Annotated in this window: 45 protein-coding genes, 1 other RNA gene and 1 pseudogene (1 of these 47 running past the window's edge); 16 read left to right on the forward strand and 31 right to left on the reverse strand. The window is 70.7% G+C overall.

Annotated elements, in window-relative coordinates:
• Nucleotides 1-182 precede the first annotated feature (182 nt).
• Genes PKF00_RS36455 through PKF00_RS36465 form a run of 3 tightly spaced genes read right to left on the reverse strand, consistent with a single transcriptional unit; the run spans nucleotide 183 to nucleotide 3,330 of the window.
• Nucleotides 183-1,136: a GNAT family N-acetyltransferase gene (locus PKF00_RS36455; protein ID WP_309298467.1), complete on the reverse strand. Its 954-nt coding sequence runs from the start codon at nucleotides 1,134-1,136 to the stop codon at nucleotides 183-185.
• A complete protein-coding gene (locus PKF00_RS36460) occupies nucleotides 1,133-2,296 on the reverse strand; it encodes a M20 family metallopeptidase (RefSeq protein ID WP_271222286.1) in 1,164 nt (387 codons plus the stop codon). Before PKF00_RS36460 ends, PKF00_RS36455 begins: the two co-directional genes overlap by 4 nt.
• Nucleotides 2,293-3,330, reverse strand: a complete 1,038-nt coding sequence (locus PKF00_RS36465) for a dipeptidase (protein WP_271222287.1) — start codon at nucleotides 3,328-3,330, stop codon at nucleotides 2,293-2,295. The genes PKF00_RS36460 and PKF00_RS36465 overlap by 4 nt, the downstream gene beginning before the upstream one ends.
• A 292-nt stretch (nucleotides 3,331-3,622) precedes the next feature.
• Here PKF00_RS36465 and PKF00_RS36470 point away from each other — a divergent pair, with 292 nt between their 5' ends.
• From PKF00_RS36470 to rnpB, 4 genes are all read left to right on the forward strand, one after another.
• The gene (locus PKF00_RS36470) at nucleotides 3,623-4,459 is read left to right on the forward strand and encodes a Nif3-like dinuclear metal center hexameric protein (RefSeq protein ID WP_271222288.1); all 837 of its coding nucleotides are present in this window, start codon (nucleotides 3,623-3,625) and stop codon (nucleotides 4,457-4,459) included.
• A complete protein-coding gene (locus PKF00_RS36475) occupies nucleotides 4,456-5,196 on the forward strand; it encodes a zinc ribbon domain-containing protein (protein WP_271222289.1) in 741 nt (246 codons plus the stop codon). Before PKF00_RS36470 ends, PKF00_RS36475 begins: the two co-directional genes overlap by 4 nt.
• Nucleotides 5,193-6,578: a bifunctional RNase H/acid phosphatase gene (locus PKF00_RS36480; protein WP_271222290.1), complete on the forward strand. Its 1,386-nt coding sequence runs from the start codon at nucleotides 5,193-5,195 to the stop codon at nucleotides 6,576-6,578. The genes PKF00_RS36475 and PKF00_RS36480 overlap by 4 nt, the downstream gene beginning before the upstream one ends.
• 104 nt (nucleotides 6,579-6,682) lie before the next feature.
• Nucleotides 6,683-7,073, forward strand: an RNA gene (gene rnpB / locus PKF00_RS36485) — RNase P RNA component class A.
• 199 nt (nucleotides 7,074-7,272) lie between these two features.
• On the opposite strand, the pseudogene PKF00_RS36490 reads toward rnpB, so the two are convergent.
• Nucleotides 7,273-7,716, reverse strand: a pseudogene (locus tag PKF00_RS36490) (IS5 family transposase); the annotation flags it as partial.
• A gap of 224 nt (nucleotides 7,717-7,940) precedes the next feature.
• On the opposite strand from PKF00_RS36490, the gene murJ reads away from it, so the two are divergent.
• Complete coding sequence (gene murJ / locus PKF00_RS36495; RefSeq protein ID WP_271222291.1) at nucleotides 7,941-9,560, forward strand: murein biosynthesis integral membrane protein MurJ; 1,620 nt, start codon at nucleotides 7,941-7,943, stop codon at nucleotides 9,558-9,560.
• A gap of 1,239 nt (nucleotides 9,561-10,799) precedes the next feature.
• Nucleotides 10,800-11,057, forward strand: coding sequence for a hypothetical protein (locus PKF00_RS36500; RefSeq protein WP_271222292.1), 258 nt, complete (start codon nucleotides 10,800-10,802; stop codon nucleotides 11,055-11,057).
• A gap of 536 nt (nucleotides 11,058-11,593) precedes the next feature.
• Here PKF00_RS36500 and PKF00_RS36505 read toward each other — a convergent pair.
• The gene (locus PKF00_RS36505; protein ID WP_271222293.1) at nucleotides 11,594-11,956 is read right to left on the reverse strand and encodes a nuclear transport factor 2 family protein; all 363 of its coding nucleotides are present in this window, start codon (nucleotides 11,954-11,956) and stop codon (nucleotides 11,594-11,596) included.
• An 818-nt stretch (nucleotides 11,957-12,774) separates the two neighbouring features.
• On the opposite strand from PKF00_RS36505, the gene PKF00_RS36510 reads away from it, so the two are divergent.
• The gene (locus tag PKF00_RS36510; protein ID WP_271222294.1) at nucleotides 12,775-13,389 is read left to right on the forward strand and encodes a hypothetical protein; all 615 of its coding nucleotides are present in this window, start codon (nucleotides 12,775-12,777) and stop codon (nucleotides 13,387-13,389) included.
• Nucleotides 13,390-13,494: 105 nt separating this feature from the next.
• The gene (locus tag PKF00_RS36515; RefSeq protein ID WP_271222295.1) at nucleotides 13,495-14,229 is read left to right on the forward strand and encodes a hypothetical protein; all 735 of its coding nucleotides are present in this window, start codon (nucleotides 13,495-13,497) and stop codon (nucleotides 14,227-14,229) included.
• A gap of 82 nt (nucleotides 14,230-14,311) precedes the next feature.
• Here the strand turns inward: PKF00_RS36515 and PKF00_RS36520 are convergent, their stop codons facing one another.
• The 5 genes from PKF00_RS36520 to PKF00_RS36540 form a co-directional block, all read right to left on the reverse strand.
• Nucleotides 14,312-14,815: a hypothetical protein gene (locus tag PKF00_RS36520; RefSeq protein WP_271222296.1), complete on the reverse strand. Its 504-nt coding sequence runs from the start codon at nucleotides 14,813-14,815 to the stop codon at nucleotides 14,312-14,314.
• Nucleotides 14,816-16,029: 1,214 nt separating this feature from the next.
• Nucleotides 16,030-16,650 (reverse strand): L-threonylcarbamoyladenylate synthase, encoded by a 621-nt coding sequence (locus PKF00_RS36525; RefSeq protein WP_271222297.1) that lies wholly within the window; start codon nucleotides 16,648-16,650, stop codon nucleotides 16,030-16,032.
• 204 nt (nucleotides 16,651-16,854) lie between these two features.
• Nucleotides 16,855-17,892, reverse strand: coding sequence for a TolB family protein (locus tag PKF00_RS36530; protein WP_271222298.1), 1,038 nt, complete (start codon nucleotides 17,890-17,892; stop codon nucleotides 16,855-16,857).
• A complete protein-coding gene (locus PKF00_RS36535; protein WP_271222299.1) occupies nucleotides 17,889-19,196 on the reverse strand; it encodes an MFS transporter in 1,308 nt (435 codons plus the stop codon). The genes PKF00_RS36530 and PKF00_RS36535 overlap by 4 nt, the downstream gene beginning before the upstream one ends.
• Before the next feature lie 113 nt (nucleotides 19,197-19,309).
• Nucleotides 19,310-21,763, reverse strand: a complete 2,454-nt coding sequence (locus tag PKF00_RS36540) for a LamG domain-containing protein (RefSeq protein ID WP_271222300.1) — start codon at nucleotides 21,761-21,763, stop codon at nucleotides 19,310-19,312.
• Between the two features lie 322 nt (nucleotides 21,764-22,085).
• On the opposite strand from PKF00_RS36540, the gene PKF00_RS36545 reads away from it, so the two are divergent.
• On the forward strand, nucleotides 22,086-22,574 hold the full coding sequence (locus PKF00_RS36545; RefSeq protein WP_271222301.1) for a hypothetical protein: 489 nt from the start codon (nucleotides 22,086-22,088) through the stop codon (nucleotides 22,572-22,574).
• Nucleotides 22,575-22,663: 89 nt separating this feature from the next.
• The gene (locus PKF00_RS36550; protein WP_271222302.1) at nucleotides 22,664-23,284 is read left to right on the forward strand and encodes a PepSY domain-containing protein; all 621 of its coding nucleotides are present in this window, start codon (nucleotides 22,664-22,666) and stop codon (nucleotides 23,282-23,284) included.
• An 85-nt stretch (nucleotides 23,285-23,369) separates the two neighbouring features.
• Here PKF00_RS36550 and PKF00_RS36555 read toward each other — a convergent pair whose 3' ends face one another.
• The 16 genes from PKF00_RS36555 to PKF00_RS36630 all read right to left on the reverse strand — a co-directional run bounded on the left by PKF00_RS36555 (nucleotide 23,370) and on the right by PKF00_RS36630 (nucleotide 43,959).
• Complete coding sequence (locus PKF00_RS36555) at nucleotides 23,370-23,846, reverse strand: iron chaperone (protein ID WP_271222303.1); 477 nt, start codon at nucleotides 23,844-23,846, stop codon at nucleotides 23,370-23,372.
• Nucleotides 23,847-23,959: 113 nt separating this feature from the next.
• The gene (locus PKF00_RS36560; RefSeq protein WP_271222304.1) at nucleotides 23,960-24,412 is read right to left on the reverse strand and encodes a pyridoxamine 5'-phosphate oxidase family protein; all 453 of its coding nucleotides are present in this window, start codon (nucleotides 24,410-24,412) and stop codon (nucleotides 23,960-23,962) included.
• Nucleotides 24,390-24,515: a hypothetical protein gene (locus tag PKF00_RS36565; RefSeq protein ID WP_271222305.1), complete on the reverse strand. Its 126-nt coding sequence runs from the start codon at nucleotides 24,513-24,515 to the stop codon at nucleotides 24,390-24,392. Before PKF00_RS36565 ends, PKF00_RS36560 begins: the two co-directional genes overlap by 23 nt.
• Nucleotides 24,516-24,520: 5 nt before the next feature.
• Nucleotides 24,521-24,985, reverse strand: a complete 465-nt coding sequence (locus PKF00_RS36570; protein ID WP_271222306.1) for a helix-turn-helix transcriptional regulator — start codon at nucleotides 24,983-24,985, stop codon at nucleotides 24,521-24,523.
• Nucleotides 24,986-25,133: 148 nt separating this feature from the next.
• Nucleotides 25,134-25,544, reverse strand: coding sequence for a VOC family protein (locus tag PKF00_RS36575; RefSeq protein WP_271222307.1), 411 nt, complete (start codon nucleotides 25,542-25,544; stop codon nucleotides 25,134-25,136).
• A 147-nt stretch (nucleotides 25,545-25,691) separates the two neighbouring features.
• A complete protein-coding gene (locus PKF00_RS36580; RefSeq protein ID WP_271222308.1) occupies nucleotides 25,692-28,349 on the reverse strand; it encodes an RCC1 domain-containing protein in 2,658 nt (885 codons plus the stop codon).
• Nucleotides 28,350-29,121: 772 nt separating this feature from the next.
• Entirely contained in the window at nucleotides 29,122-30,072 is a 951-nt protein-coding gene (locus PKF00_RS36585) for a TolB family protein (RefSeq protein WP_271222309.1), read from the reverse strand.
• On the reverse strand, nucleotides 30,069-31,310 hold the full coding sequence (locus PKF00_RS36590) for an MFS transporter (RefSeq protein WP_271222310.1): 1,242 nt from the start codon (nucleotides 31,308-31,310) through the stop codon (nucleotides 30,069-30,071). Before PKF00_RS36590 ends, PKF00_RS36585 begins: the two co-directional genes overlap by 4 nt.
• A 4-nt stretch (nucleotides 31,311-31,314) precedes the next feature.
• The gene (locus PKF00_RS36595; RefSeq protein ID WP_271222311.1) at nucleotides 31,315-32,748 is read right to left on the reverse strand and encodes a CBM96 family carbohydrate-binding protein; all 1,434 of its coding nucleotides are present in this window, start codon (nucleotides 32,746-32,748) and stop codon (nucleotides 31,315-31,317) included.
• A 175-nt stretch (nucleotides 32,749-32,923) separates the two neighbouring features.
• Nucleotides 32,924-34,096, reverse strand: a complete 1,173-nt coding sequence (gene fxlM, locus PKF00_RS36600) for a methyltransferase, FxLD system (protein WP_271222312.1) — start codon at nucleotides 34,094-34,096, stop codon at nucleotides 32,924-32,926.
• Between the two features lie 80 nt (nucleotides 34,097-34,176).
• The gene (locus PKF00_RS36605) at nucleotides 34,177-35,169 is read right to left on the reverse strand and encodes an NAD-dependent epimerase/dehydratase family protein (RefSeq protein WP_271222313.1); all 993 of its coding nucleotides are present in this window, start codon (nucleotides 35,167-35,169) and stop codon (nucleotides 34,177-34,179) included.
• Between the two features lie 66 nt (nucleotides 35,170-35,235).
• Nucleotides 35,236-37,671 carry a SulP family inorganic anion transporter gene (locus PKF00_RS36610; RefSeq protein WP_271222314.1) on the reverse strand — a complete coding sequence of 812 codons (2,436 nt, stop codon included), beginning with the start codon at nucleotides 37,669-37,671 and terminating at the stop codon, nucleotides 35,236-35,238.
• 72 nt (nucleotides 37,672-37,743) lie between these two features.
• A complete protein-coding gene (locus tag PKF00_RS36615) occupies nucleotides 37,744-39,240 on the reverse strand; it encodes a hypothetical protein (RefSeq protein WP_271222315.1) in 1,497 nt (498 codons plus the stop codon).
• A gap of 183 nt (nucleotides 39,241-39,423) precedes the next feature.
• Entirely contained in the window at nucleotides 39,424-39,990 is a 567-nt protein-coding gene (locus PKF00_RS36620; protein ID WP_271222316.1) for a YbhB/YbcL family Raf kinase inhibitor-like protein, read from the reverse strand.
• Nucleotides 39,991-40,511: 521 nt separating this feature from the next.
• Entirely contained in the window at nucleotides 40,512-40,730 is a 219-nt protein-coding gene (locus PKF00_RS36625; protein WP_271222317.1) for a hypothetical protein, read from the reverse strand.
• A 1-nt stretch (nucleotide 40,731) separates the two neighbouring features.
• The gene (locus PKF00_RS36630) at nucleotides 40,732-43,959 is read right to left on the reverse strand and encodes a DEAD/DEAH box helicase (RefSeq protein ID WP_271222318.1); all 3,228 of its coding nucleotides are present in this window, start codon (nucleotides 43,957-43,959) and stop codon (nucleotides 40,732-40,734) included.
• A 217-nt stretch (nucleotides 43,960-44,176) separates the two neighbouring features.
• On the opposite strand from PKF00_RS36630, the gene PKF00_RS36635 reads away from it, so the two are divergent.
• Together PKF00_RS36635 and PKF00_RS36640 are read left to right on the forward strand one after the other, a co-directional pair.
• Nucleotides 44,177-44,776, forward strand: coding sequence for a PH domain-containing protein (locus tag PKF00_RS36635; RefSeq protein ID WP_271222319.1), 600 nt, complete (start codon nucleotides 44,177-44,179; stop codon nucleotides 44,774-44,776).
• A complete protein-coding gene (locus tag PKF00_RS36640) occupies nucleotides 44,773-46,620 on the forward strand; it encodes a PH domain-containing protein (protein WP_271222320.1) in 1,848 nt (615 codons plus the stop codon). Before PKF00_RS36635 ends, PKF00_RS36640 begins: the two co-directional genes overlap by 4 nt.
• 86 nt (nucleotides 46,621-46,706) lie before the next feature.
• Here the strand turns inward: PKF00_RS36640 and sepH are convergent, their stop codons facing one another.
• The 3 genes from sepH to PKF00_RS36655 all read right to left on the reverse strand — a co-directional run bounded on the left by sepH (nucleotide 46,707) and on the right by PKF00_RS36655 (nucleotide 51,611).
• A complete protein-coding gene (gene sepH / locus PKF00_RS36645) occupies nucleotides 46,707-48,296 on the reverse strand; it encodes a septation protein SepH (RefSeq protein ID WP_271222321.1) in 1,590 nt (529 codons plus the stop codon).
• Between the two features lie 675 nt (nucleotides 48,297-48,971).
• Nucleotides 48,972-50,297 carry a D-arabinono-1,4-lactone oxidase gene (locus PKF00_RS36650; protein WP_271222322.1) on the reverse strand — a complete coding sequence of 442 codons (1,326 nt, stop codon included), beginning with the start codon at nucleotides 50,295-50,297 and terminating at the stop codon, nucleotides 48,972-48,974.
• Nucleotides 50,298-50,390: 93 nt separating this feature from the next.
• Nucleotides 50,391-51,611, reverse strand: a complete 1,221-nt coding sequence (locus PKF00_RS36655; RefSeq protein WP_271222323.1) for an MFS transporter — start codon at nucleotides 51,609-51,611, stop codon at nucleotides 50,391-50,393.
• 99 nt (nucleotides 51,612-51,710) lie between these two features.
• Between PKF00_RS36655 and PKF00_RS36660 the strand changes: the two genes are divergently transcribed.
• A complete protein-coding gene (locus PKF00_RS36660) occupies nucleotides 51,711-52,961 on the forward strand; it encodes a lytic transglycosylase domain-containing protein (protein WP_271222324.1) in 1,251 nt (416 codons plus the stop codon).
• A gap of 45 nt (nucleotides 52,962-53,006) precedes the next feature.
• On the opposite strand, the gene PKF00_RS36665 is transcribed toward PKF00_RS36660, so the two are convergent.
• On the reverse strand, nucleotides 53,007-53,969 hold the full coding sequence (locus PKF00_RS36665; RefSeq protein WP_271222325.1) for a ferrochelatase: 963 nt from the start codon (nucleotides 53,967-53,969) through the stop codon (nucleotides 53,007-53,009).
• Between the two features lie 145 nt (nucleotides 53,970-54,114).
• On the opposite strand from PKF00_RS36665, the gene PKF00_RS36670 reads away from it, so the two are divergent.
• Nucleotides 54,115-56,091 (forward strand): S9 family peptidase, encoded by a 1,977-nt coding sequence (locus PKF00_RS36670; RefSeq protein ID WP_271222326.1) that lies wholly within the window; start codon nucleotides 54,115-54,117, stop codon nucleotides 56,089-56,091.
• 94 nt (nucleotides 56,092-56,185) lie between these two features.
• Complete coding sequence (locus PKF00_RS36675) at nucleotides 56,186-56,980, forward strand: inositol monophosphatase family protein (protein WP_271222327.1); 795 nt, start codon at nucleotides 56,186-56,188, stop codon at nucleotides 56,978-56,980.
• 119 nt (nucleotides 56,981-57,099) lie between these two features.
• Here the strand turns inward: PKF00_RS36675 and PKF00_RS36680 are convergent, their stop codons facing one another.
• Nucleotides 57,100-57,264: a hypothetical protein gene (locus PKF00_RS36680; protein WP_271222328.1), complete on the reverse strand. Its 165-nt coding sequence runs from the start codon at nucleotides 57,262-57,264 to the stop codon at nucleotides 57,100-57,102.
• A gap of 232 nt (nucleotides 57,265-57,496) precedes the next feature.
• Here PKF00_RS36680 and PKF00_RS36685 point away from each other — a divergent pair, with 232 nt between their 5' ends.
• On the forward strand, nucleotides 57,497-57,671 hold the start of the coding sequence (locus PKF00_RS36685) for a response regulator transcription factor (protein WP_271222329.1). The gene runs 479 nt beyond the window's last position; 175 of the gene's 654 nt are visible here — the first part of the coding sequence; the start codon lies at nucleotides 57,497-57,499; its stop codon lies off the right edge, out of view.

A 57,671-nucleotide genomic window follows, 5' to 3' on the forward strand; every position in this document is an offset into this window, starting at 1 on the left:
GAAGGAGGTGCGGAAGGGGGCGACGAGGGGCATCGCGATGCGGCGGAGTTCGATTCCGGTGATCTTCATGGTGTGGTGCGGCCTGGGCCGTGTCTCCTTTGCGGTGAACCCGCCGTGGAGGGCGGTGGCGGTGTCGGTGTGGTTGCGCGGACCCCGGCTCTGGCCCCTGCCGGGGCCGCGGGTCAGGCGGGGCGGTGCACGACGTAGCCGTCCCCTTGGTGGAAGCCGACGACCTGGGCGTCCTGCGCCATCAGGCCGCCGAGCACCTCGCGGACGGCCTGCCGCCAGGCGCGGGCGGCGCCGGGGTCGGTGTGTCGCATGGTCTCGATGTCGGCGGGCACGGCCACCAGCACCACCGGCGCGTCGGTACGGCCGGGCACCGGACAACCCCGGTCGTCGCCGAGCCCGACCACGGCGTCGGCCGGCGCCGGCGTCGAAGCCGGGGCGCCGGCCGCGGCGGCCAGCACGTGCGGCGCGGTCAACGGCCAGCTGACCAGCAGCCGGTCGGACTCGTCCCCGGCGTTGATCACGTCGTCCATCGCTCCGTAGAACGACGGCAGGTACTCGACGGGGCGGGCGCCGAGCTTGGTCAGGTTGAAGTGGGCGTTGCGCCGCACCAGCGGATCGTAGGTCCAGGTGACGCGCTCCAGGCCACGCTGCAGCGCCCAGGCCCGCTGGTGCTGCTTGAGCGCGAACCCCACCCCCCGGCCGGTCGCAGCACCGGTGACAGTGTCGGCGACGGTGTGGGTGACGGTGTGGGTGACGGCGCCGGTGACATGGGAGTGCAGGACCCGGCCCGCCGGAGCGGCCAGGAACGCCACCGAGGCGCCGACCAGACGCTCCTGCCGGTAGGCCCCGGCCACGTAGTTGCCCGTGTGCGACAGCGCCCGCATCATCTCCACACTGATCGGCGCGTTCCCCGGCTCCGACCGCCAGATCTCGTCGAACAGGCGGTACACCCGCACGAAGTCGTCGATCTCGAAAAGCTCCGTCACGCGCACTCCCGCGGCCCTGGCCGTACGTTCCGCGACCTCCGCGGCCGTCTCGGAAACGGCCCCGGCCCGGACCCGGGCCTCAGCCGTGGCACGGGGCTCGGCCCCGGCCGTCGGCGGGTCACCGCAGGAGGCGCTCGTCACCTGCCGTCCTCTCCCGTCAGCACCGGGCTCTCCTGCGGCGCGGACGCCTCTTCCAGCGGCACGCGCACCCCTCCCGTCGGCTCCCTCAGCACGGAGGAGATCAGCCCGGCCAGCAGTCTCGTCCGGTCCGGTATCTCCGCGACGACCACGTGCTCGTGCGGCGCGTGCGCGCCGCCGCCGACCGCGCCCAGCCCGTCGAGCGTCGGGCAGCCGACGCCCGCGGTGAAGTTACCGTCCGAGGCGCCGCCCACGGCCACCCCCCGTAGCGGTTCCATACCCAGATCCTTGGCGATCCCGCAGGCCAGTTCGAACAGGCGCGCCGAGGAGACCTCCTCGAGCGGGGGACGGTTCGGCCCCCCGGTGACCTCCAGACGGGTCCCGGAAAGCCGGGGGGCGAGCGCCCGGATCAGCTGGTCGATCCGGTCCTGCTCGGCGATGCTCGGCACCCTGACGTCGACGGAGACCTGCGCCAGCGCGGGCACCGTGTTGACCGTGGTCCCGCCGGACAGCACGGTCGGCGTCACCGTCGTCTCCCCCTCGCCCATCGCGCTGAGCGTGAGGATCTGGTGGGCGAGCTCGATCCCGGCGTTCGCCCCGTTCCACGGCTCCAGACCCGCGTGGGCCGCCCTGCCGTGCACGATGACCCGGTAGTCGGAGGTGCCCTTGCGGGCCGTCTTGAGCGTCCCGCCGTCGGCGCTCGCCTCCAGCACGAACGTCGCCGCGCAGCCGCGTGCCGACTCCTCGATCAGCGCGCGCGAGGTCGTCGAGCCGACCTCCTCGTCCCCGGTGATCAGCACGCACACCCCCTCCGGCGACGGGAGGGAGGCCAGCGCGTGGAACATCTGCACCAGTCCCGTCTTCATGTCGAACACGCCGGGGCCGCGGGCGACCCCGTCCACGAGCGACCAGGGGTGCTCGCGCAGCGTGCCCATCGGCCAGACGGTGTCGTGATGACCGACCAGCAGCACCCGCGGCGTGCCGAAGGTCCACCGCACGTGGGGGACCCCGTCGATCACGATCGTCTCGGGCCGCGCGCCCAGCCTCCTGAAACCCTGATCCGCGACCAGGGCGGCGCTGCGGGCCAGCGCCTCGTGGTCGGCGGAGAAGGATTCGCAGACGACGAGTTCCTGCAGGTCGTCGAGCATCAGGTCGAGGTTCATGCGGGCCTTCCCAGTTCGGCTCTGAACAAGCGCAGAACATTGTCTCCGAGGATCTTGACGATCTCTTCGTCGGCGAAGCCATGTTTGAGCAGGGCGTCTGTGACGGAGGACAACCCGGCGGGGCCGGACAGGCCGGGAATGGTCGCCATGACGTCCAGGCCGCTGAAGTCGAACGCCTCGCAGCACGGCGGGGTGACGTCGTGCATGACCTCGCGGATGAAGTCGGGGCCGAGCCCCACGTGGTCGATCCCGCCGACGCTCACGACGTGCTCGATGTGGTCGACCAGCCGGTCCACGGTGTACTCGGCCGGGTCCTCGGAGAGGAAGGCGGGCAGGAAGTTCACGCAGACCACCCCGCCGGTCGCGGCGACGGCGCGGATCTGGTCGTCGGTGAGGTTGCGGTGGTGGTCGCGCAGGGCCCTGGCCGAGGAGTGGGTCGCCATGACGGGCCTGGTCGCCAGCTCCAGCACGTGTCCGACGCCGGAGGCGCTCAGGTGGGAGACGTCGAAGATCATGCCGAGACGCTCCATCTCCCGGACCGCCGCCACACCCGCCTCGGTGAGCCTGCTGCCGGTGGCGTCCTCGCCGCTGCCGTCGGCGAGAGCCGTACGGCCCCAGTGGGCGATGGAGGCGATCCGCACGCCCAGCCGGTGCAGGGTCGGCAGCAACTCGACGTTCGCGTCCAGCCCGGGAGCGCTCTCCAGGGCCAGCACCAGGGCGATCCTCCCCTCGCCGAGCGCCTGGTCGATCTGGGAGCCGTCCAGGCAGAGCCGTACCGCGTCCGCATTGCCCTCGGCCAGCGTGTGCGCGCACTCGATCATGCGCAGGGTCTGCCTGAGCGCCCCTTCCGGGCGGTACTGGTCGTCGATGAAGACCGGCAGCACCTGGATGTCCACCCCGCCCTCGAGGAGCTGGGGCAGCCAGCGTTCCCGGAAGAACGACGCCCACCGCCCCGGTGGCCTGGCCGTGACCGCCATCAGCAGGTCGTTGTGGGTGTCGGCGACCACGGCGTCGCGATGGAGATCGGTGGACACGGGCGGGCCCTTCCTCGCAGGCGGATCTTGTCTGCCACGACGCTATCGACAGCGCCCGCCTCCTGTCCCGGACGGACGGACAGCAGGGCCCGTGAGGTCACCGTGCGAAGGTTCCGGAGATCGCCGCGGGAGCCCGGGACGCCACGAGCGGGGCTCGGGGGCGCCAGGGGAAACCCGGGGCACCACGGGAAAGGAGACGCCGGGCGGAGGCTCCCGGTGATCCGCCGGTGTCGGAATCCCCTTGTGACGGGTGATTCTCCGCCAAGGCGGAACAGGCCGGTAGTCTGCGCAGGTGCCTACCCTTGCCGACATCGTCGGAGAGCTCGAATCGATCTATGATCCCGCGTGGGCGGAGTCGTGGGACGCGGTCGGACTCGTCTGCGGAGATCCCGCCGCCGAGGTGCGCAGGATCCTGTTCGCGGTCGACCCGACGGCGGTCGTCGTCAACGAGGCCGTCGAGTGGGGCGCCGACCTGATCGTCACCCACCACCCCCTCTACCTGCGGGGCACCACGAGCGTCGCGGCCACCACCTTCAAGGGCCGTCTGATCCACACGCTGATCAAGAACGACGTCGCGCTCTTCACCGCCCACACCAACGCCGACGTCGCCGACCCCGGCGTCTCGGACGCCCTCGCCCGCGCCGTGGGGCTGACGGGGCCGCTCACGCCCCTGCTGCCCTCCGCCGACGACCCGCGACGCGGCCTCGGCCGCGTCGGCTCGCTGCCCGCCCCGCTCACCCTGCGGGAGTTCGCCCGGCAGGCCGCCCAGGGCCTTCCCGGTACGGCGGGCGGCCTGCGGGTCGCGGGCGACCTCGACCGGGAGGTCCGGCGCGTAGCGGTGAGCGGAGGGGCGGGCGACTCCCTTCTCGGCAGGGCCAGAGCAGCCGGGGTGGACGCCTTTCTCACCGCGGATCTGCGCCACCATCCGGCGAGCGAGTTCGTCGAGGAACCCGGTGGTCCCGCGCTGATCGACGCCGCCCACTGGGCCACGGAATGGCCCTGGCTGGCCGACGCGGCACACCGTCTGACATCCGCTTCGGCCGCGCGGGGGATTACTGTTGAGACGCGCGTTTCCGAGACGGTCACGGACGCCTGGATGACAACAGCAGAGTGCGAGGAACTGAAGTGAAAGCAGCCCCGGCAGCCCAGAAGCGTCTGCTCGACCTGGCCGAACTCGACTCCGTCGTCGACCGCCTGGCCCATCGCCGCCGTACCCTGCCGGAACTGGCCGAGATCGACGAGCTCTCCGCCCGTGTGGCACGGCTCGCCACCCAGGTGATCGCCGCCGAGACCGAGGCGGGCGACCTGGCCCGCGAGCAGACCAAGGCCGAGGCCGACGTCGACTCGGTCCGCGTCCGCGCCGAGCGCGACCAGAAGCGCCTCGACTCGGGGCAGGTCTCCTCCCCGAAGGACCTGGCCAGCCTCCAGTCCGAGATCGCCTCCCTGCACCGCCGCCAGGGCGACCTCGAGGAGGTCGTGCTGGAGATCATGGAGCGCCGCGAGTCGGCTGACGCGCAGGTCGCCAAGCTCGTCGCCGAGCGTGACGAGCTCGCCGCCGCGCGCGGCGTCGCCGAGGACCGCAGGGACGCCGCCTTCACCGAGATCGACAAGGAGGCCGTCGAGGTCAAGGGCAGGCGCACGGCGGTCGCCGCCGACATCCCGGCGGACCTGCTCGCCCTCTACGACAAGCTCCGCGAGCAGTTCGGCGTCGGAGCCGCGATGCTGCAGGGCGCCCGCTGTCTCGGCTGCCGGACCAGCCTGTCCATCGCCGAGATCAACCGCATCAAGGCGGCCTCCCACGACGAGGTCGTCCGCTGCGAGGAGTGCCGCCGGATCCTCGTCCGCACCCCAGAGTCGGGCCTGTGACCTCCTTCGTCATCGAGGCGGACGGCGGATCCCGGGGCAACCCGGGGCCCGCCGGATACGGCGCCGTCGTCAAGGACGCCGCGGACGGCCAGGTGCTGGTCGAGGTCGCCGAGGCCATCGGCACCCAGACCAACAACGTCGCCGAGTACCGCGGGCTGATCGCGGGCCTGCGGTCGCTGCTCGACCTCGCGGGCGGCGGCGTGCCCGTCGAGGTCCGGATGGACTCCAAGCTGGTCATCGAGCAGATGGCGGGCCGCTGGAAGATCAAGAACGAGGGTCTGCGGCCTCTCGCGACGGAGGCCGCCTCCCTGGCCCGCCGCCTCAGGGTCACCTGGCGGTGGATCCCGAGGGAGCAGAACAAGGACGCCGACCGCCTCGCCAACGAGGCCATGGACGCCGCCGCCAAGGGCAGGCCCTGGCGTTCGACCGCCTCCCCGCCGACCGGTTCCCCCGCCGCGTCCAGGCCCTCCGCCCTCGACGCGGCCTCCACGCCCCGCTCCTCCGCGCCTCAGGCCTCCACGCCCCGCTCCTCCGCGTCCAGGGCGTCCGAGGCCCCGGCGCAGGACTCCCTCTTCGACACCGGAGACCTCTCTTCCTCTCCTCTCGGGGCGGCGGAGACGGGGGCGCGTGCGACCTCCGGCGGAGCGCCCGAGGCGGCACAGGCGTGGAAGACCCCCGACGGGGCGCCGGAGGCGACAGCGGGCGAGACGGCCCGGCGGACGGCGGCGCCCACGACCGGCGGAACCGGCTGGCGCGGGCCCACCACCACGGCGACGTCGCTGCTCCTGCTACGGCACGGCGAGACCCCGCTGTCGATCGAGCGCAGGTTCTCCGGGCTCGGCGACCCCGAGCTCACCCCGAACGGCCTCGCCCAGGCGGAGGCCGCCGCGGCCAGGCTCTCGAGCGAGCCGTACGGCGTCCAGGTGATCGTCAGCTCGCCGCTCAAACGCGCCCGTGCGACCGCCGAGACCGCGGCCGCCAGACTCGGGCTCGAAGTGATCGTCGAGGACGGGCTCAGGGAGACCGACTTCGGCGACTGGGAGGGCCACACGTTCACCGAGATCCAGCGCCGCTGGCCGGACGAACTCGCCGCGTGGCTGGCGGACCCGTCCGCCGCGCCGCCGGGTGGGGAGAGTTTCGAGGTGGCGGCGCGGCGGGTCCAGGTGATCAGGGACCAGCTGGTCGAACGTTACGAGGGCAGGACGGTCCTCGTCGTCTCCCATGTCACGCCCATCAAGATGCTGTTGCAGTCCGCGCTGCTGGCCCCGCTCGCCGCGCTGTACCGCATGCACCTCGACCTGGCCGCTCTGTCCCTGATCGAGTACTACGCCGACGGGCCGGCTGTGGTGAAGGCGTTCAACGACACCTCGCACCTGCGCTGAACCAGCGCCGCCGCCCCGGGGGCGTCCGGCTCCCATTCCACCCGGCGGCACTTGCCGCCCGGTTGGAGACCGCTTGGGAACCATTAGGCTTGGAGTACGGCGGACGAGCCGGCCGGGCGGCCGCGTCGGGTCTGTGAAGGCCCGCCGAGGAAGGTCCGGGCTCCACAGGGCAGGGTGGTCGGTAACGCCGACCCGGGGTGACCCGCGGGACAGTGCCACAGAAAACAGACCGCCCCTCGCGAGAGGGGTAAGGGTGAAACGGTGGTGTAAGAGACCACCAGCGCCCACGGTGACGTGGGCGGCTAGGTAAACCCCACCCGGAGCAAGGTCAAGAAGGGACGCTCCCTGGAGCGTCCCGCGCGCGACGTTTGAGGGCTGCCCGCCCGAGCCGCGCGGGTAGACCGCTCGAGACCGGCGGCAACGCCGGTCCTAGATGGATGGTCGCCCCTTCACACCCGTGAAGGACAAAACCCGGCCTACAGGCCGACTCGTCCGCCTTCTCCGCCCCTGACCTGCGGCGGAGTCTCCGGTTACGGAGGCTGAGGCCCTGAGAGTGCACATCGGGGGCACATTCACCTGGATCCGAGTGCGGCGGTGAAGGCGTTGCCCAGCGCCGTCCGCGCCCGCTCGGACGCCTTCGGGACCAGATGTCCGTACAGGTCCACGGCCGTGGTGATGGGCTCGTGGCCCCGGCCCGGTCCTGCACACCGGCCGGACGTGCCATCACCGTCAGCAGCAGCCCAAGGGTGTCGGTCGCCACGAACCGCTTGCGGCCATTGATCTTCTTGCTCGCGTCGTAGCCACGCGTACCGGCCCCGAGGGTGTCGGCGCCCTTGACACTCTGGCTGTCGATGACCGCCGCCGACGGCTCCGAATCACGACCGGCCTTTTCGCGGATGCGCCGGCGCAGCACGTCCAGAATCCGCTGGGTCACGACCTGGTCCTCCCAGCGCACAAAATGCCCGTACGCCGTCTGCCAGGGCGGGAAGTCCGCCGGCAACTGCCGCCAGGAGCAGCAGGTGCGCACCACGTACACGATGGCGTCCACGATCTCCCGGCGCGGATGTTTCTCCTTGCGGCCGTCCCAGTGCGGAGCGGAAAGCAGCGGTTCGATCAGAGCCCAATGCTCATCGGTCAGATCAGAGGGATGGAAAGGGTTGTCGTGTCATGCCTGCACTCCTACCCCACCGCAGGACGGCCTCACGATCAGCTCTCAAACACACTGTCAGCCATCATTTAGGGCGCGCCATAAGGAGATATTCGGGAGAAACATCCCAGAAGCGACGTGTGGGCGTTTCGCAAACCTAGCAGGATGACCGCTAGCATGTCTGAAATGTTCGACAAATATCTAAGGTTAACTTCATGAGCAAGGTTCTACGCGCAGGCGCGATTATGGCTGCAGGAACACTGGTTTCTCGCATCACTGGGCTTGGTCGCACAATCGTTCTAGCCTCAGCCATCGGTGTTGCAGCCCTCGGCGATGCCTACAACGTGGCTTACACAATCCCGTTTGTTCTTTTTGATCTTCTGATGGGCGGTGTTCTGAGTAGCGTCATAGTGCCGATGATTGTACGCGCCCGTAAGATGGACGACGACGGCGGACTAACTTACGAGCAAAGTCTGTTAACTCTGGTCACACTTATCTTAAGTATCGTCAGTATAGTAGCTGTCCTGCTCGCTGAACCGCTGATCGGACTTTACGCTACGGGCTGGTCCCAGCATACAACCGAGGTGTCGGTCACTCTGGCCCGGTTCATTCTCCCCCAGATCACATTCTTTGGAGTCGGCGCGCTGGCCGGTGCGATGCTTAACACTCGGGACCGGTTTGCCGCCCCGATGTGGGCTCCTGTGCTCAACAACCTTGTCGTCATCGGCGTGGGCGCCACTTACTTAGCGATCAGCAACGCGGGAAAGAACATTGATGAGGTTACCGATTCGGATCTGATGCTGCTCGGGCTGGGTACTACGGCAGGAATCCTGGCCCAGTCGATCGTTTTGGTCATCTCGTTGCGCCGGGCAGGGTTCAGCTTTCGGCCTCGGCTTGACCTGCGCAACTTGAAACTGGGTGAACTTGGCCGCTCGGTGGTGTGGACACTCCTCTACGTAGGTATCACCCAGATCGGGTACGTCCTCACCACGAATCTCGCCATCAAAGCCGGAGAGATGTCCAAAGAGATCGGCGTTCCCTACGGAGCGGGGATCACTCCCTACAGCTATGCCTTCATGCTCTTCCAGCTTCCTTATGGAATTATCGCCGTCTCAATGATCACGGCTGTTCTGCCGAGAATGAGCCGGCACGTGGCCGACGAAAGGCTTGATCTGTTACGGGAAGAATTCTCCTCCGGTGTACAGGTGGTCTCGGCTGCACTGGTGCCGATCGGCCTCTTGCTGGCGGTTCTCGGCCCTACCTTGTCGCTGCCGATCTTCGCCCGAGGCGCCGTTTCCACTGCCGACGCGATCTATATCGGCCAAATTCTGCAGGTTTTTGGTCTGGCGCTGGTGCCGTTTTCACTTTTTCAAATGTTGTTGCGTGTTTTTTACAGTCTCGGCGACACCAGGACCCCAACATTTCTTGTGTTAAGCATTGTTGTGGTTAACGCCACCCTTAGCCTGATCTCTTTCTTCTTCCTTCCTCCCGGATATGCAGTAGTAGGCCTGGCCCTGGCTTTCGCCATCTCCTACACGGTGGGGGCGGCGGCGACCTGGGTGCTTGCCGGCAGCCGTGTCGGCGGCCTGCACGGATCTCAGGTGTTCATGGGGATGTCCCGGATGTACTGCGCCGCGATCCCCGGGGGACTGATTGCACTCGGCGTGTTGTGGCTAACGCGGGGGCTGACCGACCTGACCGTACTCAGCGCGATCACCATACTGGCCGTCGGAGGCGGATGCGGAATAGCACTTTACCTAGTCATCGCACATCGAATGCGCATCACACAGGTCAGCTCGATCATCGAAACCGTCGCCAGGCGTGCAGCTCGCTAGCCGCAAATAAAGTGACGCCGGGTGAGCGTCGCATCGCGGAACGCCAACCTTCTCGCTTCTATCCACAAAGTAGGCATTCCTGCCGTTGTCAAATACCCGGATCTGGGGTATCAGGCGGCCGACATTCTCTCTGGGGCGGTCATAGCGGCTTGGCGGCCAAAAAATAACTGGCCGGAGTGGGTCGGCAGGACGAAGATGGCCGCGCCACCCATGGCCCGGGAGAGCCGGCACCTCAGCCATATCGGGACAGCGAGACCCCATTTCACCTTATATTTGTGACTTTGGGTAGCTCGAATATCACTCCAGTTAATACCCTTGTCGGCCCTTTTTCGGCCAGGGGGCCCTCGTCGACACAGGGCTCTCCGGTGTTGATTCGTGACCGAGGATAAATAAACGACTACGGCGGGTAAGAGTTTCTCCTTTTAGGTCGCACCATTTCTCCTGTCCTGGCGATATATTATCCTCCATGTCTGAGGTGGTCCTAAAAAGTGCACACCAAGTCTGCTTGACGCGTCTTTAAATAATTTGCTAGCGTCCATCTCACTTCATTCGAAATGTGCGGATCCTGGGCTTCTTGAAGCTCTCTTAAGGGCTTTGTCGCGCCAGGTGGCGCTGCATCAAGAAAAAGAGGAGCAAGAGATGAAGCTTTCCTTGGGGAAAAGGTCGGTGGCCTTGCTGGCTGGAACTGTGAGCGCTCTCGGCCTGGTCACGGTGCTCGCTGGACCGGCTTCCGCAGCACCCAACTGCAGCGCCGCAGCAGACGGATGGCTGTACCCGGGAGCAATTTCCTCCTGCAACCCCACCGGCACCGACGTCTACTCCACCCTTCACCGAGTGGTCGTGAAATGTTCAGGCTCCAGCGGAACCGTCTACACCATATACGGCCCCTGGTCCGCAACCACCAGCACTTCGGCCGCCTACTGCAGCCTTAACCAGGGACGCGAGGGCTATTCCGTCCAGGTTCAACGCGGCGGCACCGTCGTGGACGCGGAATAACACGCTGCACGGAAAACCAGCGGTTACGCTCTATTAAGTTACTGGTCGACAACGACTGCCGGAGAAAGCCCAAAGACGCTGAGAGTGTCCGGGACTGCTCGCAACAGCCCCGGACACATCTCCATCATCCCAGCGCGCCGGCCCTCGCACTACGGTGGAAGCCTGAGATTTTGAGGGTACGGCGAAGGGCGATGTAGCTGAGAGTGTGGCCTCAGTCCCGCTCCGTGGAATCACGGATGTGACATGCCGGAGTTCAGGAGATTCTCTCCAGCGGCTCTGGCCATGTCCGTCGAGGGTGTGGTCGCGGAGAAGCCGCGCTGCTCCCGGACGGGTCCCACAGGCGGCGGCGAAGTATCCGGCATCCTGGCCAACATCGGTCCGACGCTGTTCGCCAAATATTCCTGGCACGATCGGACGATCAGGTGTCACCGGGTGCAGACTCGCCAGCGATTCGGCATGCAGCCGACTGGCGAGGCCGGCGGGGAACAGGGCGCCGAATGACTGAGTTTTCAGCGTCAATCTCGCTTCACTCCATGCGTGAATAACGGCAAGTCTGAAGTTCGCCTTTAATTTTCATGTCGGGCGACATCAAAAGAAGAGCATCGGAAAGTGAAGTGCTCTCTGGGTAAGCGCTCAATGGTCCTCTTGGCTGGAACTGTGAGCGCTCTCGGCCTGCTCACGGCGCTCGCCGGACCGGCTTCCGCAGCTCCTAGGGGTGTGTGCCGCGACTCGGGTGCCGCGGCGAAGGCGCTGTCCGGCGCCGCCCGTGCCCGGCCGGCGCGTCGGCGAGGACGGCCGGTATCGGAACGTCACGGATGAACGCCCGCGCCTTGGGCGGGGCCGGCGCCGGACGCCGGTCTGACGGATGACCGCCGGGCGTCGTTTGCTTCACGGTCCAGTGGGGGTTCGGGGTGGGCATGGACGGTCTCCGTGCTGGCCGGAGACGCAGGTGTCGACGATGTCCGTCAGTTTCAGGCCCCTGAGTGTCTACAGGAGAGAAGACAGGTCGCGCCCGTGGACGTCGTCTCGCTGGAGCCCTAGACCACGTAGACGGGGGCGAGGTCGACGAATATGCGGTAGTCCGAGATCAGACCGTCGTCGCGGGTGCGCCAGATCGATACGGCTACGACGCTGACATCCTTGCCGTCGAGCCGCCGATAGGTCACCTCGGTCTCGGCGATGACGTCGGCGTCCACCTGCCAGTTCCTGACGATCCGGTGCCGCAGGCCGCCGATGGTGGAGAAGAACGCCCGCAACCCGGCGACGATGGCCTCCCGTCCCGCCAGCGGCTCGGCGTTGCCGAACGCCAACGTGGCGTCCTCGGCCAACAACCGCACGAACTCGTCGGGGTCGAACGAATCGACTGACTCGAAAACGCGTCGCACCACATCGTCGGTCATGCCGACCCTTCCTCGCACAGCCGGGATCACTGGTGGGGACGATACGGGGCGAAGGACGACGCGCAACTACCGCAAAGGTGGGTGTCTCATCACCGTAGGCTCGCCGAAGACCTCCGAACCTGGGGCGCGGCATCGCGGTCGGGGAGCTTCCCCGCCACGGATGGTGTTCGCGTTCGTCGGGGATCAGCGGGCATGTGGAAGGCGGCCGGCTACGAGACTCATAGGGCGTAGGTCTGGCAAGCCCCACAGGTCTTCAGGACCTGATGGTCGCCGGCCTGCTTGATTCCGTCCGTTGGTCGATCGGGCAGGCTGCCGGTTCGATGTCGGCCGGGATCGCAGCGTGGGTCGTCCTTGTGGCGATGTCGACTGTGGTTCGTCATGCACTTGATCGATTCTCAGGAAACCCGAGCGGGGAGGGGAATGGCTCTGGACAGCTTGATCTGCGCGTCCTCCACTCGGATCGGCGCCAGGCGGAACACGGCGTCGGCCTGCGACCACTCCCGATTTTCACGCGCGGGGGGCGTCAGCGCCAGCGACAACGTGGACTGAAAAGCGGGAGGTCATCCTGACTTAGGGCTGGTTGTTCTGATTGATCAGAGGAGAGTGGATCGCGCTACCGTGCTTCCATGGAGGATGATGCCATCCCACCCCTGACGGCGAACCGATGGACCGACGCCGTCAGCGAAGGCGGACATGTGGCCGGCAAGGAGATCTGCCGGTGTTTCGACCAGTACAGGGTTCGTCCGCCGCGCGTGGTGCGCTTCCATGCTCAGCGTCAGGACACGGCATCCGCTGCATGGCGCCACCTGCTTGAGCTCGTGGAGGAAGCTGCGGCGGACGGCCGGGAGGAGTTCCGGCCCTTGGTCGAGCTCAGCCCGGACGAACGGCGTCAGATCATCACCCTGCCGCCGACCATCGCCAAGCTCACCGAGGTCAGGCACCTGGTGCTCTACGGCAGCAATCTGGTGCGGATCCCACCCGAGATCGGCGCGATGACCAGCCTGCAGCAGTTCACCCCTTACACGTCGAACCGCCTGCACTGGTTTCCCTACGAGCTGACCAGGTGTCGGCGGCTGAAGGCCAGTACGGTCAGCACCCGTTCGCTGTACGGCAACGTCAAGGTGCGACCGCCGTTTCCTCCGCTCCAGCCGGGCAGGGCGTCGGCCCGAGACCTTCCCCTCGCCGACCTCGACCCCAAGGTGTGGGGCACCGACGTGATCCGGGCATGCGGTGTCTGCGACCGGCCGATCGCCGAGGCCGGGCTCTACCAGGTCTGGATCTCCTTGCGGGTCGGCGCCGACACACTGCCTCTCCTGGTCAACGCCTGCTCGCCGACCTGCCTTGACACCCTTCCCGCTCCCGCAGAGGGCTGTGTGCCCACAGCGCACACCGGCGGACCGGGAATCGTTCAGCCACGCGCCGACTACGCGTAGCGGGGACTGGATCGTCCGGTCGTCGCTCTCGCCGCCCCTCTGGTAATCCCATATCCGCCTGAAGGACGCACAGGAGGTGTCACTGACGTCCGGTTAGACGGGCGCATGACTGCTCATGACGTGGCCCGTCTGCTGCCCGGCATCCCGATGCTCCGCGACCTGTGCCGGTCCATGGCGGTGCTGGAGGCGATCCTGAGCCCGGACAGGGAGAGTCGCCACCACCTCTTCGACACAGATTGGAGCCAGGGGGAGGAGGTGGCCTCGATGGGCAACGGCTCGGGAGACGAGTACTCCATCGTCTTCTCGGCGGCGGGTGCCTACATCCGCGGCTTCGATCACGAGGCGGTGATGAGCCCGTACGGCAACGACGGGCCGTGGCCCGGAGTGGTCGACTCGGTCCCCGACGTTTTTCGCCGCTACGTGGAGGAGCCCGCGTTCTGCGACGAGGACGGCATGCCGATCGTGACCGCCTGCCTGTGGCGTGGGGTCGACGACGGCCTCTGGCGAACGGGAGAGATCGAGTATCCGGACGGCGAGGGCGACCCCGACGGCTCCGCGCACCTGTTCGGGTTACTTGTCGATCCGTCTCCGGAGGCGTTCCAGCGGTTTGCCGAGGACTACTACGAAGGCCCCGTGGACCTCGACGCCGTGCGGCATGTCCACGCTCTCCGTCCGCTGACGCAGGCGGTGGTCACCGCACTGAACGCCGACCTCACGTTGAAGGACCTCGCTGAAGACCTCGCGGCATCCCGGTACCCGTCCGTCGCGGACTGGGAAGACGGAAAGGCGGGTCCTTTTCCGAGCGGCGAACCGGGCGACAACAGCGCTGGAGCACGCTGAGCGGAATGCTGTGGTGAAGCGGTGCCGTACAGCGACACCGCCTTACAGGATCACACACCGTCGACCTGCGTCCGCTGCCTGATCAGGACAAGGGGGGCGACGAGGTGCTTGCCCTTCCCGGTGGATCGGAAGGTGTCTGGCTGGTGTTCTGTTTGTCCCGGCTCCAGATTTCGACGCATCGGGGGAGGTCCTCGATGTCTCCGCCCTCGGGGATCATGCCCCAGAGGAAGGGGATCAGGTAGTGGGGCGGTTCGCCCAGGAGCACGGTCAGTTCGTCCTCGGTGACGGTGAGGGGGAACGCCGAGCCCTGTTGCCCGGGGGTCCATCCCGCTTCGAGGGCTCGCCGGACGCATCCGGCGACGAGGGTGGGGCAGACCGCGATCGTCCGTTCTCCGAGCGGGTTGTCCGGCCGGGCGAAGGGAAACGACACCATGAGAACACGCCCCGGCTCCTCGGTCCGCTCGACGGTGACGGTGAGGGGACTCCAGCCGTCGCCCCGGCGGCGGGTGGACCTGTGCCGGATGCGCCAGCGGAAGGCGGTGCCGTCGACGGTGATGGACCGTGAGCCCTTCCTGGGCATCGTCACGGGCGCCTCCAGGCTTCCGCTCTGTTCCGTCGCTGTTCCGTGGGAGTGTCAGAGGCAGCGATGAGTGACACGAGACGCCGTAAGCGTAACCGTTGCCGCTTCCCATGATCGAGCTGTTTTCGCAGGCGGTCTGATCACGGCGAGCGTTGTGAACCGGCCCCAGTCGCCGGCACACCCTTGCTCCGTCTCCATACAGGACCCATCCATGGAGGTGGCTTTCAAATCGGCCCGTCAGCTCCGGGACGGCAGAAGCCGTCTGCGCCTTCCGGATTTGTTGGAGATGTTATCCTTCGCAAGGGCATAGAACGAATCAACGGTAAGCAGGCCAATTTTCGCGACCAATACCCAGGCGGTGGCGTCCGGGTTGGCCGCACGTTCACTGCTCGGTATGCCGGAACGGCTGTGTTGAACCCGAAACTCAAACCTGATTGTCATTGACTTCGATGCGGCTGACGAGTGAACCCAGGAAAGAGAAGCGGCTGTCCCTGGCCGTTCTGAGTGTCGCCATCCTGTTGACGGCGACGCTCGTCGGATCGGAGTCGGCCGAGTGGCCGGTGTTCGAGAGGTGCCGTGGCGTGCGTGCCGCGTCTCTCGAATGCGTGCAGGCAGGCGCAGCGGTGACCGAATGCCGGCAGGGATCCGAATACTGGGGAGACGTCATATGCGCAGGCGCCCTTCGCGTCGTCGACCGGTGTGCGCGCCTGGACGTCAACGGTGCGGGAGCGTCAACCTGTGCGGCTCTCAGCACTGATTATCTGAGTTGTGTCGAGCGACGTCTCTCCCCCGTGACATGTCAGATGCTGGGCACGATCCTCCTTGAATGCATGCGGCAACTCGGGGAGACGGAACGCAGTTGCCGGGCGGAATGGGAGGAGTTGGTGAAATGCAGGATGCGCGGCGTCGATCCTGAATCCTGCCCGCACACCGGAAATCCCAGACCTTGGCGCGTTCGTTCGGCGTCGTCAGCTTGGCGACCTGAGCGCGCTCATGCACCTTCCATCTGACGGTCGGGACGGTGTGGGGCCGAAAACCGTGTCACCTCATGTGAACCGCACGTGCTCGTGATCGAAACACTCGGCGGGAATCGCTCCGGGGCGGTGGGGGCTGCTTGGGCCGACACCTCCACCCCGGCCCGCGCGACGTGCCGGGGACGGCGATCAAGCCTGGCCGTCGACGTGAGGCGACAGCGGCGACGTCTTGGATGACACCGATCACTACTCGAAGAGGGACGGGTCTCCGGCGCCTCTGCGGAGAATCTCGGGTTCGTCCTGCGAGAAGTCGACGACCGTCGTCGGCACCGCGCCGCACTCGCCGGAGTCGATCACAGCGTCCACCACGTGGTCGAGCCTCTCCTTGATCTCCCATCCCTGGGTCATGGGCTCGGTCTCGTCGGGCAGCAGCAGGGTGCTCGACAGCAGCGGTTCGCCGAGCTCGGTCAGCAACGCCTGCGTGACGACGTGATCGGGGATCCGAACGCCGACCGTCTTCTTCCTGGGATGCAGCAGCCGCCGCGGCACCTCCTTCGTCGCGGGCAGGATGAACGTGTAGCCGCCGGGAGTCGCCGCTTTGATCGAGCGGAACAACGCATTGCTCACATGAACGAACTGGCCGAACTGGGCGAAGTTCCCGCAAACCAGGGTGAAGTGATGGTCGTCACCGAGGTGGCGGATCTCCCTGATCCGGTCGATGCCCTCCTTGTTCCCCAGCCGACACCCCAACGCGAAACACGAGTCCGTCGGGTACGCGATCAACCCGTCCGCCTGGAGGAGACCGATCACCTGACTGATCACCCGAGGTTGCGGGTTGTCCGGATGCACGTCGAAGTACTTTGCCATGCATGTGAGCTTAGAGAGTGTTCGATCCCGCGGGTTCCGTCCGATCCGGATATCCGGGCTCCGTGAACGTTCGACGTGTTCTCGCCGGTGAGGCGGCGGGTCATGGCGTCGATCACGGAGAGGTGATCACGGAGAGGTGGATCACGGCTTCCGAGGCGGCGGGCGGGCCCTCGTGGTCGCGGGCCAGGCGGCCCGGCGGAGGGGTCAGCGCAGCGGGCGGTCCGTGGCGGGGGACCGAACGGTGGGCGAGTCGGCGTCCGGGATGAGCAGGCGCGGCGCGCCGCCGCGCAGGGGCACGACCCAGACGTCGGCGTTGCGGCCGCCCGCGCCGCCCTTGGGCACCGCGTACATCACGTGGCCGTCGTCGAGCCACGCAGCCTGGTCGTCCACGCTGCGGGTCTCCGCGAGCGGGGTTTCGACGCCGGTCGCGAGGTCGAGAACATGGAAGCGCCAGACGTCGGAGGTGAGCCCGGTCCGCTTCTTGTAGACCAGGCGCCGGCCGTCCGGGGACAGGGAGGGGCACTCGACGTTGTCGCGCAGGGCGGTGAGGGTGCGCCGCCTGATGTCGCCCTCGACGAGGTATCTGCGGTCCTGGGTGGCCACGGTGGCGAAGAACCGCTCTCCGCCGGGGACGAACGTCACACCCCACACGTTGCGGTCGGTGTTCTCGTTCGGCTGCCCGTTCAGCAGGAACGTGAACCGCTCGACGTTGCCGACCGGGTCGCCGCCGACCCGGCCGATGGCGGTCTCGGTGGAGAAACCGTCGGAGAGGTACGAGTGCCCCGTCACGAAGGTCGTCGTGGCGTAGTAGCGGCCGTCCTCGGAGATCCGGGCACGGCTCGGGATCCCGTTGAGCGGGGTCTCCCCGCCGGGCCTGAGCCGATCGTCCAGAAGGGTGACGGCGAACGGCAGGATGGGGTTGCGCGTCTGGCGCAGGCAGAGGCCGCCCGCGGGCGAGGCGGCCGTCCGCTCGCAGCGGGTCGGGAGGACGACGCGCTCGCGCCGCACGTCGGCGGCCGGAAGCACGGCGATGTGGCCGAACGCGGGCCCGGGGCGCAGCGATCGGAACACGATCTGCCGCCCCTCGGGCAGCTCCACCGAGCCGCCGTCCCGTTCGCCGCCGATCGCGCCCGCACGCAGCGCCGAGGAGGTGACGCAGCTCGCGGCCACGGCGACGACGAGGACCGCGATCGCCGTCATGATCCTGCCGTCCCTGATCCTGCGCGGGCTGAGCTGGGTCATCGGGCCTCCGTCCGGTGGTCGCGGGATCGTGTGATCATCGGTACGGCCACGAGCAGGGCGGCCGTGAGGGCGGCGGCGAAGGTCCACACGGCGGCGTCGCCCTCGGCGGCCGTCCAGACCGCGCCGAAGGCCACCGCGCCGAGGGCGCGCCCGCCCGCCACCGCCGCCTGAACGACGGAGATCCCGGTCGCCGTCAGTTCGGCGGGGAGCAGCGGCGCGGCCGCCGCGGGCAGCACACCGTCGGTCGCCGCGTAGTAGGCGCCGAGGAACACCAGGCACAGCATGGCCCCGGCGGTCCCGTCGACGAGGATCGCGGTGAGGTAGGCGCACAGCAGCAGGCCGTACCCGGCGGTGAGGACGCGGTTCCTGCCGTACCGGTCAGAGGCTCGGCCGAGCGGCACGGCCAGGGCGAGGTAGACCAGGCTCGTGCAGACGAACAGCAGCGGGAACCAGCGGGTCGTGACCGACTCGTTGCGCAGCAGGACGAGATAGAGGAGGCCGTCGCCGATCGTCGCCGCCGACAGCACGGCCGCGGCGCAGAACAGCCGCCGGAACCCGTCGATCCGCAGCAGCGCCGCGACGTCGCGAAGCGAGACCGGTCGCGCCCGGTGTTCCGGCGCGGGGTGTTCCAGGGCGCGGTGTTTCAGGGCGCGGTGTTCCGGTACGCGGTGCTCCGGCGCGGGGCGTTCCGGGGGGCGGTGTTCCGGTACGCGGTGGACGAACAGCAGCACGCCGAGGACGGCGGCGCAGAACGAGACGACGAAGACCATGTCGAAGTCGCCCGGTGCGAGCGCGAGCAGGCCGAACGCGACGACGGGGCCGAGCAGCGCGCCGGTCGCGTCGAGGGCCCGGTGCACGCCGAAGGACCTGCCGAGCCGGTCCCGCGGACCCGCCGTGGCGATGAGCAGGTCGCGCGGCGCGGTCCGCAGCCCCTTGCCCGCGCGGTCCACCGCCACCGCCGCCGACAGCGCCCCCGCGCCCGCCACGGGGAGCAGCATCAGCTTGGCGGCGGCCCCGAGGGCGTACCCCGCGCCCGCCATGAGCTTGGGACGGCGCAGCCGGTCCGCGAGGAAGCCGCCGAGCAGCCGCATCAGGACGGTCGCGCCCTGGTAGAGGCCGTCCAGCAGCCCGTACCCCAGGGGAGTGAGCCCCAGGGCGAGGGTCGCGAACATCGGCAGGACGGCCGTCACCATCTCGGTGGAGACGTCGGTGATCAGGCTCACCAGGCCGAGGACGACGACGACCCGGGGCACCCGGGTCGTCGATCTCGCACCGTGCGGGATGTCGCGTACCGATACGTACACGTGGCCTCCGAGGGAAACCGGCGGGCGAGGCCGGCTCAGAGCGGACGAGGGGCGGCGGCGGGAGGACGGGCGGGACGGCGGAGGCCGCCCCGCCCGGTCGGCGCGGATCCGGGTCAGCCGGCGCCCGGGAGCGGCCTGTCGGCGGCGAAGGCGTCCAGGACGTTCTCGGTGATGGTGGCGATGTCGTTGTCGTAGTTGTTGTAGAACAGGCTGCCGGCCCAGGAGATGGAGCTGGCCGAGAAGACCGCGCCTCCCCTGGGGTAGCGGGTCAGGGTGACGTCGCCGCGGACGAGCCAGTTGACGGTGCCGCCCTCCATGAGGTTGGCGGTGTTGTTCTCCTCCTTCACGAACAGGTACTCGTCGCCGAAGCCGGTGCCCGAGCCCAGGACGATCGTGTTGTCGGCGGTGCCCAGGGCGTAGTCGGCGCGGTCGAGCTCCTCGCCCATGGGGCCGCCCTGGCTCTGCAGGGAGTCGAAGTCGCCGATGGGGCCGGTGGCCTTGACGCCGTCGAAGACCCAGGCGGCTCTGGGGTCGTGGCTCTGGGGCGAGCGGTCCAGAGGCCGGCTGTAGGTGCCGGTGCCCAGGCGGGAGCCGAAGCCCTGGGCGGTGAAGCCGACGCCGACCAGTTGCTGCGGGGGACGACCGCGGAAGCGCCACAGGCCGCCGTATTCGCCGGTGGTGCTGTGGTAGTGCTCGCCCGGGGCGCCCTGCCAGGCTTCGGTGCCGTCGTGGCGGCGCAGCTCGGTGTAGGCGCCGGTGCGGTCGAGCGGGGTGACCCAGTAGAAGCCGTTGCCGCCCAGGTACATGAGGCGGCCGCCGTCGTTCAGCCAGCTCTGCAGGGCGTCGAGCATGGGCTCCGAGGTGTACTCGGGGTGGCTGCCGGTGATGACGACCTTGTAGTCGTCCAGCAGCTTCGTGCCCTCCCGGTGCAGGTCGTGATCCGTGATGTAGTCGACGGTGTGGCCGGTGGACTCCAGCCAGTCGGTGATGTGGGTGTCGGCCTCGAACTGCCACGGCCTGCTCTCACCCCTGGGACCGCTGGCGTACGGACGCAGGTTGGTGAGCGGGCGCAGGTGCGACGAGTAGACCACGCCGCTGCCGTCGCTGTGCCGGGAGTACTGGCTCATCCCGCTCGTGAGGCCGCCCGTCATCCCGTAGGCCAGGTAGCTGAACGTCGGCACCAGCAGGGCGACCTTCGAGGCGGGCTTGCCGTGCTTGGGCCGCACCACGAAGGTGGCGTGGTAGACGTTCCCGCCCGCCTCCAGCTTGGCCGCGTACACGCCGCTGCGGGCGTCGGCGGGCACCTTCCAGGTGAAGCCGGGTTCCCAGGCGGCGTCGCCCAGGTCGTCGTCGTGGAAGTACATCGCCCCGTACTGCTTGGGCGCCAGTTTGAAGTCCTGCTCGTCGGCCTGCCAGTTGTGGCCGGTGACGGCTCGGACCGGCAGGTTGACCGCGCGGCCGTGCAGACGGTTGCGGGAGGTGTCCACGACCTGGTCGGTGTCCATCTTCTGGGAGAAGTCGAAGGCCGCCACCGCCCGCTCCGCAGGCCCGCCGCGGCGCAGCGCACGGATCTCCTGCTCGTCCAGTGCCCGGTCGTACACCCGCGGGGCGTCGATCTTGCCATTGTAGAATCCGGCAGGCCGGTCCTGACCGCCCTGGTAGGCGGCGATCAACAGGGGGGCGGCGGCGTTCTTCAGCCCGCGGGCCTCGATCGTGCGGGTGACGACGGCTTCGGAGTCGTTGGGGTGGCCGGTCAGCGGATACTGGTACAGCCCCACCTTGCCGGTTCCGGCGTCGTACGAGACGGCGGCGAAGTACCAGCCGGAGGAGTTCACATGCTGCGGCCGGACGACGCCGCCGGGTTCGACCCCTCGCAGCGCCGGGGCCCACGGCTTCAGCTTCACGCCGCTGCTCACCGTGTGGGCGCGTCCGGACCGGTCGGCCAGTCGCAGGCCCAGCCCGCCGTCCTGGTCCACGAACATGCCGTATCCGGCCTGTTCCTTCTCCGACCACTTGGTCACGATCCCCTGTACGGCTCCCGTGCCGGCCGGGGTCCGCCGGTAGGCGACGGGGTTGAGCTTGGAACCGGGGACGGTGGTCGGCGCGATCCACGCCGTGATGGTGAAGCTCCCGTCGGGCCGCAGGGCGCCGTGGTCGGGAACGGTCACGTACGAGCCCACCGGCAGCGTCTGGTACCGGCCCGGGTACTCCTTGTTGACGTCGGACTCGACGACCTGCTCCTTGATCCCCGGCCCGCGTGGATCCGCGTCACCGTGCACCACCCGCACCATCGTGGCCCGGAACGACGGACTCTTCGTGCTCACCATGATCTTCACGGACTCGCCCGGCTGGACGCTCAGCCGGTCCGGATACCCGCTGATCCCGAGAGTGTCCAACGCCTCCTGGGGCGTCCTCGGATCGACGGGGAGCGGGGGCGGATCGACCTTCGGGGTCTGGGGCGCCGTCGCCGCCGCCCCCACCCCCGTGGACAGCGGCCCGGACCCGCCGATCACGGCGACCAACGCCGTGATCAGCAGAGCCGTCCCCGTTCGTCTGCGCGCAATCACTCGATCACCTCTCTGCCGGCCCTGGACCCTGGCCACACGGGGGACGACGTGCCGTCGCACCGGCGCGGCGACGGTGCGATCGCTGTGCCGCCGCGATCGAACGACGCGCGCTTCCGTCGCCTCAGAGGACGTGCGCTGCCTCTCGTTGCTGTAGCTGCCTCTCGTTACTGAAAACGTGACCTCAAATTAGAACAAACAGTAAGAGCGTGCTAGAGAGTGTGCATCGGTCAATTTGGCCGATAGTGGCCTCGGTTCGCTGTGCGGGACCCCGTCGCCCCGGGCGAGGTGAGAGCGCGCCGTGGTGTGGTTACGATTCATGATCGTGTCGATGTGGTTGAACCTGGCGAAGATCGACGTCGAGGCGCTGGAGTCGGTACGGACGGACCCCGCCCTGATCGGCGCGATCCTCTTCGACGGCGGGCGGCCGTCCGCCGGCTCCCTGCGGGAGAACGACGTGTTCGGAGACGACTACCGGACCCTCGCCGCCGTCGCGGAGGGCAGGGCCGAGGCCGAGCATCAGACCACGCGGTGGGGGAGGTGCTATCCCTGGCTCGCGGCGGCGACCGGCGAGGACGGCGAGAACGACGTGGAGGGGTGCGAGTTCGGCTACGGCCCGGTGTTCGTCCTCGACCCCGGCCAGGTGGCGGTGGTCGCGAAAGGCCTGATGGGCGAGGGGTGGGGGTTCGGCGTCGCTCGGCGGGACGCGGCGGACGGTGTTCATGAGGGGGGTTACGAGGGGTTTGAGGACCTCGGGCCGTTCTACGCGGCGGCGGCACGGGAGGGCAGGGCCGTCGTGGGAGGGGTGAGCTGACCCTCCCACGGTGATCGCCGCACCGATTCCGATGTGAATTGTCCGACTTCCGGGCGTGCCTTGATAGAGCGTCGGGCAGCGTCATCGGTATGAATGATGGAAAACACGCAAAGGCCATCATCGGCACTGTCTTCGCCGGCTCAGCCCTGCTCGCGGCCGCGGCCTGCGGAAACGCCCCCACTCAGTCCGGCTCCCGCAAGGCGGCGCCCGCGGGCGTCGTCGTCGGCCTCGTGTCGCCGTCGGGGACGCCGGGCGACCCCGGCCAGGACTCCGGCGGCATGGCGAGCCTTGAGAAGGCGTGCGCCGCGGCCGTGAACGCCGTCAAGGGCTCCACGGTTCTGTCGGTCCAGGCGGAGAACGACGGCCGGATCTGGGGAGTCCAACTGGCCGGACCCGAGGGCGCGGAGCAGCTGCTGGAAGTGGACGCGTCAGGAAAGGTGGTCTCGGGACCAAGGACCAAGGTCACCGGCGAAGAGGAGAAGGCCAGGGTCACGGGCATCGTCAAGGACTCCAGGCTCTCCTACGAGGAGGCGGCGAAGAAGGTGTCCTCCTCGGTGCCGCACGGCAGGATCACCCACATGAGCCTGGACAGGTACACCGACAACCTTCTCGTCTGGGATGTCGACGTCGTCACCCCGGACGGCGTCTGGCACGAGGTCAAGGTCGACGCGAAGGACGGCGCCGTGACCAAGGACGGCCACAGGGACTGAGCCCGCGTCAGCAGCCGCGGCCGTGCCGGGAGGTGGGGGACCCGCGAACGGTCGGCGGGCGCCGAGTCCGTGAGTGAGGACCGCCTCAGCTCACGGACTTCTTGATGAGCGCGCCGATCCGTTCCTCGTCGGCGGCGGTCAACTCCGTCAGAGCGAAGGAGGTCGGCCACATGGCGCCTTCGTCGAGGTTCGCCACGTCATTGAAGCCGAGCGTGGCGTACCTCGTCTTGAACTTCTTCGCGGTCTGGAAGAAGCAGACGATCTTGCCGTCCCTGGTGTACGCGGGCATCCCGTACCAGAGCTTCGGCGAGAGGGCCGGCGCGTTGGCTCTGACGATGTCATGGATCCGCTCGGCGAGGACGCGGTCCGACTCCTCCATCTCGGCGATCTTCGCGAGCACTTCGCTCTCCGCGTCCGCCGTGACCGCGCGCGGGCCGCGCCGCGCGGACGCCTTCAGCTCCCGGGCGCGCTCCTTCATCGCGCCCCGTTCCTCATCCGTGAAGCCGTCGAACTTCTCGCCGGCCGCGCCGGTGTTCCCGGCGGACGTCTGCGTGTCCTTCATGGCAGGTTTCCTCTCATACAAGGCTTGATCTGGACAATCTCATGCTAGGGATTCGCCGCGGTGGCGGCTTCTCGGAAACTGATCGGTTGTCGCCCGGGTGGGAACGGCGACGGTCAGCCGAGCCAGCGGCCGTCGCGCATCAGGTCGCGTCCCCGCAACTCGTTCGCCTCCCGCCAGGCCTGGACGCGCCGTGGCCGGATCAGGAAGTACTGGTAGGGCTCGTCGAGCTCGCGCGGGTCGAAACCGGTCCTGGCCGCGAACGCGTCGCCTGTCTCCGGGGCGAGGTCGGCGAGGTTCACCGGCTCGGCGGCGCCGTCGACGACGACGACGTCGCGCGTCGGCCCGAGGCTGAGTCGCACCCGGCCGTCCGCCAGCAGGTTGCGGCCGGTGACCGAGGCACGCGGCGTCGAGATGAGGAACGCGGTCCCGTCCCAGAGGTACGAGAGCGGGACGAGGTGGACGCCAGAGGAGCCGGCCGTCGCGACCCAGAGATCGACGTCGTTCTCCAGTCTCGCGCGAGTGTCCCGCAGCCGCTCCTCGAGCTCACGCGGCGGCACGCCTGTCATGCTTCCTCCGGTCACGTCGTGGAGAGCCCTCCGTCCGGGGGAGGGCTCCGTCGGCGGCCACGGTGTCGGCCACCTCGAGGGTGAGGGATGCGATGGAGGTCATGACCGTCACGCTGTTTGCGGCTCGGTGACCGGCGCTTCTCGATTCCTGACCGGTCTCGTCACCTGCTTCGCCACGCACGACGGCATCCCCGCCGCGGCGCCCGCCGTGCGGCGCTGGTAGGCGCTGGGCGGCATGCCGACCAGCTCGGTGAAGCGGGTGCTGAAGGTGCCCAGCGACGAGCAGCCGACCGCGAAGCAGACGTCGGTGACGCTGAGGTCGCCACGACGCAGCAGCGCCATCGCGCGCTCGATGCGACGTGTCATCAGATAGGCGTACGGCGACTCGCCGTAGGCGAGCCGGAACTGACGGCTGAGGTGCCCGGCCGACATGTGCGCGCTGCGGGCGAGCGCCTCGACGTTCAGCGGCTGCGCGTACTCCCGGTCGATCCGATCGCGGACGCGACGCAGTCGCGCAAGGTCGTTCAGGCGCTGTGCCGCGGTGAGTGCGCGTCCCCACGCGGGATGACACATGGGAGAACTCCTTTCATCGATGCTCGCGAGCGCCCGGGCCGCATGGCGAGGCGCCCGCCGGTGAGGGGGGCCGAGGACGGAGGCCTGGAGGCGCCGGCCGCCGCGCTCTCCGCGGCGGCCGTCATGGCCGCGTCGATCACTGAACGGCTCAGCGAAGCTCCTGGATGCGGACCAGGTTGCCCGCGGGATCGCGGAAGGCGCAGTCACGGATGCCGTACGGCTGCTCCGTCGGCTCCTGGACGACCTCGGCGTCGCCGGCCTGCAGCTTCTCGAAGGTGCCGTCGAGGTCCCGGGTGGACAGCAGGATCCAGCCGTAGGTGCCCTTGGCCATCATCTCGACGATGGTGCGGCGCTCGTCCTCGGTGACGCCGGGGTCGGCGGCCGGCGGCGCCAGGAGGATGGACGTGCCGGGCTGGCCGACGGGGCCGACCGTGATCCAGCGCATCTTGCCGTGTCCGACGTCGCTGCGCACCTCGAAGCCGAGGGCGTCGCGGTAGAAGGCCAGGGCGGCGTCCGGGTCGTCGTGCGGGAGGAAGCTCGTGTGAATGGTGATGTCCATGGCCGTCACGCTATCCGCGGCCCGGTGACCGGTGCTTCTCGGATCCTGATCGGTCCGGCGGGCTGAGAGCCCTCCGACGGGCCGGAAGCCGAGGACCGCCTACGGGTGGCCGCGCTCTCCCGCGGCCACCCGCTCGAATCCGACCCGTTACGGCGTCAGGACGTCGTCGATGGCCGCGTGCAGGTTCGGTCGCGGGCCGATGTGGTGCGGGTCGCCCGCGGGCTGCGGCGTGCCGGTCAGCTTGAGGGTGTCGCGGACCTGGGCCGGGGTGAGCACCCCGCTCGCCGCCTTGGCCACGCCCTGCAGGTCGGCCACCGCGCCGGCCACGACGGCGCTGGCGCTGGAGGTGCCGTCGAAGGTGCCGGTGTACATCTTGTTGGGGTCGGTCACCGAGGGGGTCAGGTCCTTCCAGCCGGTGACGCCCAGGGTGGCCACGCACGCGCCGTAGGCCTGGACGTCGACGCGCGAGCCGTACGTGGAGAACGACAGCGCCCTGAGCTCGGCGGTGGGGGAGGAGCCTGTGCAGTTCGTCCCGCCGGGGCTGGGCGGCGCTCCCGCCCCGATCATGATGGCGCCGGAGTCGGGACGGCCCATGACGGTGGCGGCGAAGGCGTCGTTCGGGTCGTCGAGGTCGTTGCCGCCGTTGCCCGCCGCCTCCACGACGGTCACCCCTGCCGCGGTGGCCAGCACCGTCTGGTCGTAGACGCTGCTGTCGAGCTCCCACGGGTACCAGCCGCCGGAGGTCGCTATCGCGACCTCGAACAGGATCACGTCTCCCGGCAGGGAGGACGTGGCGGCGTAACCGACGGCGTCAGGGATGGAGGAGGTGGACAGGTTCAGCCTGGCGTGCGGTGCGATGCCCGCCATGCCGACCCCGTTGTCGTCCTTGGCGCCGATCACCCCGGCGACGGCGGTGCCGTGGTGGACCGAGGCGTCGCTGGTGCACGGGTCGCCGAACATGGACGGCATCTGGACCACCGTGCCGGCCGTGACCCGTCCTGCGAGGTCCTCGTGACACAGGTTCCACGCGTTGAGCAGCGTGAACTGCTCGTACGGGAAGGTCCGGGAGACGGTGGTGCCGTCACCGAGCTGCCCGCTGCCGTTGGCGCCCCAGCTGTAGAGCCACTGGCCGGCCTTGCCGAAGGTGTGCGCCAGGCCCGCCGAGACCGTCTCGTTGCTCGCGGAGGTCACGATGGGCGTGGTGGAGTCGGTGGTGGTGCCGTTGCCGAGCTGGCCCTGGGCGTTGTCACCCCAGGTGTGGACCGTCAGGAGGGACGATGACGGCGGCAGGGCTATGGCGGCGCTGTGCAGGGAACCGGCGGACACGACGTAGGCGTTCGACAGGCCGGAGACGGCGACCGGAGAGGTCCTGTCGACGGTGGTGCCGTCACCCAGCTGGCCCTGGCTGTTGTCGCCCCACGCCTTGACCGTGCCGCCGTTGAGCAGGGCGAGCACGTGGTCGGCGCGGCTGCTGATCTGCTTGACGCCGGTCAGACCGGGCAGCGCGACCGGGGTCGTCCTGTCGACGGTGGTGCCGTCGCCCAGCTGGCCCTGGGCGTTGTCGCCCCACGCCTTGACCGTGCCGTTGGACAGCACGACGACGGAGTGGGTGCCTCCCGCCGCGACCGTGCCGGCCCCGCCGGCCACGCCCGTGAGCCCGGGAACGGTGATCGCGATCGCGGAGTCGGAGGTCCCGTAGCCGAGCTGGCGCTGGCTGTTGTCGCCCCACGCCCGCACCGTGCCGTCCGAAAGGACGGCCAGGGCATGGCCCGCGCCCGCGCTCACGCCCACCGCGTTGAAGATCCCGGCGACCTGCACCGGCGTCGCGCTGTCGATGGTGCTGCCGTTGCCGAGCTGGCCCTGGGAGTTGTCGCCCCACGCCCACACGGTGCCGTCGCTCTTCAGCGCGACCGAGTAACCCTTGCCCGCGGAGACGGCCGTGACGTTGGTCAGGCCGGTGACCTGCACCGGGACCTTCTTGGGCGTGGTGCTGCCGTTGCCGAGCTGGCCCTGGGAGTTGTCGCCCCACGCCCACACCTGACCGAGTGACGTGCCCCCCGCCACCAGCAGGGAGTGGTCGTCGCCCGCGGCGACCGTCTGCGGTCCGGTCTGCGAGCTCAGCGCGCCCTGGGCCTCGATGTCGGTGACGAGGATGCCGTCGCCCTTGCCGCCGGGCTGCGCGTTGGCGTAGTCGGCGTCGACCCCTCCGCCCTGGGCGGAGCCGGGCGCGTTGCGGTACCTCTGGTGCGAGCGCAGTGGCTCGACGGGGGCCACGGTGATCGGCCTGGCCTGGGCGATCTCCACCGAGGGCAGGGCGTTCAGGTCGTCCAGCAGCGACTCGATGCCCTTGGGCACGGTGACGACGAACCACGAGTTCAGGTCGGGCAGCTCCCTGCCGACCCGCTTCTCCAGCTGGAGTCGCCGCTGGGTGACCTTCTCCTCGGACGCGCGCGACAACGGCCTGATCGACGCGCCGTCGTGTTTGGCCAGCACCCGCTGGACCGCGGCTGCGTCGGCCGTGTCCTCCGCGACCAGTTTGCGGTCGCGCAGCCGTACCTCCCGGTCGGCCTTGAACTTCACCGACAGCTCAGTCGTGGAGAAGCCCTTGGGAAGCGGCCCGTGCGTGCCCGGCGCGCGCCCCTTGTCCTTGCTGTGGTCGTAGGCGGGGGCAGGTTCGGCCGAGGCCGGTCCCGCCGAGGCCACCGCCGACAACGTGCCGACGGTCACGGCGAGCACGGCCGCGGCGAGCCGCCGCAGGGACGGCCGAACTCTTTCAGAATTGTGAAAATGAGAGCTGACTGGCAATGCGTTCTCCCTCGGTGTCTTTCTCGACGCGCGAGTTCAGAGCCTCCCAATCAGTGACCTCGGGCACGCCGGTCGGCGGCGGATTGCTTTCCCGAGCACAGTGATCCAAGGCGCGGGCGCCCATGGAAGGCCAATTGGTCGCGCAATCTTCGTGTGTCCTGAGAACAACAGACCCGACGGGTCAGCATAGGCTGATCACCCGTATGAAAATCAATACCAAAATGATTGACACGGTCAGCCATTAAGTGAGTGCGTGGAGTGATCGCGCCCATTTCCGTGGGAGACGACTTGTTTGTTGCAGGTTGGTTACGGTGCTCTTGACAGTGGTCCGAGGGTGTCGTAGAAGCGACGGTCCTTCGGCGCCGGAGTGTCCGCCGTGCTCCGTGGCCGTCCGGATGCCGTGCGCGGCAGGTGGCTCCGGGCGTCGGAGGGCCGTCGTTTCTACGGCTTTTCCCGGTTGCTGTCAAGAATGCTTTCGCAGGCCTTAAAAGGCGAGGTCGGATATGCCGTGAATCGGCTTGACGACTCCGCGCGCCCGCCTGACGCCCGACCGCGTGAATCGCTTTCATGCTTGATTTTCCGATGGGTGATCAGCCTATGCTGACCGTCGGGTCCATAGTTTTCACGACATGCGTCGACTGTGCGGGTAATGAGCTTTACCGTGGTAGCCGTGCCTTGGGCCGATGCGCTTTCGAGAGCGTGCCGCCGCTGTTCGGCGTGCCCGAAATCCTGGAACCCGCGCGCCGACGACGACGCCGGAGGAGACGGGCCGTCACCCGTCGGCCGGGGTCTCCGAGGGGGCGGGGGAGTTGGCGTCGGGGACCAGCAGGCTGGGGGCGCCGGTGCCGTCGGCGGGGACGGACCAGGTGTTGTTGGTGCCGTCGCCGGTCTGCAGCGCGTAGGCGACGGTCCGGTCGTCCAGCCATGCGGCCTGGTCGTCCACGCTGCGGGTCTCGGCCAGGGCGGTGATCCGCAGGCTGGCCAGGTCCAGGACGGACAGGCGCCAGCCCTTGCCGGGGTCGGCGTCGACGGCGGACTTGTAGGCGATCCGGGTGCCGTCGGGGGAGAGGGAGGGGCATTCGACGTTTTCACGCAGCGTCCTGACGGTCTTCGCCGCGAAGTCGCCCTCCACCAGGTGGCGGCGGCCGTCGGTGGACAGCGTCGCGTAGAAGCGGTTGTCGTCGCCGGTGAACGTGACGCCCCAGAAGTTGACGTCGGGGTTGCGGTACGGGCGGCCGTCGACGGTGATCGCGAAGTCCTCCAGGGACTTCACCAGCCGCCCGGTGCGGGTGTCGAGGATGCCCGCCACGGTGGAGAAACCGGTCGTCGCGTACGAGTGCCCGTCGATGAACAGCGTCCAGGCGACCATCCGGCCCGTGGCGGAGACGCGCAGCCGGTTCGGGAAGCCCGTCAGCGGCAGACTCCTGCGCTCGTGCAGGGAGGAGTCCAGGACGACCAGGCCGGTCGAGCTGAGCGGGCCGACGGGCTTCAGGCAGGCGACGGTCCCGGCGGCGGTGTAGGCGCGGTCGCACCGCAGTTCGGTGACCTCGCGCGGGCCGCCGGGGTCGGAACGGGAGACCGTCGACAGGCGGCCGTTGGTCAGCACCTGTATGCGCGGTCCCTCGCCCACCGGGCCGGAGCGTGCGGTGACGGGCTGGTCCTTGGCCAGCGCCGCGTAGGTGACGGCGACCCCGGCGAGCAGCAGGGCGGCCAGGGCCGTCACGAGGACGCGGAGGTGTGTGCTGAGAGTGATCGTGACTCCTTGGTGAGGAGGAACGCGGTGAAGGGCAGGGCGACCGCGGTGAGGGCGGCGGCGACCAGGCAGGCGGGCCCCGGTCCCCAGGCCTGCCAGGCGAGCCCGAACAGCACCGACGAGACGACGTAGGACAGGGCCTGGCCGCTCTGCACCAGCGCCAGCCCGGTGGCGCGCAGCTCCGCGGGGAACGTCGCCCCCGCCAACGCCGCCAGGACGCCGTCGGTGGCCGCGTAGAACGTCCCATGGAGCGCCAGCACCGCGACGACCAGCGGCCAGCCGCCGAACGGGCCGTCCAGGAGCAGATAGACGCCGATCAGCGTCGCGTTCCCGCCGACGAACACCTTCAGCCGTCCGACCCGGTCGGCCAGCCTGCCGAGCGGGGCGGCCAGCAGCAGGTAGACCAGGCTCGTGCCGACGGCCAGCATCGGGAACCAGCCGACGCCCAGCTCGACGCGCCGCTGCAGGACGAGGTAGACGAACCCGTCGCCGATCGTGACGAGGCCGATCAGGCACGCGGCGGGAAGGAGCCGTCCACGGCCGAGCTCGACGACGGCCCGCCATGACACGGCGGACGGATGAGGGCGGGAGGAGCGGGTGTCGGGCACGAACAGCACGAGGATCAGCACGGCGAGCAGCGCGACGCAGAAGCTCGCCATGAAGACGGGCTCGAACGCCCCGCCCGCCAGCGCGAGCACCCCGAGCGTGGCGACGGGACCGAGGAAGGCGCCGATAGCGTCCATCGTCCGATGCACCCCGAACGCCCGGCCCAGCCGTTCCTGCGGGGTGGCCAGGGTGATCAGCGCGTCCCGGGGGGCTGTGCGCAGCCCCTTCCCCGCGCGGTCCGCCATGATCACCAGCCCGATGAGCGGTCCGGACGTCCCGGCCGCGAGCAGCCCCAGCTTGGCGAAGGCGGACAGTCCGTAGCCGACCCCCGCCACGGCCTTGTGGCGGCTGACCCGGTCGGCGACGTACCCGCCCGCCAGCCGCAGCAGCACGGTCGCGCCGCTGTACACGCCGTCGACGACGCCGTAGGCCGCCGGGCTGAACTGCAGCCCGACGACCAGGTACAGCGGCAGGATCGCGGTCACCATCTCGGCCGACACGTCCGTCACGAGGCTGACGGCGCCGAGCGCGAACACCGTGCCGCCGACGGTCCTGACGGAGCCGCCGGCGGCTCGACTCCTGTCGAGAGTGGAGAGGTACACGTCGTCAGTGGCAGGCGGTGGTGCCGCTGTCGGTGAAGGACTTGCCCGCCTCGGGGACGAACTGCCAGCTGTAGGCGTTCGGGTGGAGGGTGACCTTCAGGACGCCGTAGGTGTCGCTGTTGCGGACCTCGCTGTTGGCCAGGATGGTCCCGAAGCCGTAGTGGCTCGCCCCTCCGGACCCGACGACGAAGTGGCGGATGCCGCGCGCGTTGTCGAGCTGGTTGGACGGGGTGATCGGCGCGAACCGCTCGTACTGGTGGTTGTGGCCGGTCAGGATCAGGTCGGCGTCGTTGTCGTACAGCGCCTGCACGATCGGGGCGACCGAGGTGTCGGGCGAGTGGTTGGCGCCCGAGGTGTAACGCGGGTGGTGCCACATCGCCACCGTGCACGGCCTGGCGCTGGCCGCCAGGTCGGCGCGCAGCCACGTCACCTGGGCGGAGCTCGCGCCGCAGCCGCCGACGGCCGAGCAGTTGGAGTTGAGCACGACGACGTGCCAGTTCGAGCCGACGTCGTAGGAGTAGTAGCCCTTGGACGGGTCGCCCGCCGACGCGCCGAAGTAGCCGTAGTACCCCGTCGCGCCGGAGGTGTTGTAGTCGTGGTTGCCCGGCACCGGCCTGGTGCGCGCCTTGTGACGTCCCCAGGTCGGGTTGTAGTAGGTGTTGAACTCCGAGGCGGTGCCGTTGTCGTAGACGTTGTCGCCGAGCGTGAAGACCGTGCCCGGGATGTTGTCGAGCAGCGCGGCGGTGGCGCTGTCACCGGAGCCGGAGTTGGAGATGTCGCCCGCGCCGACGAGCACCGGGTCGCCGGACGTCGCGGTGGGCGTGGGCGTGGGGCTGGAGGTCGCGGTGGGCGTGGGGCCCGCGTCGGTGGTCACCACGAGCTGGGGCGCGGTCGAGGCTCCGCTCTCCCGCGAGTCGTAGTCCGCGCCGTCCGAACTGGAGGAGGTGACGCCGATGCTGTAGGTGCCGTTGCCGGTCACGTACGACGTCACGTCGATCTCGTACCAGGCGTTCTGGGCCACGGAGCCGAGCGTTCCCAGCGTGGCCCCGTCGATGGACGGCTGGTTGTTCCACGTGGTGCCCGTCTCGGACCAGGTGGTGTTGCTCACGCCCTTGAACGTGCCGCCGTTGCCGCTCGCCGCGCCGCTCACGTTGTCGGTGTGGACGCGCAGTTTGACGGTGCTGATCGGGCCGGAGATCCCCGCGACGGTGAACCTCAGGAACGCCCGCTTGACAGGTGAGTTGTCGACGCCGAGCTGTCCGGACGTGCCGTAGTTGGTGCTCGTGTTGCCGTTGTCCACGTAGGTGTCGGCCACGGGGGTGAAGGTGGCGGTGGCGGCGTTCGCCACGCCTCCGGACAGGGTCGCGGCCGTGAACACGGCCGTGCCGCCGACGGCGACGGCCATGGACGCCGCTGTGAGCGCCTTGCGTCGGAACATGCGTTTGCTCCTCGTACGCGGTTGTGGGGGGCAAACATGGACGCTAGATCGCTCACCACTCGATTCGATGAGCGGAAACGGATCGCAGGGAGTCCGGACGGTTAATGACCGGCGTGTCAACGGTGACACGTACGGTGAGTTCGGTCCGATGACGGCCGGCGGGCCGCGAGGCAGGTCAGCCTGAGGCCCACGACAGCACGAGGTCGGTGTGCCGCTTGGGGATGACCAGACCGCCGTGGGGCGGGTCCCCGGCGTGGACGTCGATGCGCAGGTCCGCCGTCATCGGCCGTCCGGCGCCGTTCCACGCCCGGACGTGGGCCGCGAGGTCCCCGGCGAGCCGGTCCCTCTCCGGGCCGTGGGCCCGGGCGACCAGGGCTGCGCCGGGTCCCCGGTCCAGCAGGCAGAGACTGTCACCCTCGACGATTCCGACACAGGCCTTGAACCCCTGGAGATCGAGCGGGCTCGTCGCCAGCCAGCCAGGCTGGGCCTCGGACATCATGCACCAGCGGGGTTCGTGCACCGCCAGCCACAGGTTCAGGCCGTCGAGGACCTGCCCCTCGTCGGCGTTCACCCCGGTCGTCAGCTCGGCCACGGGACCGCCCAGGGCCTTCAAAAGGTCGCCGATCTCCGCCGCCCCCGGCAGCGAGATCGTGAGGTCGGTGCCCCTGTCCAGGACCAGGATCGTCTCCGGACCGGCGAAGGGCCCCCGCATCCGCATGAACCCGCAGGGCACCACCGACCGGCTCACCCAGTGCGCGCCCTCCCTCTCCAGCGCCACCGAGCGCTGGACCCCGCACAGGTCCAGCGGCGCGACGACGCGCCCGCCGGGCCCGAGCTGGTCGAGCCAGGCGGGGGCGAGATCCCACACGCCGACGGTGGCGATCACCCGGTCGTACGGCGCCGCGGGGGCGAACCCCTCGGCGCCGTCGCCGCACACCACCTCGACCTCGGGGTGCCCGGCCTCCGCCAGGTGCTCCCGAGCCCGGCGCACCAGGTCGGCGTCGATGTCGACGCTGACGACCCGCCCCCGCGGCCCCACCAGATGGGCGAGCAGCGCGGCGTTGTATCCCGTCCCCGCCCCGATCTCCAGCACCCGCTGTCCCGGTTCGACGCCCAGTTGGTCGAGCATGAGGGCCATCATCGCCGGCTGGGAGGAGGAGCTGATCGGCACGCCGTGGGCGTCGCGCTTGGTCACGATGGCGTCGTCCCGGTAGACGACCTCGACGGAGAGGTCGGGAAGGAACAGGTGCCTCGGCACCGCGAGCAGCGCGTCGGCCACGACGCCGCTGATCCCGCGTCCGCGCACCTCCGCGACCATGTCCTCCCGCAGTGCCCGCCATCCAGCCATCGCCGACCTCCATGCCGTTTTTGTGCCCCGGCGGGTCTCATGCCCGGCGGGACAGGGGCGGCGCGGCAGGCCGCCGCCCCTTACCCCCACTCTGCCAGGAGGGCCGCCTCCTTCTCCGGATCGATGCCGTGCCTGCCGAAGGAACGCTCGGCCACGGGGACGTCGCGGAGCCAGGCCCAGGTGTCGCGGACGGTCTCGGCGACGGGACGGCAGCGCAGTCCCGCCGCGTGGGCCTTCGCGGACGACGACAGCCAGACGCCGGCGAAGTCGGGAGTCTCCGGCGCCCACAGCGGCAGCTCGTTCCAGGGGGCGACGTCCCGGTCGAGCAGGAACCGGTCCTTCACCCAGACGAACTCGGCGTCCGAGCCCGTCACCGCCCTGCACTCCGCCAGCAGAGCGCCGTAGGTGACGTTGCCCCGCACCCCGCCGGTGAAGAAACGGTCGTTCACCCCCGCCTCGGCCTGGGTGAGGGTGAAGGCGGCGATGTCGCGCGCGTCGATGACCTGCATCGCCACGTCGGGGCCGCCGGGAGCCAGGACCCGCCCGCCCCTGGCGACGCGGGTGAGCCACCAGGGCAGGCGGCCGACGTTCTCGCGCGGGCCGAGGATGAGCCCCGGCTCGACGACCAGGACGTTGCCGTCGAAGCCCTCCTCGACCGCGCGCTCGCACCCCGCTTTGAGCGTGCCGTAGTCTCCGTCCCCGGGACCGGCGTCCCCGGCGCACTCGAAGCGGGGCGAGCTCTCGTCGGACACCTCGGCGGGAAAGGCCGAACACGCCGAGATGCTCGAGATGAACGCGTAGGTGGCCGCCTTCCCGTTCAGCGCGCGCACCGACTCGCCGACCACCCGGGGGACGAATCCGCAGACGTCGACCACGACGTCCCACTCACGCCCCTCGGCCAGCCGCGCCAGGTCGCCGGCGACCTCGCGGTCGCCCCTGACCGTTTCGACGCCGGGCAGGTCGACGCCGCTCCTTCCCCGGTTGAACGTCGTGACTTCGTGACCGCGCCGCAGCGCCTCCTCGACGATCGCCCGCCCAAGGAAGACCGAGCCGCCGATGACCAGAGTTCTCATGGCGCTCATTGTTCGCCTTTCCCGGGGCGGGATCACGGGCTTTCACCACCGGCGCAAGCCGTGCGCTCAGAGCGCGCTCGGGGTGACCGGCGGCTGCCGCAGGACATGGACCCTGGCCGTGGCGATGTCGAAGTAGAGGCCGACCAGCTCCAGGCGCCCCTGCCCGACCAGCTCGTCCACCGAGGGGTGGGTCCGCAGGTTCTCCAGCTGCTGGATCACGTTGATCCGGCACAGGCGGTCCAGAGGGCCGTCGTCGGCGCCGTCGCTCTCCGAGGAGACGAAACGCGCCAGGCTGTGGTTGCCGTGGCGCAGCCACCGGCCGAGCGCGGGCAGCCCGGCGGCCTTCTCGCCACCGCTGAGCAGCGCCGCCATGGCTCCGCACCCGGAGTGACCGCAGACCGTGATGGTCCTGACGTTGAGCGCGCCGGTGGCGTACTCGATCGCGGCCGTCACCGAGTCGTCGGGCGGCGAGCCGCCCCTGCGGGGGACCAGGTTGCCGATGTTGCGCACGGTGAACAGGTCGCCCGGACCGCTCGAGGTGATCAGGTTGGGCACGACCCGGGAGTCCGCGCAGGTGATGAACAGGTGCGCGGGCTCCTGCTTGCGGGCCATCGCGTGCAGGAAGGGACGGACCAGCGGCGCGGTGCGCCGGTGGAACTCGCGGGCTCCGGCGAGCAGCTCGGGCACCGGAAGACCGTCTCGCCGGCCGTGCGCCGTCGGCGCGGCCCCGCGGTCCCCGTCAGCCCCGCCAGTCCCGTCAGTCCCGCCGGCCCCGCCGTCCTCGCCGGGCACACGCCGGACGGGTACGGCGAGGCCGCTCCCGCCCCGCTCCCGCCGAGCGCGAGCGGAGCCGCCCTCCTCCCGCGCCTGCCCACCGGGCGCGGCGGGACCGTCCTCGCCGGGCGCACGCCGGACGGGCGCGTCCGCGGCCGCCCTCCGCTCGCGCCCGCGGTGCGCCCAGGGCAGCCACCAGCGGTCCGGGGCCCGAGGCGGAGGCTTGACGGGAAACACCCTGGCCCCGCTGGCGGCCATGGCGTACCACTCGTCGTGGATCTCGTCGATGTCGACCGTGCCGCCCCCGCGCTCGTGGTCCTGCCGCCAGGAGTGGATGGCCTCGAAGGCCGCGTTGTCCATGAAGTCGATGTTCAGGTCCAGCTCGACCGCGGCCCCCGCGGGAACGGCGTGCAGCTCGGAGGTGATCCTGGGCACGCCGAGGAAGGTCAGCGAGCCGCCGATCAGCACGTGCCAGCGACCGTCGGTCTCGAGTCTGGCGCGGGCGGTGATCCGGGTGAGGCGGCGCAGCGCGGAGAGCGCGGCGAGCCCGAGGCCGAGCAACACGCCCTCCGCGAGGCCCAGCAGCACGACTCCGGCCATGGTGACGACGTAGACCGGGATCTCGCCGTGGCCCCGCAGGTTGCGCAGGTGTCCCAGGTTGACCATCTGGACGCCGATGAAGACCAGCAGGGCGGCCAGCGCCTCCATGGGAATCAGGGTGATCGTCCAGCCCAGGCAGACGGCGAACGCCAGGATCCAGAGCCCGTGCAGGACCGCCGACCAGCGGCTGCGGGCCCCGGCGCGCACGTTGGTCGTGCTGCGCACGATGACCCCCGCCACGGGCAGGCCGCCGAGCGCGCCGCTGACCATGTTGGCCACGCCCTGGGCGGTGAGCTCTCTGTCCAGGTCGGAGCGCCCGCCGCGCTGCTTGTCCGTGGCCACGGTGCACAGCAGCGACTCGACGGCCGCGAGCAGGGCCACCAGCACCACCGCCGCGACGATCCCGTGCCAGTCGCCCTCCGGCCAGATCGGCGCGGCCCACTCGCTCAGGCTCGACGACAGGTCGACCCGGGTGACGTTCCAGCCGAGCAGCACGGCGGTCGTCGAGGCGGCCAGCAGGGCGACCAGCGGCGCGGGCACGACCCGCAGGCGCCGTGGCAGGCGGGTCCAGCCGACCAGGACGCCGATGGTGAGCAGGCCGGCGAAGACCGCGTGGCTGTGGTTGTCCGCGATCTGCCCGGGAAGTTCGATCAGGTTCTCCACGGCGGAGCGCTGTGGCTCGCCGCCGAGCACCACGTGCAGCTGGGCGAGGGCGATCACCGCGCCCACTCCGGCGAGCATGCCGTGCACCACGGCGGGGGAGACCGCGAGCGCCGCGCGGGCGACCCGGGACATCCCCAGCAGCAGCTGCAGCGTGCCCGCCAGCAGAGTGATCATGCAGGTGGCCCGCCAGCCGTACGTGGCGACCAGCTCGGCGACCACCAGCGACAGCCCGGCCGCGGGACCGCTCACCTGGACGGCGGAACCACCCAGGAGACCCGCGACCACTCCGCCGATCACACCCGCGACCAGCCCTGCCACCAGCGGCGCCCCCGAGGCGACCGCGACGCCCAGCGAGAGGGGCACCGCCACCAGGGAGACCACCAGGGAGGCGGGCAGATCGTGACGTGTCACGGAGGCGAGAGTGCGCTCCGTGGGTGTGCTGTGACTCTTCGTGTCCGTCCCCATGGCTGGGACACTATGCCGTCGGCGGCTCCCTGGTCAGCGATTGCCGTGGCCTTTTACGGGCACCGGAGGAAATCAGCGGTAATAGTCGGGGTAGTCCGGGTCCTGTGCCCGGTGGCGGCTGCTCCGGGAACCCGCCCGCCCCTGACCGTCAGGGGTCGCGGCGACCTCGGGACCCGTCCCGTAGAGATCGCCGTAACTCGGCCAGGCCGCGCCGCTGCCGCCGCCCGCGGCCGGCTCCGGCCACGCGGAGGGGGCGGCGTCGTAGCCGTTGCCGCCCGTGGGCCTGCCCGCGGTCCGCGCCTGGTCGTCGTGCGGGGAGACCGCCCTTGAGGGGCTGGTCGGTGTGGAGATGGCCGGGGTCGGGCCGGTGAGCGCGTCGTCGTCGATGGTCGCCCAGCCGGAGCTCACCTCGTACGAGGTCGCGGACGGGGCGCTGAAGACCGGGTTCTGGTACGAGGTGTAGGACGGCGCGGGGTCGTCGAGTATGTCGGCGGTGTTCGCCGCCTCCCAGCCCCCGGAGGTGGGGGAGGTGGCCCGCGCCCACGGGTTGTCCGAGATGGGCTTGGCGGGTTCGGCCGCACCGCCCGTGCCGTACGGCGCGGCCACCGGGCCGGTGCCGGGCGGGGTGGCGGGGAAGCCGCCACTGGTGGTCGGCCCCATCGGGGGCATCGGGGCGAGCGGGCCCGCGCCGGGGGTGGAGACGGGCGCTCCGCCGGTCGTGCCGCGGCCGGGCGTCCCGGCGGGGGGCGCCGAGCTCCTGGCGGGCGCCTGGGCCCCGCCACGAGGGTAGGGGCCGGCGAGCGGGTCGCTCAGCGGGTCGGGCCGGGAGAGCCCGCCGTTGCCCGTGTTGTTTCCCGTGTTGTTGCCCTGGGCCGAGGCGCGGCTGCCGCCTCTGCGGGGGCGTGAGGGGCGGCCCTCGCCGAAGGCGCCGGGCGTGGGGGCCGCGAAGGTGACCGTCTTCTGCTCGGCGAGGGCGGCGGCCGTGGGGGCGGGATTCGGCTGGACGGGCTCGACGAGGTCGGCCAGTCCCGAGGGCAGCGAGGCCGAGGCGACGGCGGGCGCGGGCGGCGGCACCGGGGCCTGCGCGGGTCTGGGCGGCTGGGGCCTGTTCGGCAGCGGCGCCTGCATGGTCACGGCGTCGGCGTCGACCGCGGGGGACTGTCCCTGCTCCGCGGGGACGGGGCGGCTGGCGCCCATCCTGGCCGCCAAGGACCCTCCGAAACCGCCCTCGTCAGCCTGGAGCCGCGTCCAGTAGTCGTCGTCGTAGTCGTCCGCCACGCCGAACTCGTTCACGCCGCGCTTGCCGCGCGAGCTCGCGGGGCGAGGCTGGCGTGGCGGCTTCGGCTCGTCGAACGGGGTCAGGTCGGGACTGAAGTGGTTCATCTTCGGTTCCCGCGTCGCGAAATCGTCGATGGACAAGGTAGGCGTCTGCGCCTCCTTCTCCTCCAGCTCGCGAAGGCGTTCCGCGGGGAGCGCGCTCTCCCTGCGGTTCATCGACCGCATTCCCAGTGCCACGACGACGAGCACGAGGAGCACGACGGCGACCAGACTTACTACGACCGCGATCATTGCACCACCCTCAAGGCCATGGCCTTCCAGCGGCGCCGGTGAGGTCGCGCGGCCATCGACGCGACCTGCCCCCTTGCATCACCTGCGCACGGACATTGGATCTGATTGTGTCGGACCACTATGAGCGTTGTCACACCCTAAGTGAAGAATTGGTAACCATTACTACCTCCGGTGTTTGAGGTGTCACTCGATGTGCGCCGTGGTGAGCCGTCCCCAGGCGATCGTCTTGTCCGCGATGCTCTTCAACGTCATCTCCAGTGAGGCGCCCTTGGCGAGGGCGACCTTGGCGTTGAGCGCGTAGACGGTGAAACGATAGTTCTCCTGGGCGCGGCACGGAGGGGCGTATCCCGCCTTGCCGCCTGTCGTGCTTCCTTCCACGGCCCCCACCGGGACACTGCCCTCTGCCACCTCGTTGGTGCGTGGGTCGATGTCGAACACGACCCAGTTCACCTCTCCACCGGTGCGTGAGTTGTTGTCGACCACGATCGCGACCGACTTGGTACCGTTCGGGACTCCCGACCAGCGCAGCGGCGGATTGCCCACCGTCCCCTTGCACGAGTAGTCGGACGGCAGAGCCGCGCTGTCCCGCAACTGGGGGCTCGAGACGCTGATCGGCTCCAGCTGTAACCGCTCCGCGGACGCCGTGCTGCTCCCCAGACCACATCCCGAGGAAACGACGACGAGCGCCGCGGCCACCGCGATCCCTGCGGTCGGCCGCGGGCGGCGCGTAGACGTGTTCGGCTGCCCCATGCCCGATGATGCTACGCGGATCTGGAAGATGCGCAGACCGGATCGCGAGGTTCCATGGCCCGGAAACGCTTGGGAATCGGACACGAACCCGAGGTGGGAGAGTGACCTTGGACACGGAGATCGGCTCAGAAGCCGTCCATCTCCAGGAGGGCCGCCCCGGGGGGTGAGGCGGCGAGATTCCAGGACGGCGTCCGTGCACCCTTTCCGACCTGCGGTTACCCCGCCTCGTCCCGGCCGCTCCCCTCGCCGCGCGGGACGCGGCCCGCGCCGGGCGCGCTTGCCCGCCGGGCCGCGGGGCGCGTGGCGGGGGCGTGACGGGAGCGGTCCGAGATCGAAGCCGATGTGAGATCGAACAACGGCGAACAGAGCCGGACGTACGCCCCGAGAGGGGACGGGCGCATCCGGCACACGAGCACGGCAAGGGACGGAGCCGGAGGCGCCGCGTGGCGGAGCCGGAAGGGGCTCCACAGGGCGACGCCCCCGGGGGCGGGACCGGAAAGCGCGGGCCCCGAGGAGGGCGGCTACTCGCCGCCCAGCTCGCGGTACGGCCTCCTGAGCAGGTCGATGAGTGGGATGTGCCGCACCTTCACCGGCGGCGGTTCCAGCATCCGCAGCAGCAGGTCCGCGGGGGCCGCCACGACGTCGGGGCGCGGCCGCAGCCGGTTCAGCGAGACGCCGGGAGAGTAGAAGCCCGCCGTCTGATCCTCGAAGGACGCCTCCTGCGCCCGGGACGGCTCCACGTCAGCTCACCGCTCCCGGGCCGAGCCGGAACAGCTCCCGCAGTTGCTCGGTCGACAGGTCCGCGATCCACTCCTCGCCGGAGCCGACCACGCTCTCGGCCAGGGACTTCTTCCGTTCGATCATCTCGTCTATCCGCTCCTCCAGTGTGTCCAGGCAGATGAACTTCCTGACCTGGACGTTCTTCGTCTGGCCGATCCGGAAGGCCCGGTCGGTCGCCTGGTTCTCGACCGCCGGGTTCCACCACCGGTCCACATGGATCACGTGGTTGGCCGCGGTCAGGTTGAGGCCGGTGCCGCCCGCCTTCAGCGACAACAGGAACAGCATCGGCTCGTCGTCGCGCTGGAACCGTTCGACCAGTTCCTCGCGCCTGCTCTTCGACAGGCCGCCGTGCAGCCACAGCACCGGGCGGTCCAGGTGGGCGGCCAGGTAGGGGCGCAGGAGGGAGCCGAACTCGGTGTACTGGGTGAACACCAGGGCCTTCTCCCCCTCCTCGACGATCTCCTGGGCCAGCTCCTCGAGCCTGGCCAGCTTCCCCGAGCGGCCCGCCAGCCCCGAGCCGTCCCTGAGCAGGTGGACGGGGTGGTTGCAGATCTGCTTCAGGCGGGTCATCGTGGCCATCACGTTGCCGCGCCGCTGGAGGCCCTCCAGGCCGTCGATCCGGTGCAGCATGTCGTTCACCACGGCCTCGTACAGCCGCGCCTGCTCCGGGGTCAGCGTGCACCAGACCTTCATCTCGAGCTTGTCCGGCAGGTCGGAGATGATGGACCGGTCGGTCTTCAGCCGCCGCAGCACGAACGGCCCCGTGGCGCGCTTCAACGCCCTCGTGGCGTCCTCGTCGCGCCGGGCCTCGATCGGCTCCTGATAGCGCTTCCTGAACCGTGTGGCGGGCCCGAGCAGCCCCGGATTGCAGAACTCCATGATGGACCAGAGCTCGGAGAGGTGGTTCTCCACGGGGGTGCCGGTCAGTGCGAGCCGGGTCCCGGCGGGGATGGAGCGCACCGCCCTGGACTGCTGGGCGGCGCTGTTCTTGATCGCCTGCGCCTCGTCGCAGACGACCCTGCCCCACTCGAGCGCCGCCAGCGTCTCCAGGTCGCGCAGTGCCGTGCCGTACGTGGTGACGACCAGGTCGGCCTCCCGCACGGCCGAGGCCAGCTCGCCGTCCCGCTTGCGCGCGCCGCCGTGGTGGACGTGGACCCGCAGGGAGGGGGCGAACCTCGCCGCCTCCTTCTGCCAGTTGCCCACCAGCGACATCGGGCAGACCAGCAGCGTCGGGCGGGGCGCGCCGCCGTTCTCACGCTCGGACAGCAGCAGGGAGAGGGTGGAGACGGTCTTGCCCAGTCCCATGTCGTCGGCCAGGATGCCGCCGAGGCCGAGCCCGGACAGGAAGCTCAGCCAGGACAGGCCCCGTTCCTGGTAGGGGCGGAGCGTCCCGTTGAGGGTCCGCGGCACGCCGACCGGGGTGAGGCGGCGCTCGGCCTCGCCGGACAGCAGGTCGCCCAGCAGGCCGTCGGCGTCGACCGAGACCAGCGGCAGTTCCTCCTCGCCGCCGTCGACGACCTCGCGGATCACCGCGTCCACGGTCGTCTCGCCGTCGCCGCGCCGCTCGAGGACGGTCAGCGCGGCCTTGAGCTGCCGTTCGTCCAGCTCGATCCACCGTCCTGCGACCTGGACCAGGGGAATCCTGCGCTCGGCCAGCGCGGTCAGCTCCTCCGGGCCGAGAGTGTGGTCGCCGACGGCCACCTCCAGCCGGAAGGCCACCCGCCCCTCCAGGCCGAGGCCCTCCTGTCCGGTGATCGCACGCGTGGTCAGCTTCAGGCCCAGCCCCTGGCGTCCCGCCCACGCGGGCAGCCGTACGTCGTATCCGGCGGCCCTGAGCGCGGGCGCGCCGTCGCGCAGGAAGGAGAACGCCCACGCGGCCTCGACCTCCGCGGTCGACGGCTGGGCGTCGCGCAGCGCGCCGTGCAGCCCCGTGTGGAGGCGCACGGCCCGCGCCAGGTCGGTGCGGAGAACCTCGAGCGGACGTTCCGGAAGCCAGGGGGCCGACTCCCCGGCCCTGATCCGCTCCGCGGACAGGTATTCCGCGCCCTCGGCCCCCTCTGCGGCCGTGGGGCGGGGGTGGCCGGGGGCGGGGGCGAGGCCGAACTCCACCCGCCACGGACCGTCCTCGTCCGCGGGCTCGATCAGCCTGAGGCAGGCCCTGACCGGTCCGTCCAGCTCGCGGGCGGCGTCGGCCCAGGAGTCGAGGGCGGCGGACAGGGCCGCGACCTCGGCGGGCCTCGCGCCGGTGAGCGCGGCGTCCTCGCCGGTCAGGCCGTGCAGCCAGCGGTCGGGCAGGGGCGTCCTGAGGCCGGGGCGGTTTCCCACGATGAGGCGATCCGGCAGCGACAGCCGGGCCGCGCCGTCCACCAGGCCGTTCAGCGACTCCTCCAGCACCTCGGCGGACGGCCGTTCCCCGGGGACCGCCCTGCAGATCGGCGGCATCGCGGCGGCGACGTCCTCGAGCGCGGCCAGGTCGGCGCCGATGAGCACGGGACGCCAGCGGGCGGCGGGCTCGTCGTTCTCCACGACGAGCCGGGGCAGGATCCGGCCACGGCGCACCAGGCTCCGCGCGTGCTCGGCGACCACGGCGAAGTAGCGCAGGGACAGGCCGGGCTCCCAGTCAGTCTCCTCACCGGCGGCGGGCGGGCCTTCGGGGACGCCGCCCGCCGAGCCCCTCGTGTCCGCGTCCCGGTCGCCGAGGGAGCCGAGCAGGCGGAGCGCGTCCGCCGGGCCGAGCAGCAGCGCGGGGACGCGCCATGCGAAGATCCCCGGATCCGGGGCGTGGACCGTCATGCCGGACTCGGGTGAGGGCAGCGGCCCCGTGGCCGAGCCGGGCAGCACGACGGTCAGCTCGCGCTCCCCGGCCGCGGCGGCCGTGTCCGTGCCGGCCTCGGGGGCGGCCCCGGGCGAGACGCCCCCTTCCGGGAGGAACCCGCCGAGAACGCGGGTGAGCGCGGCCACCGGGGCGGCGAACGGATGGAGCCGGGCGGCGGGGGAGGCGGAAACCGGATCCTCCGAGGCGGGGCGGGGGAGCTCGGCGCCGGAACCGGGACCCTCCGAGGCGGTGTCAGGGGCCTCCGAGGCGGCACGGGGAGGCCTGAGGGCGGCTCCGGGAGCCTCGGAGCCCGAGGTGTCCTCGGCCCAGACGGCCAGCCGCCCGCCCACCCATGCGCCATGGACCACCAGCACGTGACCACTCCCGTTCCCGGCTTCTCGCCGCACGTCTCACCGGCGCGTTCCTGCGGCGCCCCGGCTCCGGCGGACGCCGCCGGTCTCCGTCGCCGGAACGTCCCCGTCCGGACAGGTTAGATCGGCTGAGGCCGTGACGGGTCGTGGCCGACGGGCCTTCGGAAGATCGCGGGCATCGCGGTCCGTCCGCCGGGACGGGACCCTTTAGGCTGACAACGTGAGCGACCAAGCCGACGAGCGCGCAGACGGCGCGGGCGGGGCTCCGGCCACGGCCCGCACGGGCGGAGGAGCCCCGGAGCGCGACCGTGTCCCGCTGCGCGCCCCGGCCAACCCGGTCTCCCGCAAGGCCGTCGCACTGTGGATGCTCGAACAGCTGTTCTGGGCCGTCGTGCTGATCGGGGGCTCGGTCCTCCTCACGCGGTGGATCGACGGCGACCGGTGGTCCTGGCTGCCAGACTGGGCGCTCGACCACATCTGGTGGCTGCCCGTCCTGACGGTCGTCCTCGTCCTTCCCGCCGCGCTCGTCGAGCCGTTCTGGCGCTACGCCGTGCACCGCTGGGAGTTCAGCGGAGACGTGGTCTACGCGCGTTCCGGGTGGATCAGCAGGGAGTGGGCGTTCGTCCCGGTCAGCCGGATCCAGACGGTCGACAAGGCGCAGGGCTGGTTCGAACGGATCCTGGGGCTGGCCACCGTCGAGATCCGCACCGCCTCCCACGCCGGATCCTCCACGATCAAGGGCCTCGACTACGACGTCGCCGCGGCCCTGGCCGAGGGGCTCGCCCGGCGGGCCGAGGAGCTCAGGGACGACGCGACGTGACCGGGCCCGCCGAGCCTCCCCGGCCCCCGGGGAACCCCGGAGACCAGGGCCGGGGAGCGCCCCGCGAGGGTCTCCCCCCGCAGGACCCGCCGCTCTCCCGGGACGCCCCCGGCGAGCCCGCAGGACCCGCCGGGTCCCCTGCCTCGCCCCCCGCCCCGTTCCCCGTTCCGCCCTCTTTTGGCGCGTGGGCGCCGCAGGGCGCGCGGGTCGCCGCGGGCGACCAGGAGTACGGCGCCCCGCCCGCGGGCCCGCCGCTGAGGCTCAGCCCCAAGGTCCTGCTGACCGACCCGATCCGGATGCTCCCCTCGCTGTTCCTGCCGCTGGCCGGTGTGCTGTTCCTCGGCGGCTTCTCGCCGAACTCGTTCGCCTGGGCGGCCTTCGGCGTCGTCGGCTCCGTCGTCTACGCCGCGGTGCGCTGGGCCACCTTCACCTACCAGGTCGTGGGGGACAGGCTGGAGCTCACCAGGGCGTTGGTCAGCAGGTCGGTGCGGACGATCCCGCTCGAGCGGATCCGCGGCGTCGACGTCAGCACTCCGCCGCTGCACCGCCTGCTCGGCATCGCCGTCCTCAGGATCGACACCGGCGCGGGCGGCGACGACAAGCAGGAGGGCGAGCTCGACGGGGTGACCGTCGCGGAGGCGGAACGCCTCAAGGCCGTGCTGCTGTGGCACGCCCGTGCCCGGACGGCACGGCGCGCGCAGCGGACGGAGGCCGTCCAGGGTGCGGGGGGCGACGGCTCCACGGCCGCGCGGGACGGCGGGCCCCTCGTGGCCGGCGCGGGCTCCGGGAGCCCGGGGACACGGGAGGGCGTGCCCGGGCCGGCCGCCCGCCACGAGGTGGGCGAGACGACCCCCGAGCGGGTGTTCTTCGTGGTGCCCCGCAGGTGGCTCGCCTTCGGCCCCCTCTCGGGGGCCTACCTGCTGACCCCGTTCGCGCTGGTCGCCGGAGCCGTGGGCGTGGCCTTCCAGTGGGGCAGCGAGCTCAGGATCGACGGGCGGGTCGTGGTCGGCGCGGGGGAGTGGCTCTGGGGGCACCCCGCCTTCCTCGTCGCCGCGCTGGTGCTGCTGGTGCTGGCCATGCCGGTCGTGGGCGCGGTCATGTACGCCGTGTTCAACTGGGACTTCACCCTGCGTGCCAGGGAGGGCTATCTCGTCGCGGAACGCGGCCTGATCACACGCAGGAGCGTGTCGCTCGAGCGGCGCAGGGTGCGCGGGTTCGAGCTGGTCGAAGGGGTCGTCGAACGCTGGGCGGGGGTCGCCAGGGCGTGGGCGATCGTGACCGGGCTCGGCGACTCGCAGACCCGGGGCCAGCTGCTGCCCGTGGCGCCGCGAGCCCACGTGCTCGAGGTGGTCGGCGAGGCGGTCGGCCCGATCGCCGCCGGGCTGCGGGCGCACCCTCCCGCGGCGCGCAGGCGCAGGCTGTTCAGGGCGGTCTTCCCGTGGCTCGTGGTCGCGGGCTGCGCGGTGGCGGCGGCCGTGACGTGGTCCCCGTTCCTGTGGGCGCTGGCGGCTCCGGCCCTGCTCCTCGCGGTGCTCGGCGTCCCGCTCGGCCTGGACCGCTACCGGTCCCTCGGCCACGCCTACGACGGGTCTCGTCTGTCGGTCAGGTCGGGCTCGCTGCGCCGTTCGCAGGCCGTGGTCGAGCAGCGGGCCGTGGTCGGCTGGAAGCTGCGCCAGACCTGGTTCCAGCGCCAGGCGGGCCTGCTGACCGTGACCGCGGGGGTCGGCGCGGGCAGCGGGGGGTACGCCGCCCTCGACGTCGGAGAGGCCGAGGGCGTGGCCTTCGCCGCCGAGGTGACCCCCGCCTGGATCACGCCGTTCGTCGCCGCGGACCACACCGAGTGAGTCCCGGCCGGGTGAGTCCCGAAGGCCGCTGAGAACGCGGCGGGGGCGGCCGGTGCTCCCGGCCGCCCCCGCCGCGTGCGGCGCGCTCAGTCCTGGCGGCGGGCGCCGAACATGATCTCGTCCCAGGTGGGCACGGAGGCGCGCCGTCCACGGGCCTTCTTCGCGGGGCGTGCCGGGGTCGGTTTCTGCGTCTCCACCGGCTTGTCCGGCACGGGCTTGTCCACGACGGGCTTGGCCGCCTGGGGCTCGGCGGGCGCCGCGGCCGCGGGCGTCTCCTTCCCCGAGGTCTCCGCCTGAGCCCGCTCGTCCAGGCTGAGGCGCGCGGCGGGCACCGCGACCGGGGTCTCCTGGGCGGGAGCGGCCTCGGCCGCGGGGGGCTCGATCTCCGCCGGTTCCGGAAGGGGGCGTTCGGGTTCGGTCCTGACCGGCTCCGGCGCGGTCTCGGCGACGGCGGGAGCGATCTCCGTAGCGGTCTCCGAAGCCTCGGGCGCCTCGGGCGTCTTCACGACGACCGGCTCCGGCTCCGGCTCGGGCTCCGTGTCGGGGGCCGCGGGCTCGGAGGCGTGGACCGGCTGCTCGGCCGCCCTCACGGGGGCCGCCGCCTCGGTGGTCTCCGCGGGGGTGAGGGGGCCCGCAGCCACGAAGGGGGCCACGGGCGCCGGGGCCTCGGCCGGTTCCCGCGCGGCGACGGGCTCGGACGCGGCGGGTGCGGGATCGGCCTCGGGGAGCCTGACCCGCGTGACGGGCTCCGGCGACCTGGCGGCCTCGGGGGTCCTGATCGGCTGCTCGAACGAGACCGCGGAGTCGGGGGCGCGCAGCGGCGGCACCGTCGGCCTCGGCGGGTCGTATCCCGGAGGCAGCGGGGGCATCGGCGGCTGCGTGTAGGCCGCCGCCGGCGGGTCGGGGAGCTCCTGGGCCGCGGTGGGGGCCTCCGGCTGCGGGTAGGCGGCCCTCGCCGGGACCTGCGGCTCGTTCCGCAGGACCGAGGGGAAGGAGACCGGGGGCTGGTTCAGTGGCTCCGGCGCGAGCGGGGGCACCGGCGCGAGCTTGGCCACCCTGGGCACGAACGGGGTGACCGTGGTGTCCTCGACCGGTTCGACGTACTCGCCCGCCGACAGGCGCATGGCCTCGTCGTCGTGCGGGGTGATGTGGCGCCTGCGCGGATCGAAGATCCACTCAGCCTTGCGGGTATGACCGTTCCAAACGAAACCGAGCTTGATCCGCCACAGGTTGTCGTCCCGCTTTGCGGAGTCCCAGTCGATCTCGTCGGCGGGCACGCCGCGACGAGTCAGCCGCTCGGCGACCAGGTCGCCGAGGGTGGGACCGGGAGCGGAGTCGCCCGGCAGCCGCACGGCGCAGCGTTGCGCCTGCTGAGCCATGTACTCACGTTCCTGGAGCACGGGGCCCTCGAACCACCGCACGCGCTCGACCGGGATCCCCGCCGTGGCGGCGATCTCCTCTGCGGTCTCGCCTGCGCGGATCCGGGCCTGGATCTCCTTGGGGCGCAACGGACTCTCCACTTCGATCTCGTACTGGCCGAGACGGGAGAAGTTGCCGCGGACGGCAGCGCGGAGCCGGTCGTCGACGGGCAGCGTGAACCGGGTTCCCCGGCCGGCTGTGGCCAGCACGAGGTAGGTCCCGTCCTCACTCACCGCGACGAGTCGGAGCTCCTGCATGCGAGTCCCTTCGTCGTCGTGCTCAATCTTCCCCCGGACCCATGAGTCTCTCGCGTGTGCCGGTTGCCTGCCAGCACCGTACCCGGCATGTCCGAACATCGCCTTCCTGGATGGGGCTCGCAGCGATGTGACGCCGGTCACATTTGCTCCATTCATCTACTTATCGGGCACCGTTGTGGAGCAGTACATTCGGAGTCCTCGACGGATTCTCCCGAATAACCCCGGGCGCCGTCGCGAACTTGGGGCAAGAGTCCTGAGGCGGCGGACCGAGGACCCACCCGCCCGTCTCGGGGCGGGGGGCCGCCGTGGCGGTCCTGGGCGACGGTCCTGGGCGGTGGGAGAAGGTCATCTCCGGCGGACTCCCTCGGGGTTGAGCGGCGCGGGCGTCTGCGAATCTGCCCCTCGCGCGCGCCGTGGCGACGGCGGGACACGCCGATGCGGCATTCCTCGAAGGAGGCTTTACGCACGCCTTTACCGGAACCTTGTGACAAGGGGCCGATTCGGGGAACGGGCGTCGAGCGCGGATTGGACCGCGGAATCCCCAGGCGTCCCCGGGCGTCCCGTGGGTCGTGGGATGCGCCCGGGCGGCGAGGGGCGCGGCGTGGGCTCGACGGGAGGGAAGGGCCCGGCGGCGCGCCGGTCCGGCGAGGACCGCGCGGAGGTGTGCGGCGGGGCTCAGCCCAGAACGGTGTCCAGATAGTCGTTGGCGAACACGCGACCCGGGTCCAGCCGGTCCCGCATCTCCTGGAAGGCCGCGAAACGCGGGTAGACGGCGGACAGGTAGGCCGCGTCCCGGGTGTGGAGCTTGCCCCAGTGCGGGCGGCCGCCGAACCTGGTCATGATCTCCTCGACGCCCTCGAAGTAGGCGGGGTTCGGGGTCGGCCGGTAGACGTGGCAGGCGACGTAGGCCGAGTCCCTGCCGTACGCGGTGGACAGCCAGGCGTCGCTGGCCGGGGTGACCCGGACCTCTATCGGGAAGGTGATCCTCCAGCCGCGCAGGTCCACGAGGTCGCGGGTCTCGCGGAGGGCCTGGCCGAGGTGCTCGCGGGGGATGGCGTACTCCATCTCGAGGAAGCGCACGTCCCGCACACTCGTGAAGATCTTGTAGGAGGCGTCGGTGTGGGTCGAGGCGGACAGCGCCGCCGCCGAGATCGCGTTGATCCGCGGGACGGCGCCGGGGAAGCGCCCGCCGATCCCGCACAACGCGCCGAACAGGGTGTTCTCCAGGAACCTGTTGTCCAGCCAGTGCCTGAACGGGCTCGGCGGGTCGGCCGGTCCCGCGCTCCGGTTGTTGCGCTTGGTCAGGCAGGTGTCGGTGTGCGGCAGCCAGAAGAAGTCCAGATGCTCGTTCTCCGAGGTGAGCGTGTCGAGCGAGTCGAGGATGTCGGTCAGCCTCATCGGCTGCCTGACGCTGCGCAGCAGGAACGAGGGCTCGACCGCGAAGGTCACCGCGGTCACCACGCCGAGCGCGCCCAGGCCGACCCTGGCCGCGTCGAACAGGTCCCGCTCGCTCACCCCGTCGCGGACCTTCCCCGTGCCGTCGCGGGAGACCGTGACGATCTCTCCGTCGGCGAGCACCAGCTCGAGCGCGAGCACCTGGTCGGCCAGCCCGCCGACCTGCCTGCCGGTGCCGTGGGTGCCGGTCTGCACGGCTCCGGCCAGGGTCTGGGCGGTGATGTCGCCCATGTTCGCCAGGGCCAGGCCCATCCGGTCCAGCTCCTCGTTGAGCACGCTGAGCGGGGTTCCCGCCGCGGCCCGCACCCAGCCGTCGCCGGTCTCGAGGATTCCGGTCAGCGCGTGCGGCCGCATGAGCAGGCCGTCGGTCAGCGCGATCCCGGTGAAGGAGTGCCCGGTCCCGACCATGCGCACCCGCCGCCCGGCCGCCGAGGCCTCCCGCACGGCCAGCGCCACCTCCTCGGCGGAGGAGGGGGCGCGGGTCTCGGCCGGGGTGACGGACTGGTTGCCCGCCCAGTTGCGGAAGGCGCCGGGGGCCACGCTCATGATCGCTCCTTGACCGGGGGCGTCGCGGAGCGCGCATGGTTCACACCGTGAGCACTGGTTCACATTCGCTTCGCCCGCGAATGTGAACCATACTCATGATTGCTGCTGTGGGACAGGGGTCCGCAGCCACGCGGAGCCGCCGACGCCGACGGCCACGGCCAGCAGCGCGCAGCCGAGGGGGAACACGTAGGCGTTGGAGGCGCCGTACATGTCGGTGAGCCGCCCCGCCGCCCACGAACCGAGCGCCACGCCGAAGCCGATCGAGGTGGACAGCCACGCCATGCCCTCGGTGAGCAGGCGGGCGGGGACCAGCTGCTCGATCAGCGTGTAACTCGTGATGACCGTCGGGGAGATGGCCAGCCCGGCCAGGAACATGAACGGGACCATGACCCTGAGGTCGTCGATCAGGGTGAACGGGGACACCCCCAGGGCGAACAGCCCCAGGGCGCGGACGAACCGGCTGCGGAGCGAGGCCTTCCACTTCCGCGCGCCGTACCAGAGCCCGGAGATCAGGCTCCCGCACGCGATCACGGACAGCAGCAGCCCGGAGGCGACCATGGAGCCGTGCTCCTCGGCGAAGGCCACCGTGATCAGGTCGAACGAGCCGAAGACCGACCCCATCGCCAGGAAGACGCACGACAGCAGCGCCACGCCGGGAATGGTGATCGGGCTGCCCGAGCGCCCGCCGTTCTCCGTGACCGGGGGCTCGGTGCCGCGCTGCATGGCGAAGGCGATGGTGCCGATCACGGTGGAGACCATGGCGACGATCAGCCCGGCGTAGGGGCTGACCATGGTGGCCAGGGCGGTGACCAGCGCGGGCCCGGCGACGAAGATCATCTCGTCGACGATCGACTCGAACGAGAACGCCACGTGCAGCTCTGAGGAGCCGCCCAGGAGGTACGACCAGCGGGCCCGTACGAGCGAGCCGAGCGACAGCGCGCTCCCGCCGACCACGACGCCGGTGGCGAACAGGGTCCACGCCGGCGCCTTCAGCCCCCCACAGAGCATCATGGCCGTCAGCGCGGCACCGTGCGTCAGGACCATGGGGACGGCTACCCTTGCCTGGCCGAAGCGGTCGACCAGGCGGCCCGTGAGGGGGCCCGCGACGGCGAAGGCGACGTTGACGGTGGCCGCGACCGCGCCCGCCATGGCGTAGGAGTCGGTGAGCGCCTCGATGAGCAGTACGACGCCGATGCCCAGCATCGACATCGGCATCCGCCCGAAGAATCCCGCGACGACGAACCCTTTGACGCCGGGCCTGCTGAACAACCTTCGATACGGCCCGACCACAAGTGCCCCTCTCGCATATCCCAAGCGTCGATCGTACCGACCATTTCGGACCAAACCATTGCTTGGCAATCGTTTTTTCCCACAACGGCCCGCATCGTGGGCACTTGGGCTAACGTGAGCGCGGTGTCGCATCATCCCAGGTGGGGGGTGTTCGTCGCGCTACTCGCCGTCACCGCGCTGGCGGTCGTCGGCGGCGCGGTGTTCCTCGTCCTTCGCCCCGCCGCCTCCTCGACGGCCGCTCTCTCCGACTCGGGCCCCCCGGGCTCCGAGCTCGCCGTCCGGGACCTGGCGAGGCTCGCCCCGAGGGCCGACCTGGCGGGGACGACTCCCTCGCCCGCCGCGCCGACCCCGACGCCCGTGTCCACCGGCGGCCCCGGCGTCACCCTCACCCCGCCCCGGCTGTTCGTGGTCTCCCAGTCGACGCTGCCCGAGCGGACCAAGGAGGACATCTCCCGGCTCAAGCACGTCCAGAAGGTCGACTCCTTCGACGGGGGAGCGGTCAAGGTGTCCGGCGCCGGGCTCAACCTCCTCGCGGTCGACCCGGCCCGCTTCAGGACCTGGGCGCCGAAGGCCGTGGCGGGGCACCCGAGGGTGTGGGAGGCGCTGACCAGGGGCGAGCTCGTCGCCGACAGCTCCGCGGTGCGCCGCCTCGGACTGGTCCTCGGCGCGCAGTACCAGGTCGACGCGGGTCCCAGGCTGCGGGTCGCGGCCTCCGCCTCGTTCGGCCTGCCCGGCGTCGACGGCCTGGTCGGCGTGGAGACCGGGCGGCGGCTCGGCCTGCTGCCCGGTGTGGCGTTGCTGGTCAACGGCCCGGAGAAGGCGGTTCCCGCGCTGAGCGCGGGAGTGCGCGGGCTGCTCGGCTCCGGTGCGCAGGTGATCGTCGTCGGCGGTCGTGCCGGGTCCGCCGCCAAGGGGCCCACGACCGCGACCGGCACGAAGACGGGCACAGGCGTCGGGACCACGACGGGCTCGACGGGGCGGGCGACGGTCGGACGGCCGGGCAGCTACCTGGAGCTCTACCGAAAGTCGGCGGCCGTGTGCCCGGGACTCTCCTGGACGGTGCTGGCCGCGATCGGCCAGGTGGAGAGCTCGCACGGGCGCAACAACGGCCCGTCGTCCGCCGGAGCCCTGGGCCCGATGCAGTTCATGCCCGCGACCTGGAAGGCCTACGGCGTCGACGGCGACGGCGACGGCGTCTCCAACATCTGGAGCCCCTACGACGCGGTTCCCTCGGCGGCCAACTACCTGTGCGCGAACGGCGCCGCGCAGGGCGGCAAGAAGCTGGAGAAGGCGGTGTGGTTCTACAACCACTCCTGGGCGTACGTCAGCAAGGTCCTGTCCGTCGCCCAGGGCTACGCCCGCGCCTACCCGTGACGACGGCGCGGCCCCTGCCGCGCCGGACGCCCGAGGGCCCGCGCCCTACCCGTGACGGCGGGGCGGGGCGGGGCAGCAGGAGGCCGCGCACGGGACGGGCTCGGGTTCGGCGAGCAACTCGCCGACCATCGCCACGAACCGCGGGTGCGTGCCCGCCGTCGCCGCCCTGGCCAGCGGGAGGCCGATCTCCTTGGCCAGGTCCGCGGCCTCGACGTCGAGGTCGTAGACGACCTCCATGTGGTCGGAGACGAAGCCGATCGGCACCAGGACCACCGCGGGGGCGTCGATCTCCCGCAGGTGATCGCAGACGTCCGGCTCGAGCCACGGGACGTGCGGGGGGCCGCTGCGGCTCTGCCAGACCAGGTCCCACCCCCGTTCGCCGCCCAGTCCCGCGGCGACCGCCGCCGCCGTCCGCCGCAGCTGCGCCTCGTACGCCCCGCCGGCCGGTCCCGCCGTGTTCGCCATCGAGACCGGGATGCTGTGCGCGGTGAAGACCAGGCGCGCGGCGTCCCTGTGTGCGGCGGGCAGGCTCTCGAGGGCCTCGCGCGTGTGGTCGACCATCGCCGCGACGAAGCCGGGATGGTCGAAGTAGTGTCTGAGCTTGACGACCTCGGGAGCGCCCTCGACCGCCGCCCTGGCCAGTGCGATGTCGTCGATGTACTGCCTGCAGGACGAGTAGGAGCTGTAGGCGGAGGTCACGAAGGCGGCCGCCCTGCGCACGCCGTCGGCGGCCATCTGGCGGAGGGTGTCCTCCAGGTAGGGGTGCCAGTTGCGGTTTCCCCAGTAGACCGGCACGTCGACGGTCGGCTCGACGGCGGCGATCAGGTCACGGCACTGCCGGTTGATCGGGCTGTGCCCGCCGAAGCGCTGGTAGTGCGCCTCGACCTCGAGCAGTCGTTCGCGCGGGATGCCCCTGCCCCGCACGACGTTCTCCAGAAACGGCATGACGTCGTCCGGCTTCTCCGGTCCTCCGAACGAGACGACGAGCAGCGCGTCGTAAGTCCCCATGGCACTCATCAAACCGCATGCGCGGGCGTTCTTCCGCACGGCCGCCCTGACCAGCGGTGAAAGAGATCCTCACTCTGACTGGTCCGGACAGAGGTCTTCACTCGGACACGTGATCAGACAACGAGTGCGGGGTAGGTTTCGAGACGTGACCCCATTTAGCGACATCCGCGACTATGTCGGCGTACCGCGGGTGACATCCCTGCGGCTCTCCCCTGATGGAACCCGCCTGGTGAGCGTGGTTCAGGCTCTCAACCCCGACGGAAAATCCTATGGAACCTCCCTGTGGGAGATCCCTCTCGACGGACGCGGGCCGTATCGGCTGACCAGGTCCGTGAAGGGCGAGGCCGGGGCGGAGTTCACCGCGGACGGCGACCTGCTCTTCGGTTCCCGCCGTCCCGACCCGACGGTCAAGGACGCGGACGCGGACGTCCCCGCGCTCTGGCTGCTGCCCGCGGCGGGCGGCGAGGCCAGGCAGATCGCCTCCAGGCCCGGCGGCGTCGCCGGGTTCGCCGCCGGAGGGCCCACCGTGGCCTTCGGTTCCGACGTGCTGCCCGGTGACGAGGCCACCGAGGCCGAACGGCGCAAGGCTCGCAAGGACAACGGGGTCAGCGCGATCCTGCACGAGGACTCCCTGGTGCGTCACTGGGACCACGACCTCGGCCCCGGCGAGGTCAGGCTGTTCGCCGGGACTCTCGGGGACGACCGGCTGACCGGGATCAGGGACCTCACCCCGCAACCGGGCAAGGGACTGGCCTTCTCCTCGTGGGACGTCACGCCGGACGGCGCGACCGTCGTGACGGGCTGGACGGTCCACCTGCCGGGCGGCGAGTTCGGCTCACGGCTCGTGGCGATCGAGACGGCGGACGGCGGGACCCAGCGGATCCTGGCAGAGCAGGACGGGTACGACTTCGAGGGACCGGTCGTCTCCCCCGACGGGAGGCTGGTCGCGTGCGTCCGCACCAATCACACCGCTCCCGACCGGATCCCCACGAGCACCCTGTGGATCGTCGACCTGGCCACCGGCGAGGGACACGCCGCAGGAGGAGAGATCTGGCCGGTCGACTACGTCTGGGCACCCGACTCCCGGTCGCTGTACGTGGCCGCCGACCACCTGGGGCGCCGCCCGGTCTTCCGCGTTCCCGCGGACGGCTCCGAGGCCGCGCGGCTCACCCGGGACGACGGCGCCTACCTGTCGCTCCAGGCCGCCCCCGACGGCTCCGTCTACGCGCTGCGCGGAGCCGTCGACCACCCTCCCGCGCCGGTCCGCGTCACCGTCGACGGCGTGGTCGAGGAGCTGGCCTCCCCGACCCCGGACCTGGAGCTCCCCGGAACCCTCACCGAGGTCACCGCGACCGCAGACGACGGCGGGCAGGTCAGGGCCTGGCTGGTGCTGCCCGAGGGGGCCTGCGCGCAGAGTCCCGCGCCGCTCCTGCTCTGGGTGCACGGCGGCCCGCTGGCGAGCTGGAACGACTGGTCGTGGCGGTGGAACCCATGGATCATGGCCCAGAACGGCTACGCCGTGCTGCTGCCCGACCCGTGCCTGTCCACCGGCTACGGTCCCGAGACGATCCGGCGGGGCTGGCGGAACTGGGGGCCGCGCACCCACGCCGACCTGATGGCGGTCACCGACGCCGCGCTCGAGCTGCCCGAGCTCGACCCCTCGAGGACCGCGGCCATGGGCGGCTCGTTCGGCGGCTACATGGCCAACTGGATCGCCGGGCACACCGACCGCTTCAGGGCGATCGTCACCCACGCCTCGCTCTGGCACCTCGACCAGTTCGCGGGCACGACCGACGCGGCCATGTACTGGCAGCGGGAGTTCGGCCCGCTGGGCGGCGAGGCGTACCGCGCGCTCTCGCCGCACCTGTCGCTGGACCGCTTCTCCACGCCCATGCTGGTCGTCCACGGGGACAAGGACTACCGGGTGCCGATCGGCGAGGCCCTGCGCCTGTGGTGGGACCTGCGGCGCTCGGACGTGGAGTCGAAGTTCCTCTACTTCCCCGACGAGAACCACTGGATCCTCAAACCGGGCAACGTCGTCGCCTGGTACGAGACGGTGCTCGCCTTCCTCGCCCAGCACGTCCTCGGCAGGGAGTGGAAGCGGCCGGAGTCGCTGTCGTGATCCGGAACGGCCCGCCCGGCGGTGAGCCGCGGGGACCGGGGAACAGCGCGGTCCCCGCGCGGGCCCTCGCACGCCGGACAGGAGGCGGGCGGTCGTGGAGAGCCCCGTGACCTTCGTACGGCTGGCGGAGGAGATCTCCCGGGAGGCGGGGGAGATGCTCCTGGCGAAACGGCCGGCCCGGCCCGAGGTGCTGGCGACGAAGTCCAGTCCGACGGACGTGGTGACCGCGCTCGACCGGGCCTCGGAGGAGCTGATCCGCGCCAGGATCAGGGCGGTCAGGCCGGACGACGCGATCCTCGGCGAGGAGGGCGGCTCCACCGGCGGAGGCAGGGTCCGCTGGATCGTCGACCCGATCGACGGGACCGTCAACTTCCTGTACGGCCTGCCCGAGTGGGCCGTCAGCATCGCGGTCGAGGTCGACGGCGAAGTCGTCGCCGGCGCGGTCAACGTCGTGCCCAGGGGCGAGGTCTTCACCGCGGCCAGGGGCGAGGGCGCCTGGCTGGCGGGGCAGCGGCTGCGCTGCAACACCGGCGTGCCGCTCGAGCGCGCCCTGATCGCCACCGGGTTCGGCTACGGGACAGGCAGGCGCGAGGTCCAGGCTGAGGTGCTCGCCCATGTGCTGCCGCGCGTGCGCGACATCCGCAGGGGGGGCTCCGCCGCCTCCGACCTGTGCTCACTGGCCGCGGGGCGGGTCGACGGCTACTACGAGCGCGGCCCGCAGTACTGGGACTACGCGGCGGGCGGTCTCGTCGCCACGGAGGCGGGGGCCAGGATCGGCGGCCTGAACGGCAGGCCGTACAGCCCTGACCTCACGATCTGCGCGGCGCCGGGGTTGTTCGAGGAACTGCACGATCTGCTGGCGCCGCTGAACCCGGAACGCGACGCCTGAGGCGGCGTCCGCCGCGGGAACCCGGCGCCGGCGCGCCGCTGTGCGACGCGCCGGGCACGCGACGGCGCGTCGCCCGAGACGAGGAAGCCCCCCGGTGTCTGGCCGGGGGGCTTCCGCGCTCAGCGCTGGATGGGGACGCCGTTGTCTGTGGCCAGACGGTGGAGATCCTCGATCTCGGCGGTGAAGGTGTCGGCGAGGTAGTGGTCGCCTGAGGACCTGGCGGCCTGCAGATTTTTGTGGGCCTGGTCGAGGCGGTGTTCGATCGTGGTGGTGAACTCGCCCATCTCACCTTCTTTCTCACGGGGGTTTTCTCACGGGGGCTGAAGGTCGGGCTGGTGGGGACTGGCTTCGAGCTCTACCCACGGCCACGGGGCGGCTAAACCTGTATGTGTCTTACGTCACGCATTGTGCCTATGGTTGCACTGGCCTTACCGCCGTCTTACGAGGGGTATGGCGACAATGAATGGCCGTTTCCACGGCTGTTCTCCGATCTTTTCACGGGAGGTGCCAGAGGCCGTGCGGGTGCTTGTGGTTGAGGACGAGCGGGTGCTCGCTGACGCGATCGCGACGGGACTCCGACGTGAGGCCATGGCCGTCGACGTCGCCTACGACGGCGCGGGCGCGCTGGAGCGGACCGGATACATCGACTACGACGTGATCGTCCTGGACCGGGACCTGCCCAAGGTCCACG

Source organism: Streptosporangium carneum, assembly GCF_027922005.1.
Classification (GTDB): Bacteria; Actinomycetota; Actinomycetes; order Streptosporangiales; family Streptosporangiaceae; genus Streptosporangium; species Streptosporangium carneum.

Coding starts and splice junctions, on each gene's coding strand:
- PKF00_RS36460 (WP_271222286.1), bottom strand. CDS start 2,296: ATGAACCTCGACCTGATGCTCGACGACCTGCAGGAACTCGTCGTCTGC.
- murJ (WP_271222291.1), top strand. CDS start 7,941: ATGAGCAAGGTTCTACGCGCAGGCGCGATTATGGCTGCAGGAACACTG.
- PKF00_RS36500 (WP_271222292.1), top strand. CDS start 10,800: ATGCCGGAGTTCAGGAGATTCTCTCCAGCGGCTCTGGCCATGTCCGTC.
- PKF00_RS36505 (WP_271222293.1), bottom strand. CDS start 11,956: ATGACCGACGATGTGGTGCGACGCGTTTTCGAGTCAGTCGATTCGTTC.
- PKF00_RS36515 (WP_271222295.1), top strand. CDS start 13,495: ATGACTGCTCATGACGTGGCCCGTCTGCTGCCCGGCATCCCGATGCTC.
- PKF00_RS36525 (WP_271222297.1), bottom strand. CDS start 16,650: ATGGCAAAGTACTTCGACGTGCATCCGGACAACCCGCAACCTCGGGTG.
- PKF00_RS36530 (WP_271222298.1), bottom strand. CDS start 17,892: ATGACCCAGCTCAGCCCGCGCAGGATCAGGGACGGCAGGATCATGACG.
- PKF00_RS36550 (WP_271222302.1), top strand. CDS start 22,664: ATGAATGATGGAAAACACGCAAAGGCCATCATCGGCACTGTCTTCGCC.
- PKF00_RS36555 (WP_271222303.1), bottom strand. CDS start 23,846: ATGAAGGACACGCAGACGTCCGCCGGGAACACCGGCGCGGCCGGCGAG.
- PKF00_RS36560 (WP_271222304.1), bottom strand. CDS start 24,412: ATGACAGGCGTGCCGCCGCGTGAGCTCGAGGAGCGGCTGCGGGACACT.
- PKF00_RS36565 (WP_271222305.1), bottom strand. CDS start 24,515: ATGACCTCCATCGCATCCCTCACCCTCGAGGTGGCCGACACCGTGGCC.
- PKF00_RS36570 (WP_271222306.1), bottom strand. CDS start 24,985: ATGTGTCATCCCGCGTGGGGACGCGCACTCACCGCGGCACAGCGCCTG.
- PKF00_RS36575 (WP_271222307.1), bottom strand. CDS start 25,544: ATGGACATCACCATTCACACGAGCTTCCTCCCGCACGACGACCCGGAC.
- PKF00_RS36595 (WP_271222311.1), bottom strand. CDS start 32,748: ATGTTCCGACGCAAGGCGCTCACAGCGGCGTCCATGGCCGTCGCCGTC.
- fxlM (WP_271222312.1), bottom strand. CDS start 34,096: ATGGCTGGATGGCGGGCACTGCGGGAGGACATGGTCGCGGAGGTGCGC.
- PKF00_RS36605 (WP_271222313.1), bottom strand. CDS start 35,169: ATGAGAACTCTGGTCATCGGCGGCTCGGTCTTCCTTGGGCGGGCGATC.
- PKF00_RS36610 (WP_271222314.1), bottom strand. CDS start 37,671: ATGGGGACGGACACGAAGAGTCACAGCACACCCACGGAGCGCACTCTC.
- PKF00_RS36615 (WP_271222315.1), bottom strand. CDS start 39,240: ATGATCGCGGTCGTAGTAAGTCTGGTCGCCGTCGTGCTCCTCGTGCTC.
- PKF00_RS36620 (WP_271222316.1), bottom strand. CDS start 39,990: ATGGGGCAGCCGAACACGTCTACGCGCCGCCCGCGGCCGACCGCAGGG.
- sepH (WP_271222321.1), bottom strand. CDS start 48,296: ATGCAGGAGCTCCGACTCGTCGCGGTGAGTGAGGACGGGACCTACCTC.
- PKF00_RS36650 (WP_271222322.1), bottom strand. CDS start 50,297: ATGAGCGTGGCCCCCGGCGCCTTCCGCAACTGGGCGGGCAACCAGTCC.
- PKF00_RS36665 (WP_271222325.1), bottom strand. CDS start 53,969: ATGGGGACTTACGACGCGCTGCTCGTCGTCTCGTTCGGAGGACCGGAG.
- PKF00_RS36680 (WP_271222328.1), bottom strand. CDS start 57,264: ATGGGCGAGTTCACCACCACGATCGAACACCGCCTCGACCAGGCCCAC.